This window comes from Streptomyces sp. PA03-1a (assembly GCF_033792805.1).
In the GTDB taxonomy this organism is placed as follows: Bacteria; Actinomycetota; Actinomycetes; order Streptomycetales; family Streptomycetaceae; genus Actinacidiphila.
The window spans coordinates 1-47990 of the sequence record NZ_JARAVO010000042.1 but is presented as its reverse complement, the minus strand read 5'-3'; the positions used below and the strand labels follow the sequence as shown (position 1 = coordinate 47990).

Genomic DNA, 47990 nt, shown 5'->3' with positions numbered 1-47990 from the left:
GTCCACAAGAACATCCAGGTCCTGGAGAAGGACATCCGCACCTGGATCCAGACCTGGAACGACGACCCCAAGCCCTTCGTCTGGACGAAAACCGCAGACGAAATCTTCGAACGCCTCGCCGGATATCTGAACCGAATCAACGACTCAGGACACTAGCCGCACAACGCCTCCGTAGCGGCTCAGGCATCCCCTGGTCGCTACGGATGTTTCCCATATCATCCCTGCCCGGATCGCCTCAGTCGGCTCCGAGGTCATGGTGAAACCGGACGGGCTCTGCAAGCGCCGCGTGCGCTCCCTCGAAATCTGCCAGCCTCGCCGCGACTGTTTGGATGGCAAGCCGTTCAGGCAGTGCGGCTGAGAACTTCAAACCGCGCACGGCACGTCGGTCCACGTCAGGCAGCACGAGGCGCTCGTCGGCTCCGTTGAGAGCGGCGCGCCACATCGCAGGGGAGAGATCCTCTCGTAGACGCAACCAGCAGTCGGTCGCTCTTTGGACAGGGTCGGCGATCGAGGAGAGTGTGCCTGCAAGAGTGGCGTTCGCCCGGTAGCCGGCCCACGTCCACCAGCGAACGTCGTCACCGACCCTCGTAATGAGTGTCCCGTTCGCCTGCACGCTGCCCGGACCTTCGTTCTCACGTATCTCGGCAAGACATGCCTCGGCGCGCCTGGTCAGAGTGACCGGTGGTGTGGCGCCGAGCAGGATCTCCCGCATGGCCCGTGTCAGGGCGTATGACAGTCCAGCGACACCGCCGTTCATCCACTTGGCGACACCGCCTCCGTCGACGGGCTCGACGAAGACCCGCTTGCGCCCCCAGTCGACAAACGTGACCTGCCAGCTGCGTCCCCCCAACAGCAGCCGCCTCGGCCCAGGCCGCTCCTCCGTCAGTACGGAGGGGTCGGTCTGGCCGATCTCCACCCTCCCGGACAGAACCGTGAACTGCGGTGGCGCGGTGAACGAAGCGGTCAGTTCGATGAAGTTCCTCTTCCCGAACCGGCGTTCCGCCTCGGGGCCGACGAACAGCAGCCCGCTGTCCTCATCCAGGAAACCCTCGTCGACGAGGTACCTGAGGATCGGGACGGCAGAGCGGTCAAAGGGGGCAAGGCCGTTCCACTGCGAGGGCCAGAGTTGATCGCCGAGCTTGTGCTGCTGCAGCGTGGCGGCGAGAAGCTGTTGCGCGACGAGATGCCGCGGTTCGGGCGGCGCGGTCACAGGCTCTACCCAGCCGCGTCCCCACAGCAGGAGCAGCCCGGCGGCCTGCAGGAGGGAATCCTTGCGGGTGGCGAGGAACAGGCAGTTCCGTGTGGTGCCGTCCCGGCGGCCGGTGCGTCCGATGCGCTGCAGGAACGAAGCGACGGTGGCCGGGGAGTCGATCTGGATGACCCGATCCAAGTCGCCGACGTCGATTCCGAGTTCGAGTGTCGAGGTGGAGACGATGACGCAGTCTCGCGCCTCTGCGAACGCCTGCTCCGAGCGGGCCCGCTCGTCGGCGGACAGCGATGCGTGGGAGAGGAAGACGGTTACTTCTCGCGCCCGGAGTTCGGCGCCGAGCAGTTCGACCTGTCGTCGCGAGTCGCAGAAGACGAGGCGCTTCTCACCTCGGTGCAGCGCAGCAATCAGCTTGGCCGCATTCTCCAGAGACCCGACGAAGTCCAGTTCGACTTCACCCGCAGGACGCGTCACGACATCGGCGGGAGCGCGTCTCGCGGTGCTCGGTGCTTGCTTACCCGGAAGTACGACCCCAGGGGCGATGACCCTGCTGGGCCGCTTCCCGTTCCCCGACCCCTGCAGCCAGCTCAGAAGGTGCTGCGGATTGCCCACGGTGGCCGAGAGCCCGATCCTCTGGATGGGCCGTCCCGTGACCCTCTCCAGCCTTTCGAGCACGGCGAGCAGGTGCCAGCCGCGGTCGTCGCCGGCGAACGCGTGCACCTCGTCGACGACAACGGCCCGGACGTTGCCGAGCAGGTGTGCGTGATCGGTCTTGACGCCGATGAGCATCGCCTCAAGCGACTCCGGCGTGGTGAGCAGGAAGTCCGGCGGATCGGTGCGGATGCGCTGCCGCTGGGATTCCTTGGTGTCGCCGTGCCAGAGCGCGGCTCGCCTGCCGAGCCACTGCGCGTAGGAGTCAACCCGGGTGACCAGATTGTTGAGCAGCGCCTTGAGCGGGCAGAGGTACAGCACGGAAGTGCCGGACCACTTTTGGCCGACCATGGCCGAGAGTATCGGGAAGCAGGCCGCCTCGGTCTTGCCGCCCGCCGTCGGAGCCAGGAGGACGGCGTCCTCTCCGTCCATGAGGGGCGCGATCGCCTCCCGCTGGAGGGGGCGCAGATCCGGCCAGCCGAGCGAGTTCACGATGTGATGCAGGACGACTGGGTCGAGCCGGTCGAGCACGTCTCCGTCACTGCTCTCCGGCGTGGTCACAGCTCCAGCTCGATGTCGTCTGCGGAGGCGGTGACCGCAGTGGCCAGGTTGCGCTCGACCTCGGTGAGTTCGCTGTTGACGACGGTCAGCTTGTAGTGCTGTCGCGGGTCGAAGTCGTCGAACTGGTCGACTCGGTCGAGCACGTCTCCCACCAGCTTCTTCAGGAAGAGCCGGGGAGCTACTCCCACTTTGCCGCCGAGCGCTCCGCCGACGGCACGTGCCAGATCGGCGACGTACTGGTCGTCCACGACGTTCCCGATCCGTCCGGGAGTCTCCGCCCCCGCTGTGAAAAGGTCGCGGATGGTGATACCCAGTCCCACCAGGGAGTCCTGGGTGAAGCCCGGGAGCCTGACCTGGACAGCACGGGGGTTGTCGAAGCGCGGGTCCGTGGTGAAGTCGGTGGCGAGCCTCTGGGCCAAGGGTGCGAGCCGCTGCACGCCCTGCTGGCCGTCGTAGAAGGCGGGCGTACCGGTGATCACCAGGTACAGGCCGGGGAAGCGTCCGGAGTGCACCTCGTCGATGAGCTGGCGCAGCGCGTTGAGTGCCTTGTCCCGCGCGTCGGAACGGACTCGCTGCAGCGTCTCCACTTCGTCTAGGACGACGAAGAGTCCCGCGTGCCCGGAGTCGCGCAGCACGGTGAGCAGTCCCTGGAGGAAGCCGAGCGCGCCGAAATGGTCGAGGTCACCGCGTACGCCGGCGGCCCGACGGGCTGCGGCCGCGACATGCGGCTGGCCGCCGAGCCACGCGAGGACGGCGTTGGCGGTTGCCTCGTCGCCCTCGGCCAGAGCAGCACGGTAGCCGCGCAACGCGGCAGCGAACGACGGAGCGTGGCGTGACACCTCAGCCAGGCGTGCCAGGAGCAGCTTCTCGACCTCGCCCGGCAGCTCCTCTTCAGTGGCGCCGGCGGCGAGGGCGTCCTCCTCGAGGGCGTAGAACCAGGCGTCGACGACCGGCCTCAGTGCGCTGGGCGGGAAGCTGGACGTGGTGAGTCGCTCGGTGAGCCTGCGGTAGACGGTTTCCAGCTTGTGGAGAGGTGTCTCGTTCTCCGAGATCTGGATCTCTGCGACGGCGAAGTTCCGGCGTTTGGCCCGCTCCCCCAGCCATCGGGTGAAGAACGTCTTCCCCGATCCGTATTCGCCCCGCACTGCCTTGAACACGGATCCGCCGGTCGCCACCGTGTCCAGCTCGGCATCGATGGCTGCCTCGAAGCGGTCGAGGCCGGTCGCGAGGAGGCCGAGCCCGCTCTCGGGTACGGCTCCGCGCCGCAGCGCATCGATCACCGCGCGGCGACGAGCGGCGCTGACCTGGGTGGAACGCGTGGATCCGGTGGTACTCACAGACGTCAGTGTCCCATCACCGCCTCGGTGGCATGCACCTTCAGCCCGAAGGCCGCCCCGCTGCAACCGCCCTGGCAATTGCGACGGGCATGGGTGAATCGCTTGACGGTGGCCTGTTCCGATTGGTGGAATCACTCTCCGTACAGCGGTGATCGCAAGACAGTGGGGGGCCTGCTCATGGCTGCGCTGGACAACGTCAAGCTCAAGGAACTGCTGGCGGACGTGGAATCGGGCACCTTGCAGCTACCCGACTTCCAGCGTGAGTGGAAGTGGGACGACGACCGGATCCGGGCCATCATCGCGACGGTGACGCTGGACTATCCGCTCGGCGTGGTGATGACGCTGCAGACCGGTGGCAACTCCCCGTTCCGGGCCCGTAGCCTCACCGGCGTCCGACTGGCCGACAGCAGCGAACCTGATCTGCTGTTGCTGGACGGTCAGCAGCGGCTGACGTCGCTGTTCCAGGCTTTGTGCCTTGACCGGCCCGTCGAGACTGCGGACGCCCGCGGCAAGTCCATCGAGCGCTGGTATTACGTGAACATCGCGAAAGCGATCGGCCCAGCCGCCGAGCGGGACGAGTCCATCGTCTCCGTGCCGCCCGACAAGGTTCTGCGCACGGACTTCAACCGCACAGTGGTTCTCGACCTGCGGACCGTCGAGGACGAATGCGCGGCCGGCCTGTTCCCCCTGCACTTCGTCTTCGACACCCAGCGGGTCAACGCATGGAAGAAGGCCTACATCAAGGCCGACGAGGAGCGGAACTGGGACCTGTGGGGGCAGTTCGACGAGATGGTCCTGCAGCAGATCCGCACGTTCCAGGTGCCCATGATCCGCCTTGCCGCCACCACCTCCATGGACGCCGTGTGCGCGGTCTTCGAACGGGTGAACACCGGTGGTGTGCCTCTCAATGTCTTCGAGCTGCTGACCGCCACATATGCGGGAGACCGCGATCACGTCGCCACGACCGGTGACTACTACCGGCTGCCCGAGGTGTGGCAGGAGATCAAGCATAATCTGGTGGGCAAGTACCCCGTGTTCGGGCGCTTGGAGCTGGGGCTCGAGCACGGGCTGAGCAGCAGCGACTTCCTGCAGGCGGTCGCGCTGGCGAGGACCTGGGAGCGCAAGCAGGCGGGTCTCGGCGCCGCGGTCTCCTGCAAGCGGCGGGATCTGCTGGAGCTGCCGCTGGCCGATTTCGACCGGCTGGCGCCCAAGGTGTCCGACGCCTTCGCCTGGGTCGGGGACTTCCTCCAGCAGCAGTGCATCGTGGGCTCGGCCGACCTGCCGTACCGCACCCAGCTGGTGCCGCTGGCCGCAGTTCGTGCCATCGCCGGTGATGCCACGGACGGCCCCGCCGCCGCGGAGATGATCGCCCAGTGGTATTGGTGCGGTGTCCTCGGCGAGATGTACGGAGGCTCCACGGAGACCCGGTTCACCCGCGACGTGGAGCAGCTCATCGCCTGGATCCGCGGGGGCCGCATCCCACCGGACACCGTCGCGGACGCCTTCTTCATCGCCGACCGCCTGGACAACCTCACGACACGCAACAGCGCGGCCTACAAGGGGATCTACGCCCTCCTGATCAAGCAGGGTGCGGTGGACTGGCATTACACGCAGGCTCCGCTGAGCCCTGGCCGGCTGGACGAGTACGCCGTGGACATCCGGCAGATCTTCCCCAAGGGCTCTGTGCCCAGCGACAGCGGCAGGACCTATCCGACGAACTCCATCGTCAACAAGACCCCGCTGTCCTACCGCGCTGCCCAGAACATGGCGGGCTCCCCCGACTCGTACCTCTCAGCCCTGGCCGCGGCCTCCGACATGCGGCCCGAGTGGTTCGACGACGTGATCGCCACCCACCTCATCGACCCGGAGGCGCTGCGCAGCAACGACTACGAGCGCTTCTACCTCGACCGGTCGAGGCAACTGCAGGACCTCGTGCACTCCGCCATGGGCAAGCGGACCATGCACCGCGACGCGATGGGTGACGACCGCCGATGACCACCAGGCCGACCGAGCAGCAGCTGCTGGCTCTGAAGGGCACCACCGTGCCGGTGCAGCGGATCCTCGACCTTTTCGGGGTGCGGGTGCGCAATCACCGGACGGTGCACGAGATCTCCCAGGCTCTCGCCGACGCGGGGTTGGCCACACTTCCCGACTTCGGGGTCTGCGGCTCCCGCGAGGAGGTGGATGTCGTCGCGCTGGCATCCGTCGCGACGATGTCCGAGGGCGGCGCGGACGGGGAAACGGAGGAGGAGGCTCTGCCTTCCCACGCTCTGCCCCAGCGCATCCTCCTCGGGGACCTGCCGTCCGCCCGCAGGGGCGTGAGGTGCGTGGGCCCGGGACACACTCTGGCGCAGACCACGTATCTGATGCGGACCCGGGGCCTGGCGCAGGTGCCGGTCACGACGGGCATGGCGGCCATCCACGGTGTCGTCACATGGCGCTCGGTGGCCAAGATGTACGAGCTGGGCAAGGACCACACGCTCGACAATGCCATGGAGAAGGACTCCGTTCCGGTCGCCGACGCCCGTCAGGAGCTGTTCGTCTCGCTGCCGACAGTCAAGGAGCACGGCTACGTGCTGGTCCGGGGTGATGACGGATGCCTGTCCGGAATCGTGACGACGGCCGACGTGACGGACCGTTTTGAAGGCGCGGCACGCCCGTTCTTCATCGTCGGGGAGATCGAGTCCCTGCTGCGCCGGTGCTTGGGGGCGGCGCTTGACCGGGAGGCCGTCCGAGCGGTCCAGACGAACAAGAAGCCGGAGCACCGGTCGGGTCTCGTGTCGGATCTGATGTTCGGCGACTACCTGAAGCTGCTGGACGGCGATCAGGCGAAGCAGGCGATGGCCGCCCAGGCCGATCAGAACTGGGCGGCGCTCAACTGGAAGGCTATGGACCGCACCCAGTTCGTGGGACACCTGAAGCGGGTGAAGGACATCCGCAACCGGATCGCCCACTTCGACGAGAAGCCGCTCCCGGAGCAGCAGGTGCGCGAGCTGACGACCTTCGCGAAGCTGCTCCGGGACTTCGTCTCGTGACGTCCGGCCCCGATTGCGCTACTTCAGTTCGAACTGGTCGCGCAGCAGGCTGGTGCTGAGCCGCAGTGTCCGCCCGTCGGGCAGCGTCTCGAGGACCTGTACGCCGTCGAAGTTGAGGAGCTGGCGCAGTACGGCGGCGAAGCCGTCGCCGCGCGCCGGTGGCATTCCGACGCGCTGTGCGAGCGCGGTCACGGGAAGCGTGCCGCCTGCGTCGAGCAGCGCGGCGAGGGCCTTCTCCACCTGTTCCGGCTTCGGCTTGCGTGCCAGCAGACCGATCTGGGCCTGGTAGGCGTCGGAGGCGAGCAGAGAGGCGATGAGGGTTTCGTCGGGTGACACCAGCATGGGGGTGAGGAGGGCGTCGCCGCCGGTCGTCAGGGCCACGTCGAAGAGGGAGTTGTGGGCCTTGGCGAGTTCGGCCTCCCTCTTCTTCGGCTTGGCGGCGGCCTTCTTCGCGGCAGGCACCGTGATCGCCGGGCGGTCGGCGCGCGCGGGCCGCGTCTGCGGGGACCACCACGCCGGCCGTTGGTCGCCCAGCTCACGCCACCCCTGAGGGGCTTCCGCACCGAACGGCAGGAACGCCAAAACGGGGATGGTGAACTCCGCCAGGGAGGCACCCCCGTGGTAGCCGGCCTTGAGTGCGGTGTAGCGGGAGTCGGCGTCCCACAGTGCGACGATCGACGCTCCGGGTTCGGGCCAGACGACCCGGGGACCGGACAGCGCGATCTCCTGGTCCGCGAGCGGGCCGCCGGGTAGGCGGTGACGAGCGGAGGCCGGGTCGGCGGCATCGGCCTTGGCTCCGTGGCGGTCGACGACGTGCCCGTGGTCACTGGTGAGGATGACCATCATGCCCTCAGTTGCGGCGACGCGAAGCAGTTCACGGAGTGCGGCGACGTCGTCGACGCGCCACGCGCCGTCGCCGAGCTTCTGCTCCTTGGCGAGCCGGTCGTCAATGGTGTTGAGGACGACGGCGACATGGGTCTTTCCGTCGGCAAGCGCGCCGGCGAGTGCCGGGCCGAACGCGTCGCCTGCGGTCTCGGTGCGCAGGTCGTCCTTGTGGAACACCGCGGCCGGGGCACCGCCCCACAGCTTGTGTCCGGAGAACAGCCGCGTCTCGTCGGTCTGCGTGCCCTTCATCAGGGTGCCCGCGAACAGCGACGTGCGGGACACGGCCGTCACGGTGGGCAGGGCGGCCGCCATCGCGCGACGCTGCGGCGCGTCGTGCGGCAGCGGATCGAACTCCGCCCAGGACTGCCTCAGTTCCTCGGCGAGTTCACCGGCGATCGAGGCGCTCATCCCGTCGACGACGAGCAACAGCACACGCCGCCCGGCGGCGTTCTTCACCACCGGCTTCACGACCTGGTCGAGGAATGTCTCCACGGTCAGCATCGTGCCGGGCTGTGTGCCGGCTTCAGTCCAGACCACGAGGGTCCGGGCGAAGGCGCGGTCGATCTCCCGGCGCTGTTCACGGACCCGCGTGCCGAGGGTGTCGTAGGCAGCCTTCAGTACGGGATCGGAGTCGCCGCCTGCCTCGATATGCTCCAGCGCGAGGTCGACCCAGCCGGTCTCCTCGATGTGGCGTTTTATGGCCGCGCCGACGCTCGGCGACTCCACGGCCGGGTCGGAGGCCAGCCACTGGCTGAGCCGCTGCCCCATACGGGCACGCTCGATGCGGGCGCGGGCGTCCGGGGTGGAAGCGAGCTGGTGATCCGCCAGCACGCTGATCGCGTCGGCCGCGGCCTGGGGCTCGCCTGCCGCGAGAGCACGGCCCACGGCGGTGAACCGACCCTCAAGGCCGGCCGCCATCACGGGGCTTGCGGCGACGGCCGCCTCGGCTCCCAACTGCCGGGCCAGCGCGGCTGCCCTGTCGAGGATCGTGCCCGTGATCCGCCGGGCCTCGCGGACGCCGTCCGGTTCGCCGCCACCGCTGCTGCCGCCGGTCGCGAGCAGCGACGACACGTACTCCTCGGTGGTCCGGCCGAAGACGGACACCAGGGCGTCGAGCTGTTCCCCGGTGGCCGGCGGCTGCTCACCGAACCAGCGCTCGGCCCGGCCGCGGGCCCGGTAGGTCTCCGCGTCCGGTACGGCGTGCTGCCACAGTGCCGCGCACACGAGGCCGAACGCCACCGCGTCCGACCCGTGCTCGGCGCCAACAAGCGTGAGCAGGGCGCGTCCGGCCAGGCCGGCCTGGTCGTCCTCGGCGAGGAACGCGGTGAGTCCGGTGCGCTCGGGGCCGCGCAGCTCCAGAAGGCGTTCGGGGCCGCCGCCGCTGAGCGACCAGTGCAGCAGGGTGTGGGCGTCGAGCCGGTCGTCGGCGGGACGGCGTACCCGGCTCTCGGTGTCGTAGCGGCCGAGGCGCAGGCGGCGGAGCGCAAGGGCGGTGAGTGCCCGCTGCCGGGTGAGCCAGCCGCCCGCCACGGGCGGCCAGCCGCCGGGCGGAGTGGCGTCGAGCAGCGCTTCCGCCGCCCAGTTGGCGTCCTTGAGCCGGGGGTCGATGTGCTCGGCGCCGAAGGCCTCGCGCACCACGTCCCAGCTGTCGACGGCCTCTATCCGCTGCTTGTGGACGCGGGCGAGGATCGCCGGGTCGAGTTCGTTCTGTTCCCGGTCGGTGAGGACGACCAGGACGGCGGGGCCCTGGGTCCTGTCCGCGAGGTGGTCGAGTACGAGCTCGTGGACGGCCAGCGGGGAGTGCGCGGCGGCGATGCGGGCGCTGCCCCCCTCGCCCCAGACGGGCTCGGCGGGCCCGTCCCACTGGGGCGCGGACCGCAGCAGGACGGCCCTGCGCTTGCCCCCACCTCCTTCCGTGAGGGAGGCGGCGAGCGACGACTGGGCGGACAGGTACTGGGTGACGGTCGCGGTGTTCAGCCGGACCAGCCCCGCTGCGTCGGCGGTCGTGGTGGTCATCGGTCGACGACCCGCCAGGTGATCTCGACGGTGGCACCCGGCTCACGGGAGAGCAGATCGGCCAGTTCCGCCTGGAGCGCGGCCGCGGCCTGCGTCACCGGCGCCTTGCGTGCGCCCGATCGCTTGACGGGGCCGGAAGGCGTGGCTCTGTCGGTCGGCTGCGGGTTCTCGGACACGGGCGGGTGGCTGGTGTCCGTATTCAGGGAGATGTCGCCCGCGACCGGCGGCGGAGTGGGCACCGGTGGCGGGGTGGCCACCGCCCGGTTGCGCTTCACCAGTGCCAGGATCTCTCGCTGGGTACGGGCGAGGGCGTCGCGCAGGTCGCCGGTTCGCTGGTCGCCACGTGCCACGTTGCGCAGGGAGTCGAGCAGGGCGACTCCCTCGGGGCCCTCGCCGGAGGCGAGCTCGAGGGTGTGCCAGGACGCCGCGGAGAGGGCTTCCGCCACGGCGCGGGCCTGCTTGATGGACGTCCCGTAGCGGTCGGCGCTGACCGCGCCCAGATCGAAGGAGGCGAGCGTCTCCACCGTCTTCTTCGCGCCTGCCGCGCCCTGACCGGAGGTGGAGCCGAGGGCCTTGAGGAGTTCCAGCGAGCGCCGCGCGAGCGCGAGCCGGCCGGCGTCGTCGGTCTCGTCGAGGGCGAGGAAGCCGGAGTGCTCCTCCAACTGCCGTACGAGGTCGGCCGCCGGCTCCTGGAAAGTACGGGCCGACTCGGTGATCTGGCGTGCGAACTGGTTGACCATGCGTCCGCGGCGCAGCGTCGGCGGCTTCTGTCCGAAGATCGTCTCGAACCGCTGCCGCGCCGTGTCCCAGTCGCCTTCGGTGGGCAGGGGCTGGCTGCGCAGCGCGTCGTGGTCCTTGATCTGCGTCGGCTCGGGGGCGGGGTCGAGGACGGTGCCGCCGCGCACCCATACCCGGTCGTCCATCTCGGCGAAGGAGGCGACGACGAGCTTGGCGAGGAAGTCGGGCAGTCCGCGCGGGGACGGCCTGTCGGTCCAGTCGGTGAGGGTGATCAGGCTGAGGTCGCCGGTCATACCCTGGCTGCTGGCGAGCTGGCGGAAGTGGTCGGCCCAGAAGCGGGACAGCTCGAAGTACGCCTCCTTCTGCTGCCCGAGCCGGAGCGGTCCTGCGATCCGCTGCATCAGCTTGCGGTCGGCGGCCGGCACCTCGATCCGCCCGTCGCGGGCCTCGGCCGCGGCCCGTACATGGGTGAACACCTTGCGGGCGTCGGCGGGCTTGACGGCGGTGTCGGTGCCGTCCGGGTCGAGGTTGGGGTGCTCCGGGTACTGGTGGGCGAGCAGCTTGCCGGCCACGTGGCGACTGCTGTCGTGGAGCGACTGGCCGAAGGACAGGGTGAGTTCGTCGACGTCGGGCAGCGCCACCAGGTGGTCGTCGAAGCCCGCCACGACGTCCGCGGCCTGCTTCTGCGCGAGCCCGTACGCCTGCTTGAAGGCGCCCTTGACCTGCTTGAGCAGCGCCTCCCGCTGGGTCTCCAGAAGTCCCTTGGCGCGGCTGCGGTTGTCGGCGTTGAGGTGGCCCGCGTACTGGGTGTCGAAGCGGTGCTCGTCGGCGAGGGCCTTGTCGATGACGACGAGGCGCCGGAAGTCGGCGAAGCGCTGCGCGGACAGGTGTGCGGGCAGCCAGGCGACGGTACGGGACCGCTCGCCCTGCTGGCGCTCGCGCAGTCGCCGCATCCGCTCAACGTCCTCGACGGGTCCCTTCTCGCCCTCATCGAAGGGCAGGTCGACGGCGATCCGCCAGCGGCCCTCCTCCTGCGGCATCAGGTCGTGGTCGGGCAGCTCGTCCTCGTCGGAGAGGTTTCCGAAGACGATCTCGGCGGCGCGGGTGGTGCCGCGCCACACGAAGGCCAGCTCGTCGCTGAACTGGCCGTGGTCGACGCCGATTTCCTCCGACAGCAGCCGCTTGGCGAGGGCCAGGCGGTTGGCGGGGTTGTCGTTGACCTGTGCGTTGGCGATGACGGAGTCCACGTCGACGCCGGAGAGCTCCAGCCGTACGCCAGGGTTGGCGTCGGTGCCGGTCTCCTTGATCTCTGGGAACCGTGCAGCCCACTCCGCGACCTTGTTCTTGATGATGCCGACCTCGCTGCCCGGGATCGGCGCCATGACGGAGCCGTGATTCAGCGCGCCAAGCCGGCGGATGGTCAACTCCGCCAGGGCGGGGACGCTGGGGGCGAGCGCGGAGAGCAGGAGCGTGCAGACGAGCCGGTTGTCACCGACGAACATGCGGCAGCGGTTGGCCAACTGGGGATCGGGGAGGCTGTCGGGCCGGTGGAGGAACTGCTCGACGTCGTCCTCGGTCACGTCGTAGGTGGTGAGCAGGTACGGCCGCAGCTTGGTCTTGTAGAGCTTGTCGGCGGCCTCGAAGACGACCTTCAGGCTGTCGGTGAAGGGCTTGTCGCCGCCCTCCGCGATGACCGGGTAGAGGTCGCCGACCGGTACGAGCTGCCCGAGCCGCAGGTCGTCGCGGTGGTCGGCGAGGAGCTGGCCCATCAGCTTCAGGCCGGTACGGGAGCGCTGCAGCGCGGACGAGATGTGGACGAGGGTGTCCATGAACGCCGGCGAGAAGGGGTACGTCAGCCGGAACGACTCGGCGTCCGCCCCGGTCGTCGCCTTGTCGGAACCGAGCAGGGTGTCCCACACCTGGGTGCCGACCTTCTTCGTCCGCTCGAATGCCTCGTCGACAAGGTGCGCAGCTTCCGGCTTCGGCTTGAGAAGGCGGGCGTGGGCGATCTGCGGGAGGTTGCGGTCCTCGAGCGTGATCTTGTCGAAGCGGCCGGAGGCCAGGTTGAGGGTGTCCTGGATGGACGACTCAGCCGCGCCGGACACCTCCTCGCCGACGAGTTCCCGCAGGTCGCGCTGGCGGGCGATGAACGACACCACGGGAATGGCCCGGCGTGCGTCGCCGCCCTCCACGAAGTTCGTGATCTTGCTGGCTTCGCGGGCGACGAACTTCTGGTCGTGGATGAGCGTGGCGAGCCACAGGATCAGCTCGTCCATGAAGAGGATCAAGCCGTCATAGCCGAGCGATTTCGCGTGCGCGGCGATGACGGACAGGCCGGCGTCGAGGGAGATGAAGCCGTGCTCGTCCTCGGCGGCGTTCTGCGCGAAGCCGGGCAGCAGATTGGTGCTGGCGTCGCTGACGAGCTTGGCGCGCAGCTCGGCGGGGGTGGTCGGGTGGACGAGGTTGAGCTTGTCTTGGGCCTCGTGGTCCTCCTCGGCGGCGAGCGCGGTGTCGAGGAGGGCCGGGGTCCATGCGAAGCCCTCACCCCACTCGTCCTCCTCGTCGCCGCCCGTGGTGCCGAGGCCCCGGATGACGCCCTCGTCGCCGATGTTGGCGCGCATGGCGCGGATGTCGGCGAAGAGCGAGTCCGTCCGGTACACCTGCGGCGTCGATGCGTCCGGGCGCACCTTCTTGATGTGGTTGACGTACCCGCCCAGCACGCGCTGCTCCAGGGCCTTCGCCCCGAGCATGTGGTAAGGCACGAGCAGGAACTTCTTCCCGTCCGTGGTCAGCCACTCGTGCTTGGTCAGAACGGGGTCGAACTCCTTGCGGGCGCGGGCGGCCGGGTTGCCGCTGAGGAGCGCATACAGCACGGCCATGAAGTGCGACTTACCGGAACCGAACGACCCGTGGAGGTAGGCCGCCTTGGACGCGTGCCCGTCGAGCGCGGACTTGATCAGACCGAGGGCCTCATCGAAGTTCTCCAGCAGCCGCTCCGTGACCACATAGTCCTTGAGCGCGTGCTCGGCCCCCTCCGGGGTCGTCGCCTCTGCGAGGGACAACACGAAGTCAGAGGTGGAGATGGACTCCTTGATGTTGATGACATCGCGGAGAAGGGGCGGCTGCTGGGCCATCGTCGGTCTCGCTCTCCTTGCGGCTGGAAGTAGGTGGGTCAGGGCTACTGCTTGGTGGCGGCCCGGCGACCGCGGGTGGCGGCGGCCGGACGCCAGGCCCGCAGGTCGTCGTCAGTGACGCCGTGCTCGCCCTGCTTCGTCTGGCGGTAGCCGGCGAAGAAGTCCGCGGGGGAACCGCTGTAGCTCATGTCGAACTCACCGTGCCACTGGTTCAGCCACGGCTGGAGTTCGAGCAGCCCCGCCAGGAACGGCGTGATCTCCTCGGTCGTCAGCGACTGGTTCGTGAAGTACGTGGCCAGCGCCTGCGCCTGCTCCCGGTGATCCCACCCGGCCCAGCCGTACAGCTCGGGGGTGGCGGTGTTGGCCTGTGCGTAGGAGATGAAGCGCTCCTTGGGCACGTCGAGTTTGCCGCGCGCCTTCCAGTACGAGGCGCGCAGGAAATCCGCCGAGGTGTACTTCGGCGGCACGGGGATGGAGTCGCGGATCTTGCGCTTCGCGGGCTCGTCGGGAGCCGCATCCTCCTGACGCTGAAGGTCCCAGACGTGCTCCCAGTCGGCGCGCTTCTTGAGCCCGGAGGGCTTGTAGCGCAGGGCCGAGACGAACGGGACGTGCTCATCGGTGAGCAGTTCCGCGACGACCTTGGGGAGGTCCTTGCGGGGCGCGTAGAGCTTGGCGACGGAGACGAAGTCCTCGTCGCGCGAGAGCGCGTCTGTGAGCCGGGAGAGAGTGACGAGGGTAGGCAGGCCGTTCTCGTCATACCAGTGGTCCCGGTGCTCGATCCGGTCAAGCAGCCAGGATCGGAGGGCCTTCTCCTGGAGGGCGTCCCAGCCTTCGCCCTCCCAACGCCGCTTGAATTCTGGACGCTCGATCATCCCAATTGCGCGGCTCTTCTCGATGGCTTCAATGCGCCGCTCCACCGCTGCCCTGTATGTGGAAGGCCATTGTTCTGGCAAGTCGGTCACGGCTTTGAAGCCGTGACGCCTAAACCAGTCGGTTGAGGCCACCCCGGCCTCAGCCCTACGCGCCAACACAATCTCGAACGCGCGCTGTCCAGGCTCGATCTCAGGGACACAGGATACGGGTGCACGCAGATCGTCTGCGTGAACGTTGTATAGATTGTATACGTGCCAGTCCAGCTCTTCCTGCATCGCAATCATGCGAGCACGTGTAGTTTCCCAGTTATTTTTGGCGTCTCGAAGGATTCCGGCAGTGGGTGTGGCTTGACTGATAAGGGCAGCGGGACTGGTGGCTACGAGCTGCTGAGCGAGGTCGTCGAGAGCGGTAGCGAGACTGGTGGGGTATTCAACAGGAAGAGGAAACTCCTGCAACTTGGTTCCGGTAAATTCGTAGAACTCCTCCCATTTCTCACCTCGGAGCCCTTCATTTACGCCCCCATTGCCTTTACCATGGCTCACCATTTTGAGCCAGAAGCAGGCGGTTGAGCTGTTGAGTAGTCCGAGCAGCCGTCGGTGATCCTCCTCATTCGCCCCCTCCCGCAACGTGATCACCGGTGCGGTTCGAATGAACACCTGCTTGTCACGGTTCAGTGCGAAGTGATTGTGGGTGGAAACAAAAGGAAAGGCGATGGACAGCGGCGCCGCATACCGCCTCTTGAAGAACATCGAGTACTCAAACCAGGCCAGCCCCCGTTCAATTTGCGTCTTACCAAAAGCAACGCGATCCCGAAGCAACATGCGGAATGGCCAGAGCAGAATCTCAGCGCTAAGTGGAACATCGGCTCCCAGGTCACCCTCACGATAAGGCCAAAGGGAAATAACTGGGTCCACGACAAGGTAGTCCCTAACTTCGGTCCCTTCCACAAGCGGTCGCTGGTAGCTGGGAGGGATGCGGTGTCTCCGCAAGGCACCAGCGCCGATCATGTAGGCGTTGTCTTCCCGAGTGACGGCCCCGGCACCAATCTCATCGGAGATCGATGACAACTTGGCCTGTGCGCCATCGTTCAGCTGCTCGACCATCTCCAAGCCGCCATCGGCCAGGATCCACGGCTGCTTGCCAAAGTACCTACTGCGCTCCAAGTCGTCTACGGACACCCATTGACCCACCGAGCCTGGCTTATCGATCTGGTCCACGATAGCGTTCCAAACCAAACCGTCCTCGCCATTTTCCGGCGCGACAAGCTCCCCCTGCACGCTTCGCACAGTCCGAATTGTCCTTGAACGGCTACTCCCATCATGGCGCTTACCCACCAAGATGACGGTCGGCGTCCCGTGCCCAGGGATATAGGCGCCCGATGTATCGATAACCTCGGTCAGTTCAACTCTATGCGCAAAGAATTCTTCGATTAGCTTCGTGCCAAACTCGCGCTTCATGAACGAGTTTGCGGTGATCTGACCGACCATGCCGAACCCACGTCCCTCGGAATCGCCGCGTTTTGCGAACTCGAAGAACCTCTGCGCGAAAGGAACCGACAGTGCATAGGAACCGCCGCACGCGTCGTACAGGTCCCGGTACAGAGCATTGAGCTTCTTGTCCTTGACTGTGATGTACGGGGGGTTGCCGACCACCACATGATACCGACCTTGCTGCAAAACCCCCGGGTGCTCGTGCACGTCCTCCGTCGCGTACGAGAACTCCGCCAGCGGGTCAGCCCCCTCCTCATTCCCACCCAGCGTCAGCTCCAACTGCCGCGCCTTGATGAGTGAATCCCCCACGGCCAAATGCACCGGCCACTCGTACTTTGACGCCTCCCCCAGCGTCCGCACGCCACTCGCCGCCATCGCGGCGACCAGCAGTCGGAACCGCGCAATAGCCACCGCGAACGGGTTCAGGTCCACGCCGTGCACCGAGTCCAGCGCAGCCCGCACCCGCTCATGCACATCCCGCCCCGGCTGCCTCTCCCCCCACAAACGCACCAGTCGCCGGAATGCGCCCAGCACGAAGTGCCCAGAACCACACGTCGGGTCGATCATCTTCAAGCCCTCGTAGCCGAACTCCCGGACCGCCGGGTCCATGGTGCGGTCAAGGATGAACTCCTCCACGAACTCCGGGGTCTGGAGCAGCGCGTACGTCTTCCGGGCAGCCTCGCTAAGGTCCTGGTAGAGGTCGCCCAGGAAACGCGTGTCCCAGCCCTCCGTACCGTCCGTGTTCAACGGGTCTGTGAAGTCGTGGACGAGCGACCCCGCCTCATCCCGCCCCCGCCAGAACTCGACCAGCTCACGAGCGCCGTCGTGCGAGAGCGGGATCTGGTACAGCGGGTTGTGCCGCTTGTCGAACAGCAGCCGTCCGGCCTGGCCCGCGCCCAGTTCCTCGAAGGCCCGCTCCAGCCAGCCCCGGTACGTCGGGTCCGCGTCCGTCTCCACGTACCCGTCGTACCGGGCCTCCGCCAGCTCCCGCCGGTCTCCGTCCGCACCCGTCAGGTACGGCTCAGGGATCAGCAGGTTGTCCTCGCAGAATCGCACGAAGACGGTCCCCAGCACCCACGCCACCGCGACCTGCGTGACTCGCTCGTCCAGCCAGGAGTTCCAGGTCGCCGCAGTACGCCCCAGCTTGCGCGCCTGCTCGTATTCGCCCTTCAGCTTCGCCCCGACCTCACCGACGGCCTTCACCTGCCGCGCGAGGTCGGTCTCGACCGCCTTGACCTGCTGCTTCAGATCGTCCAACAGAGCTTTGCGGTCGATCACTTGGCGTCTCCTTCGACACTCACAACAACCTCGCCGGACGCCGCCCGGTGGGCGTTGCCCACCCACGTCTCCGGAAGCTGGATCCACTCCCCCAGGCCGGCCTGGTAGGGCACGGCCACCTGCCCGAGCCGCGGCTCCCGCGAGGGGTCCGCCTGGGGCACCAGCAGCCACAGGCCGCGGCCGCCCTGCCGTGCCGCCTCGGCCAGGCGGTCCAGGACGCCCAGCGCGTCGTAGCGCGCGAACACCCCGGCCTCGGTCAGCAGCACAGGACCGCTGCCGGACCCCGAGCCCAGCAGCTCACGCACTCGCGGCTCCACCGAACCCCACGCCGTACGCGCGTACTCCGCGAACTTCAGCGCCCCGCGCGACCCGGGCTCGGCCACGTCTGCCTTGAGCAGCGTCTCCCAGGTCGGCTTCGCGCCCGGTGCGACCAGCCCGTGCATGGCTTCCAGAAACAGTTCGGTCACCGAGACGACGCCGGCCCCGAGCCGTTCACCGGACAGCTCGCGTACCGCGCGCCGCGCCAGGCGCAGCGACACCGTCAGCACCCGGTAGCCGTCCCGCCGCGCCGACGCGAGCAGGCGCTCCTCCGCCCGTACCGCACCCGCCAGTTGCGGGTCGTCCGCGTACCGCGTCACCGAGCCGCCACCCGTGGACTGCCGCCAAGCGCCGCTCGTGAGGTAGCTGGAGGCGTGGTCCATCCGCGTGGGCAAGTAGCGCAGCGTCCTGGTGTCCTCGCGGGTGGACAGCGACAAGTCGAAGCCCGCGTCGCGCAGCGCCTTCGTCAGCGGGCTGCCCGTGGGCAGCCCGTGCAGCAGGCCGCCCCGCCCGTCCGGGACGACCAGCTCGGGGAAGCGCGCCCGGACCCGCTCGTGCACGTCCTCGCCGGTCAGACCGGGCTGGCGGCCCTCGGGCACGCCCGGGATGAGCCGCACGAGGCCAGCCTGCGTGAGGCGCAGCGCCCGCACCAGGGTCAGGTCGCGCGGGTACACCTCAAGGCGGGGCGTGGCCGCGGCGTTCAGGGAAGCGGCTGCGGCGAGCTCCACCATGCGCCGCTCGTCCCACTCGATCGTGCCCGGCGGCACGGTCAGCGCACCCAGTTCGGCGAGGACGGTGGATGCGGTCGGCAGGGTGTCCAGCTTGGCCAGCCGGTCCGCGGTCTTGCCGAGGCGTGTCGCGTAGTCGAGCAGGCCGGGAGCGGTCGGGGTGTCGGGGGCGTCGTCCTGGCGTACGTCCAGGGCCAGCAGGCCCGCACCGAGCATCTCCTCGGTGGCCTTGCGGTTGGGCTGGTGCTGGAACTCGGCCTCTTCAGGGTCCAGTTGTTCGACTTCGACCACGGCCCGCACGGCGGCCAGCGCCAACGCGCGCCGCTGCTCGCGCTCGGTGAGCTGGGTGCCGCGTCGGACGGCCAGCGCGTCGGCGATCTCCAGGGCGGAGGCGACCCGGCCCATGCCGGCCAGAAGATCGAGGATCTCCTCGCGCAGCGCCTGGACGGCCGGGTGGTCCTTCCAGCGCTTGCGCTCCTCCTTGAGCATCTGCGGAATGCGGCCCGCCGACAGGCCCAGGCTCTCCGCGACGTCCTTCTGCTTGGGCCAGACGCCGATGTCCGGCAGGACGCCGTGCTCGTCGGGCAGGCGCAGCAACAACCGCACCATCTCAGCCTTGTTGCGGTTGGCGCCGTTGTTGTTGACGGCCGGGACGAAGATCGTGGCGAGGGTGTCGAGGCTGAGGGAGCGCAGGGTGCGGGGCGACAGGCCGCCCGCGGCGTCGTTGGTCGCGAGTTCGCCGGCGAGGGCGGACTCGGCGGCGGTGAGCTGCTCCAGTTCCTCCTTGGCCTCGGCTCGCCCCTTCGGCGTGAGCGGGGAGACCGGGGTCTCGCGCAGCTTCTCGCCCCACTCGCGCTGGCGCCTCTGGACCTCGTTGCGGGTCTTGGCGCCGAGGCCCGGGGCGTTGACGAGCTTGCGGCGGCTGTAGTCGAGCAGCTCACCGACCGTCGTCACGCCGAGGCCGTAGAGGAAGGACTCGGCGGCGCCCGTGAGACCGGCCACCGACAGCGGGGTGTCGCGGCCCACCTCTGCGGCGAGGCGGTCGCGCTGCTGCTCGGCGGTCTCCGGCTCGGCCTCGGCGATGGCGCTCGCGGTCGGCTCGGCAGCGGCGGCCTCCGTGTGCCGGCTGCGGTGGCTGGAGGGCACCGTCTGGGACGCGTCGAGGAAGATCTTCTTCCAGGCGTCCCGCATGGGCTTGAGCTCGGGGTAGCGCTTGTTCGCGTCCCGGTGGAGGGCCTTACGGAAGAAGGCGACGAGCCCGTCCCGCACGGCCGGGTCACACGCCTCGGCGGCGATCGTCGGGTGCGGCCACTCCTTCTGGTCCGTCATCCGCGGCAGCACAGAGCCGTCGCCCCACTTGGGCAGCTCGCCCGACGCCATCTGGTGCAGGGTGACGGCCACCGAGTACCGCTCGGCGTGGGAGTCGTAGGACCCGCGCGTGATGATGTCGACGAAGGGGTCGAGGTAACCGTCAGTGCCCGCGTCGACGTTCTTCGCGGGGTATCCGGCGAGCGAGAAGTCGATGAGGACCAGCTCGCGCGTGCGGTTGGGCCGGATGCGGATGGCGATGTTGTCCGGCTTGATGTCGCGGTGCCAGACGCCTTCGCCCTCCAGGAAGTCGACGGCACCGAAGAGGTAGTCGCCGTACGCCTCGAGCTGGTCGACCGGGAGCCGTCCGCTCTCGCGGAGCTGCCGGGCCACTGTCTCCTCGCGGCGTCGCGTGCGCGGACCGCCCTCCCCCGGCTCCCCGGCGTCGTCGCGCTCGTCACCGACGTACTCCAGCGCGAGGACCGTGCGGCCCGCGATGTCCAGCGGCTCGGGCTCGACGAGCCGGATGATGCGTGAGTCGGGACGCAGGCGCCCCATGACCTCGGCCTCGCGGGCGAGGATCTCTCCCCGGCTGTCGGACAGGGCGACCTTGAGCACGGCGAGCGGGCGGGTCTTCCTGGCCTCGGCCTGGAGGTCGCGTACGAGGAAGGCGCGGCTGGTGGAGCCGGTGCCGAGGCGGCGGCGGACCTCCCAGCGCGCGGCGAGGACGTCGCCCGCGACGGCTTCGAGGGGGTCCTTCTCGGGGGCGTCGGGTGCGGGGGCGGACGCCGGAGCCGTCAGGGACTCCTCGACGATCTCCAGCATCTCCAGGAACTCATCGACCGTGGACAGACGCTGCTGCGGCCGGTACGCGGTGGCGGCCTGGACCAGTTCGTCGATGTCCTCGGACAGTCCGTCCACGAGGGAGCTGGGGCGCAGGCCCTCGCCTGCTTCGAGGCGGGCCAGCAGCTCGGCCTGGCTGGCGGCCGGGGCCTTGCCGGTGACCAGGAGGTAGGTCAGGACGCCGAGCCCGTACACGTCCAGGTAGACCGGGTCGGCGTTGAGCGCGGTGAGTTCCGGGGCGAGATACGGGTCGGAGCCCTCGGCGAGGTGCATGGCGGACAGCGCGGTGGGCGCGAACCGCGTCATGCCCTGCCCCTGGGACGAGTCGCCGCTGCGCTGGGTGGCGATCTGCCAGTCGGAGATCTGGAGGACCGGGGTGAGCCAGGCCGCCTCCTCGCCCAGGGCCTGCCCCTGCCGGCCGCGGGGGCGGGGCATCACGTTCACGGAGCGGGCGGCGAGGGCCCGGTGGTGGATGCGGCTGGAGTGCGCGGAGCGCATCGTCTCGGCGAGCTGCCGGACGAGCGCCATCCGGCCCAGGATGTCCAGCTTCTCCCCGTACTGGACCAGGTACTCGTCCAGCTTCAGGGTGTCCGGGTGGTAGTCGAAGATCAGCGCGGGGCCGGCGGAGTGCCCGGACGGGTCGTACTGCTTGAGCTGGACGGCGCCGGGGTGCCGGAAGCGGCGCAGGACGGCCGCCTCGCGGCGGGCGGCGTTCTCCACGGACTGCCGGATCGAGGCGTCCGAGCCGCGCTCGCGCAGGTAGATGCGGACCCGGGCGACCTCGGGCAGCTCGCTGTGAATGGCCAGATAGTCGGCCCAGGTCGGACCGGAGTCGAAGGACTTCCGCTTCAGCTCGTACGGCCCGACCTTGTACTCGGCGTCGCTGCGGCGTATGCCGATCCGCTCCAGCACTGCCTTGATCTCGCGGGAGCCGACCGCGGTAATCCGGCGCCGCTCGTCGCGCGGCGGCTCCTTGAGCATGTCGACCAGCTGGCGGACGGTGTACACGCCGTTCTGGTCGTGGGCGGGCAAGCGCACCCGCAGGGAGTCGTCGGTGAAGCAGACGGCCTCGCCGACCCATACCCGCTTGCCGTTCTGGCCGAGCAGGCCCGCCAGCTCCTTGGCCTTCTTGTTCACCAGGTGGAGCGGATTGCCGTGCGGACGGCGCAGGCCACCGGGTGTGGTCTGCATCCAGGTGCCGTTCTCGGAGGTGACCGAGCCGTGCCATTCCTTGAGCTCGACCATGAACATGCCGCCGGGGGCGACGACGAGCAGGTCCACCTCGCGCACGTGACCGGTGTTCGCGGTGAAGGTGAAGTTCGACCAGGCCCGCCATGGATCGGCGTCCGGCAATTCCTTGCGGATCGCATCCAGGCCGCGGCGCTCATGGTCGAACTCGGACTCGGTGACCGTAGTCCACCGGCCTTCCCGCATGGCTTTCCCCGCTCCACGTACCTTCAGGGCCGTCGTTCCATGGTCCAACCCCGCCGGTCAGATCTTAGTGGCTGGATCTGACATGGGGAGGCCCCGTGAAGGGCGGAACTAGGGGACATTCAGTGCACAGGATGCGAGACCCGTGTTCCCGCCGCACGGACGACGAAGGTTCAAACTGGCAGATGCGCCACATATGCGATGAAGTCGGCCCATTCAGTCGGGGAGACAACGAGCCGCGGTCCGTTCCTGTCCTTGGAGTCGCGGACATGGACGGCGTCGAGCCCGAAGGCGACCTCCACGCAGTCGTCACCCTGGGAACCGCTACAGCTGCTCTTGAACCAGTCCAGGTCGTCAGTGGTGCTCATGGGGCTCCTCGTCGCAGTCGTCATGGCGTGAGGTGCGGCGACGCCGCCACGGTGGACGCATGACAACCCCAGCGGACGTCAAGGACTCGCAACGTTCAGCCCCCGTGGCCGTGTTCACGCGGCGCCTCAGCTCCACGCGCCGCGGAGCGCGGCTCGCCCGCCTCCTCGCCGCCGAAGCCCTCACGGCGTGGGGGTACTCCCGGGACAGCGAGCTCGCCATCGCCACGGCGCAGATCGTGGCCGAACTCGCCGCAAACGCCGTGACCCACGGACACGTGCCGGGGCGTGACGTCGAGGTGCAGCTGGCGCTGGACGGCCGCGTGCTGCGCATCGCCGTGTCCGACGCGCGGGGCGAGCAGCGGCCACAGGCCAGCCGAGCCCCGGCCGACTCGGATTCCGGTCGCGGGCTGCCGCTGGTCGCCGCCCTCGCGTCCAGATGGGGCACCGATCCCCGTGCCCACGTAGGCAAGACGGTGTGGGCCGAACTCCAGCTGCCTGAGGATGGCGTCGAGACTGCGATCCAACAGTCCAAATCCGTTGTGCGGTAAGGTTCTTGGCGCTGCGCACCTTCCCGGAGGGTACGAGAGCAGAGTTCTCGGCCTAGTCCGACGGCCGTGGGTACCGGATGACAGAGCCTCCATAGGACCTCACCTCGTGTGAGGGCGGATGCCCGGTAGGGCGACCCCTGCCATTCCTGTCCCACATCCGAGGAGTGGTCCGTGAACAACGCTGACGAGTACAAACCTGCACGTCGCACCGCGATCCGCAAGATTCTGGTCGACGTCGCCGTCAACGTCGTCTCCAACATGCTGGTGGCGGGTCTCGCGGCGGCAGCGCACATGCTCTTCTGAGCAGTCGTGTGGCGGGCCCGGAGAGCCCGTCACACGAACAATGAATTGCTCCGAGTTACACCAGGTTGCCGATTCCAGGCGTGTCACGAAGACCGTCTGATTGCCAAGGACCCGCCCTCAGTCGAACAACACACCCTGCCCCGCCGTCCGAAGTGCCTTGTGGCGGCGGTTACGGCCACGCTTCGGCCGGCTTTGATGGCGTACGCGTGCCTCGGGAGGGAGGTTCCCCCAGGTGGGGCGGAGTCCGTGGATCTGGACCTCGCCCACCAGCTCCTTGAGATAGGTCCGTGTCTCCTCGTCCGTCGAGTAGAGCACCGTTGCGCGACTCGCACGCGTCATCAGAACGTGGTAAGCATTCCGAACGCAACGCGCAAAATCATCATCGTTGAGCCTGCGAACTCGAACTTTCGGGTCGAGAGATCCCGGCTTGGCGACCCGCTGCACTCCTGCCTCCCTTTCCTTTCGCAGCTTGCCGCGCTGGAACACCCACCGCCCGTCGCGGCGCACCATATCGTCTCCCATGATCACACCACACCAGTCCCACTCGAGACCCTGCGCTGTGTAGACACATCCGATCTGCCTGAGGCCGCCAGGGTGGACAGACCAAATATCCGAAGGTGGCGCCCCGTTCTCACAGAATTTATCGCTCGAGGCGTTCCAGGGGCGGTGCCAGTCCCCGATGCGCACATCGAGCTCCAGCCGTCGTTCCTTGCCGAAGGGCTTGGTCCAGGGCCAGCAGAATCCTGCGACGATGCGCGCCGAGGCGCCGGCACCGGCCTCGGCGTGAATGATTCTCTCCATCTCTTCCGGGCTGTCGGCCACCTCGATGTGCATGAGCCCGTCCGGAATCCATTCGCCCGGTTCACCGCTGGCCAGCCCAAGAAGTTCCCGGGTCCAGCGCACATAGGCGTCGCTGCCCCCGCACCTGAACTGCTCCTGAAGCCCGAAACGGGCCATGGGCACGCCTCGTCGCTCAGCAGCCGCCTCGATCAATTGGGGAGTGCCCACCTCGTTCGGCCTCACCGACTGGCTCTCATCAAGGAAGAACACCGTAAGGCGGGAGGCATCCAGCAGTTCGTCCACCTGAGGTTGGGTGCCCTGCTCCTCCCGTGGCCGGTGACGATTGGTCGATCGATCGCGCAGCCGGTGCGCTTCATCACAGATCAGCACGTCCAGCGGAGGATCCGGCGGGGTCACGAAACTGCTGAAGTACGTGAAACTTTTCTTGAATTCCTGATCGCCGTAGCCAACATGCTCCTTCATCGCGCCGTTGAACGCCCGAGATCCGCTTGCGTATTTTACCGACCGCCCGGCAGATTCTAGCTCCGACTTCAATTGCAAACCGATGGCACTCTTCCCGGTACCGGCACCACCGGTGACGAGGACCACGGCACGCCTCGAGTCCGGAAGGAGTTCCCGCTGATCCGGATCGCCAAGAATTCGTCCAGCACTGTCGAGAACGTGCTTCACCACCTGCCGCTGCCTGCCCCGCAGCGTGAAAACGGTGTCTTCGCCACGTGACTTGATCATCGCGTCGAGCAGGGGCGTGTTCCGTAGGTTCATACAACGCATGAATTTTTCGGCCTCGACATCGCTGCCATCCTCGGCAAAGTTCTCCCTAAGGTCACTCAGCAGGGCGGGGCGGCTGTCCTTGGTGTACACACGAGCAAATGGTCCTGTTGGCGCAGTGAAGTCAAGCAAGGGCCGCACCGATTCATCCGTCGCGTTGTGGAGGTACGCGAATCCGCCGCACTCAAACGCAACGTCGACAAGCGGCCCGGCCTCGCTCGTGAAAAGAGAATAGTTCTCGGACAGCTGAACAGCCGGGTGCTTCTTTTCCCCCATCCCAGGCACGTAGACCATCTGAGCCGTCGCAGTTTCAAGCCGCGTCACAGACGACCATCGCTTCAGCTCGACGAGCTGCACCGACATGGTCCTCTCGGTCGGGTGCCGGCCGATCAGAACGACGTCGACCAACCGAGACTGAGCACCGCCCCCAGGCTCGTCAACAGTCGCTGCGCACTCCACGACCATTTCGACGTCTCCGCGTTGTGCGGCCACGAGATCGCAGGCCAGCCCGATGAGGCTCTCTGCCCAAGCCTCCCGTTCGGTGAGCGGTGCCTCGGCCCCCCGAAAGTGCTCCCACCGCGCCGCGAGGTGGGGCACCATCTGCCGCCGCTTTGCGAGGGTGAGCAGGTTGTTCGCAGAGAGCTTCAGCAGAAGCATGGACACGAGATGGATCCCCCAGAGCACGAGTAACTCGTGCGGGTGGGGGCATGTCCGTTTCTCGGAAGCCCGGCGGGCCGCAACCGGTAGGAGCGATCTTAGAGAGTCGATCGTGCATGCGGTTGGCCGCGCCCGACGATCCTTTGGCAGAGGTTTTGCCTCAGACGGAGGCGAGGATTCGCTCGGCCCCCACCAACTCCCTCAGTTTCTCCCTCGTCTCCGGATCCGTCGAGTACACCACCGTGCCAACCATGCCGCGCGTCAGCAGGACCTTGTAGGTGTTGCGGATCAGGCGGTCCACGTCGGCGTCGGGCGTGGACTTCTTGAAAACCGGGTCCTTGGACTTCGTACGGTCGGTGACCCAGCGATCAGCGCGCCAGACCAGGTCGGGACCGATGATGACGCCGGACCAGTCGTACTCGAAGCCCTGCGCGGTGTAGACGCAGCCGATCTGGCCGAAGCCGGCCGGGTCGGTCGCCCACAAGGCAGACGGCGGCGCGCCAGAGATCGCGCGTTCTCCGCGCAGGTTCCAGGGGCGAGTCCAGTCGCCGATCACCACGTCCGGCGGGAGGGGGTCGCCTGGCTTGGGCTCCGGTGACCACGGCCAGCAGTAGCCGGCTGACATCCGGGCGCCGTAGCCCTGAGCGCGGCGCTCCTCGAGGAACGCCTCCATCTCCTGCGGGCTCTCAGCGACCAGGAGCTGCATACGGTCGTCGGGATCCCATGTCACCGAACCGCCGGGCTCCAGACCGAGCAGCCGTACGACCCACCGCAGAAAGGCGTCGCTGCCACCGCAACGGAACTGGCTGTCCAGCGGCACGACGCTGCAGGTCAACCCCTGTCGTTCGGCAGCCGCCTTGATCTCGGCCACGGTGCCCATCTCACCGGGACGGACCACTTGGTGTTCGTCGAGGAGGAAGACGGGCACTCGGGCAACGTCGATGAGCTCGTCGATCTGCGGCTTGCCAGTCCGGTGTGCGGCCGAGGTGTAGCGGTTCGCGGAGGTCTCGCGGATGCGGTGGGCCTCGTCGCAGATCACGACGTCGAGGGTGTTCTGCTCGGCCGTCATGAAGCTGTTGAAGTACTTGAAGAGGTCCTGAACCTCCCGCTTCCGAGCGCCCGCGACCTTGCGCATGGTCTTTGTGAAGGACTGCGAACCGGTGGCGTGCAGGGCCGGCACGCCCTCCCGGTACAACTCACCGAGCAAGGAGAGCGCGATGACGCTCTTGCCGGTCCCCGGGCCGCCGGTGACGACCACGACCTCCTTGTGGTTGGACCGCTTCGCCTTGCGCACCGCGTTGAGCACCATGCGGTAGGCGACCTGTTGCTCGTCGAGGAGGACGAACTGCTCTCGCTCCCGTACCTCCTGTGCAGCCACAGCCATCAGTTGCTTGGACGGAACCGTCTTGCCCGCCTGGAGTTGATCGGCGGCACGGGCCCCCGGGTGCTTGTCGCTCAGCTTCGAACGCAGGTACTCGAGGAACCTGCCTCTGGTCTCGGCAGTGAACAGTTGACCGCGGTCGTCGAGCTCAATCTCGCGCAGGCCGCTGACACCGAACTCGGTCGCGTTGTGGAGGTAGGCCACGCCGCTGACTCGCTTGGGGTGCTCGGCGACCGCGCCGTTGAAGTTGACTAGGTAGTCGCAGTAGCGGCGAACTTGCTCGATGGGGCTGAGCACGGGATGCGCGTAGACGTCCACCTCGCAGAGGGCCGGATCGTCATCGTATGGGGCGGCCTGGCTCCACTGCTTCAGTTCGACGATGACGTAGGACGGCTCTCCGGTGGTCGGGTGCACCCCGGCGAGCACGGCGTCGGCCCGCTTGCTGTTCAGCGGCAGCGCGTACTCCAGCATGACCTCCACGCCGCCAAGCCCTGCATCGTTGAGCGCCCCGACCAGCGCCGGGATGCTGCGCTCCCAGGAGCGGGCCTCGGATGGCCCCGGGCGATAGCCGTGCATGTGGACGAACTGCTCAGTCAGGCGGTGGTAGAGCGACCCGTCGTGGGCCATGACGGCGACTGTCCTGGCCGACTCGCGGAGCAGCAAGGAATTCCCCCAGACAGCACGAAGTGACTCGTGCGGGTGGGGGCATGTCCTTCGAGACTCCACCGAGGTGGAGCGGAAGCCCGTCGGGCCGCGATGACGATGTGATCAAGGGTACCTGTGCGGCAGATGATGGTGAAGGTTCGTCGCACAAGGCTGGCGCGAAGACACTTCCGGCCCGCTTCGCATGCATGGGGAACTAACGAAGCGTGCAGATCATGGGGCGGCCTCCGGCGTGGTTGGCAGCTCCCACGCAGCCGCGTAGGCGTGCGGCACAGACGCCGCCAAGTGCCCAGCCCGCTGTCCCGTCCCCCGACCATGCCGGTCGGGGGACGGGACGCGTAAAAGCCAGTCACGAAGGCAGGGGTTTACCTCCGGCCCTGCGGTGCCACGCAGGTGCGCGGCGTGAAGATCCACATGCCCTTCGTGTGCGTGGCCCCCAGAACGCGGCCCTTCTCGCGCAGCCACGGATAGCGGCCCTGCAGCTCCGCGAAGTTGTCGTTGGTCACGACCACCCCGCCGTACTCTTCGGCGATGGCCGCGACGAGGGCGTCCCCCTTACCCTCGGTGCCTGCCGGCGGCTGAATAATGTCACCCTTGCTCAGTGCCGCGGTGACACCATCGCGTTCGTCCACAGCGACCCTGTGGCGGAAACTGGCATCGACAACCGTGTGGATCTCGGCGTCCGGGTATTTCCTCCTGAGGGCCTCACGGGCTGCTTCGAGCTGGCTGAAGCTGGGCCGGTCATCCTCTTCGTACGTGCCGGGACGGCTGGGCGAGCGGCCGATCCAGGCCAGGTTGGAGCCGTCGATCACAATGGTGCGCGGCACCTCCGGGTCCGGGTTCGACTGTCCCTCGGCACGTGCGGGAACACGCCGCGGCCCGGCCAGGGCCGCCGGGGTGGGGTTGGCGTTGAGCAGGTCGTCGAGTTCTCTGCGGACCTCGGGCGTGGGGCCGCCTGATCCGAAGCTTTTGACCTCCTCGTCGACAACGACGTTGCCCGTGTGCTCCAGAGTGGCCTTGACGTGGAGCAGGCCGTCGGAGTCGTAGGTGTACTCAAGATCGAAGCGGGACTCCTCGCGGACGCGGGGTGTCGGATACTCCAGGGTGAGTTCGGTGAGCTGGACGTTGTCGGAGTGCGAGAGATCCTTGTCGGGATCGCCCTCCCAGATCTCCACGGTGAGCTTGCGCTCGTAGTCGCGCTTCGGTGTGTAGCTCTTGCGCTCGCTCCATGGGAGTGGCGAATTGCGCGGGATGATCTCGCTGAACTTCCTTTGGCCCTGCGCGTCCTTGACGACCGTCCCGAGCGCGTGGCTGTTCGCAACCTGGATCACGCCGACGGTCTGCTTGGCCAGGACCGCGGAAGCGATGGCCGCGCCGCGCGCGACGGCGGTCATCGGGTCGCACAGCTCCGGTGGCACGGGATCGGTCTGTAGAGCCTCCGCGACGGCTGCTCTGACGCTGGGGATCTGGCTGGTCCCGCCAATCATGAGGATGTCGTCTACGTCGAGCGGGGCCATGTGTAGATCCCGCAGGCACTGCTCGACGGGGGCAAGGGCCCGGTCGACGAGGTCGGTTATCGCATCCTCCAGCTCCTCCTGGAAGATTTCGACCGTCTTGCCGTCGGGTGTCGCGATCGTCACGGACGACTGAGACGAGAGCAGGATCTTGCCGCGCTCGATGTCGAGACGGAACTGCCGCTGCTGGGCCGGAGTCCAATCGCGGCGTGCCGGGGCACGGTCGAGGACGAGCTCGCGGAGCCGCCGGTCGATCTCGAGCCCGCCGAGTTCGGTGACGCCACGCGATGCGCGCTCCTCAAAGAATCCGTCGACGTAGTCGAGGACTGTGACGTCGATGGTGCCACCGCCCCAGTCGAACACAAGGATCTGGGAATCCTCCTTGATGTCGTGGACGTAGGAGATGGCCGCAGCAGTCGGCTCGTTGAGGAGTGCCTGGACTTCGATGCCGGCGAACCGAGCTGCGGCGCGCGTTCGGTACCGCGCCGCGCCCGTGGCGTTGGCGGGCACGGTAATCACGGCTCGGTCGATGTCCGTGAGATTGCGCTGGGCGCCTTCCTTCATCGCGTTGAAGACGCCGGCAGCGGCCGTGGTCGCCGCGAAGCGGCGGCCCTGAATCGTGACGTACTCATCGCTCTTCAGGAGACGCTTACAGGCTTCGGCCGCCTCCTCGGAGCGCAGTTTCGCCTCCCAGCCAAAGAGGGGGCCCCGGCGCAGAGAGCTCATGCCCACAACCGAGGGAAAAAGCAGGTCGAAGCCGGGCCTGCGCCAGTCAGCGTCGAGGTTGTGAGTGTCGAGTGGCAGCACCTCGACATCGTCACCCTGCCACTGGGCCACGACGGAGTTCGTAGTCCCGAAGTCGATGCCCGTGGCGGTCATGACTGGTGCTCTCCCTGCGATGCGTTCTGCTGGAGGACGTCGGTGTGCCCTCCCGGCGCCGGTACACGGCGCAGCTGGCCGGACAGGATCAGCTTGCCGGTGGCCTGGTCCACGTAGGCGGGCCGGAGGACCTCGAAGGCGTCACCGTCTCCTTCGACAACAACGAAGAGCTCAGTCTCGTCGGCCTGGTCGACGACGCGGACTCCCATGTCGAGAAGTGAGCCGCGGATCGACCGTCGCAAAGTGGTCGCCGACTGGTCGGGATCCAGCGCTACGAGGTCCGCTTCCACCAAGCGGGCGACGTGTTCCTCCCGCGTGCGGAACGCCTCCAGGACCGCCTGCCGCAACGCTGTGGTGAGCGCTGAACCCCCAGGCCTCTCGTCCTCAGGCAGTTCGGCGATCAACCGCTCAGCCGTCTCCTTGAATCGCAACAGAACCTCGGCGGGAGCAAGGAGTTCGTCGGGTCGATATGTGCGCAACTGCATGCGCTCCTCCCAGCCCTTCTTGTCTTTCCGGCGGAGATTCCCGGTGGGCTTCTTCTTGGCCAAAGGCGCGACCTGCTGCGGTGCGCTTTTCCTAGGAGGCTTGCTCATGTTGTCGTCCTGTGCTGATGATCCGGGCGCCTAGGCGCGTTGAGGAAGGTGGGGAGCAGATCGGCCAGCGCTCGCCGGCGTACGGTTTCCACGTCCGCGGCGGCTCTGGCTGCTGTGCACCGCGGCATGGGCGCGATCGGCGGCACCAAAGTGGCCGGCGGCTCACTAGGCAGCTCGAACACAGTGTGGTCGAGCGGGAGCGTGAAGAAGTCGGACCAGTCTTCGGCGAGTTCCGCGTTCTGGATGCGGCGCATGGCCCGGTTGAGACGGGCGGCCTCCTCACGGTCGTCGGAGTATTCCCACCGAAGGTCGCGATACCGCTGTTTCCAAATCTGGGATCGCTGCGGCAGCCCGAGTTCAAGGTACGGGTTGGACGGGTGCGGCCGGTCGTTGCGTGCGATGGCCCGACGGCGCCGGACCAGGTCCAGGTTCGCCTCGGCTTGGGGGTGTTGTCCCGCGATCTTGGACAGCGCCACGAGGGCGTTGTCCAGCTCCTCGGAGAGGAGCAGCAGGTAGGCGCGCATGTTCCACGCCTCGATCTGGTGGTGAGGCTCGCCTTCTTCGAAGGCCACGAGCTTGTCGACCTGGGCAGCCGCTTTCTTGTAGTCGCGCGCGCACATGAGGTCGTAAGCGTGTCGGAGCGCCGTGAGGGCGTGGAACGGGCTGCGCGCCGGGTTGACGGCTGCCTTCGGCTCCCACAGCGCTGTCAACAAACGCCAAAGCCCTCGGTCCGACAGGATGTCCACGTCCCAGTTTCCCGTCAGCGCACCGCCTTGGACCGTGCGGAGTCGCAGGGCGAGATCGCGCGGCAGGAGGTCGTCGAGTTCCCGCAGTCCGTCGGTCTCTCCGTCTGCGGCACGCTGCAGGAGGTCGTAAAGCGTTCCTTCCTCTGCCTCGATGTCCTGTCCGGCAAGGAACAGCTCTCGATCGACGGGCTCGGACCAGCCGAGGTCGCGAGCGGCGCCCCGCTCTACGTACTCTGGGGCAAGTCGAGCCAGCAAGTACTGCTGTTCCTTTTGTTCTTCACGGGCGCGCCATGGGCCAATTCGGCGTGTCACCGCCCCCGCAGCGATCAGATCGTCGATCACGCCCATGGGAATCCAGGGCAGGATCCGGGCGCAGACCACGGGGGGCAGAGAGGCGAGTTCGCCGCTGCGGAGGGCTTGGTACAGCGCGAAGGCACCGGATGCGTCCTCGCCCTGGGTGGGAGAGGCGTCGTGGTCCAATTCACCGTCGCTTGTCGCCATGAGGAACGCGAGCCGTCGCTGTCCAACCGGCGAGAGCCATGGCAGTCCCCCCTCGTGAACCGCGAAGAAGGTCGCCGCGGCCTCTTCGGTACCGTAGCTCTCGAGTGCGGCTCGGACCGCGGACGGCAGGTCCGGACCGGGATCACCCTCCAGACACCGAACCATCGTCTGGCGTGCGAACTCCGGGATGCCACGTTGTTCCGGTTCCGGGTCCAGGAGCTCTTTCAGGAGCTCCTTCACACGCTGCACCGCGTCCGCGCCGAACACTCCGGCCTTGCGCCACTTCCGCAGCTCGAATCCGTCGATTCCGGGTCCCTGTTCCAGGTCCGATGTCTGGAGGCGACGCGCACGACGCCGTTCACGCCAGGCATCGGCCATCTCGGCACGGGACATGGACGGGTCGAGAGCTCCGCTCCCCGGTGTTGTCTTGCTTGTCATCTGACCTCATGTACCTGCTCGCAGCTCCCGCTGCTCTGCTTCCCCACCCAGCGTCTTGCCCCGTGACCGGCGGCCCGCTAGCTGTCGGCCTCGTCATCCCCCGGCAGCACGCCGGTGATGTGCCGTGCGCCGGGTCCCCTCCACGCACCGCCCTCCCACCACGCCAGTATTACGCTGAAGGCCCGGCTCACAGCCTCGGTGATCCACGGCTCCGCCGGCGGTTCCCTGAGGACGGCGACCAGGTACTCGGCCTGGCCCGTGGGATGGACGGACGCGGCCTCCAACAAGGTCAGAGCGGCCTGCCGGATCTGGTCGTAGGTGTGCCCATCACCGCCAAGAACCTCGAACAGTGTCATACCGTCGGCGCTGAGACACCAGGCATCTACATGGTCACTGTCGCCCGCGTCAACGAAGGTCTCGTACAGGTCGGCGAGCAAACGATGACGCAAGGCCTCGTGTGCCCTGTCCCGTCGGGATGCCCGGACGCGATCGGCGACCAGTGCGTCGAGGCGCCTGACCGCAGAGGACTCTGCCTCGATTGGGGAAACCTCTTCCGAACCGGTAGCGGTCATGGGTTCCCTCTCCTGGCGGGTCGGGGGTTGGTCGGTGTGCCCGGCCACGGAACGAACGGACACATCAGTTGGTATGTCGCGCCGTGCGACGTATTCCAGCGGCTCTTCCAAGGCAGGCAGATGGGTCGACAGCTGATCGATCCAATGGGGCAGGAGACGCTCGTGCACGACCGTAAGCGACTGGGTGCATCGTGTGAGGGCGATGTACAAGTGACGCAGCCCTACGGCATCGTCACCCGCCATGGCAGCCGGTTCGACCACGATGACGTGATCGAACTCAAGCCCTTTGGCCTCACCAGCTGTGAGAACCGCCGCCGGAACGTCGTTTAGCTGCTCGAGAACCCCATCCTTCCAGTCACCGCCTTCCGGGACGATCACGGCGATCGTGCGGCCGAGGTTCTCCGCTTCCGCAGTGGCGGCGACGTCCCGGGCGACGTCGGCCGCCCTCCGTGCAGGCTCGGCTCCTGGCCTGACCACCACTTCGGTCCCAAGACGTCGCACTGAGTCGGGGATAGTGACCACGGGAGCGCAATGCCTTCCCAAGCGCCTGACGTACTCCATCACCTCCCCTGGTACACGGAATCCAGTCCGCAGCTCCGCGATCCGCCAGCCGTGCTGGCCCGCCAGCACGGACCCCAGTTCCTCCCAATCCGCATACAGATGGGGACCTGTGGCTTGGGCGAGATCGCCGAGGATGGTCATGGAGCCGCCGGGACAGTGACGTGCCAGGGAGCGGGCCTCCATCGGCGTAACGTCCTGGGCTTCGTCGATGACGAGGTGACCGTAGACGTGGGCCGGACGTCCGGAGAGCACGTAGTCCAGTTCGTCGAGGCAGATCAGGTCCTCGCGGCTCGGTTCGCGGGCGGCCCGTGGCCGGGGGACGGTTTCGTGGTGCGCGAGAAGAAGCTGCTGTTCCTCCTGCGTGAGGAGCCCCTCAGCCGCGACCGCCATGACCGAGCGGCTCCCGAATAGTCCTCCCAGTACGTCACGTGCAGACAACTCCGGGCATATTCGGCGGAGCAGCCGGGTGACGGGGCGCAGCCGTCGTATCTCAGCGAAATAGTCGGTGTCGGCAGGACCTGGCAGGAGCCCGATGTACGCATGGGTGAGGTGCTGGACGACTCGCTGGATGCACCGTTCCCTGCGGACGTGGTAAGGGCCGTCGCCATCCAGCGCCTCGAGGGCCAGGTCGGCGATCTCATCTACGGGGACGACGACCTCGCGCCTGCGGAGTTCGAACGTGAACACAGGGCCCCCGACAAGGGCGCCTAGGCGCTCCGTGGAGGTGCCGGCGTGACTGTCGACCGCTCGGCGCAGGACGCTGCTCATGCGTGCGTCCGACTTAAGAGCGGCAATCTCCCTCGGATCACGCGGGGCGGCTGTCGCCGACCACAGGGCGGGCAGCTCGAGCATGGTCACGCCACGGGTTCCGAGTTCGGAGAGTGCCACACCGACGTAGTCGAGGAATCCCCGGTTCGGGCCGATGACGAGGACTTCGTCGACAGCCCGGTGCTCGTTGTCGAGCAACCAGGTCACGCGGTGCATACCGACCGCGGTCTTGCCGGTGCCCGGTCCCCCTTGGATGACAAGCACGCCCGACGGCTCTTCAGTGACCAACCGAAGCTGTTCGCGCTGGATGGTTTCCACGATGTCGTGCATGACACCGTCACGGGCGCGGTCCAACTCGTCCAGCAGCGGGTCGCGCCACTCCGTCTCGTGGGGAGTCGCAGGTGGTTCCACGCCGTCGATCCCGACTCCGGAGGATTCGCCGGCGGGGCCCGGTACCGGTGCGCCGGTCCCCGTGTCCCTAGGCACCCCGTGATCAGCCGACAGTGCGTCGTCGCCGTACAGGTCGAAGTAGCGCTTGACTACGTTCCGGTCGCAGATGATCTGCCGGAGGAGCCTGACGTCGCCGGGGGCACTCTCGGTGGTCAGTCGCCACTTGACCGCGGCAGGCGCGGTCCAGGAGATGACGGCCGGGTTCCGGCTGGAATCGAAGACTGCTCTACGCCCGATGTAGAACGTCTCCCGGCCATAGCCCTCCTCCACGTCGGCGCGCATGAAGACCAACGCCTTGTTGCCCGGGTCGAGCGATACGAGCTCTCGCTCCCACGCCCGGTTCACGTCGATCGCGTCCTTCCCGCTGGCAGCCGCCGAGACGTCCTTGAGCACGGCAGCCTCCTGCTGCGCACGATCCAGGCAGCGGTACGCATGGTCGACTGCGGCTTGCTCGACCGCGAGCACAGCCGTACGACGTGCGCGCTTTGCCATGTTCTTCGTCGGGCTCCTTCTGGCACAGATGCGATGGGCAGGCGATGACGGCGTGATGCGGACTTGCCCTCCGCATTAACGTTGCCGTCGTTGTTGTTGTACATCAGGCGTTCCCGACGTCGACCGGTACCCCTCACCAGTCGAAACGTTCCGCGAATGAAGCAGCGGAAGCGGCCGCCCGCGAAGCGCGCCGGACTCTGCACTTCGCCCGATATGGCGCGTACTTACTTGCGGGTCACGGTGTAGGTAGCCCTTTTCGGCTCGACCCGGACGATCAGCCCATCGGCAGCCAGTTCTCGAAGAATCTGCCGAGCGCGCTTCTCCGCGGCTCGCTGATCGACCCAGTCATGACCGGCATCGCGAAGCGCTGCGACCGCACGCCGGGTGTGCCACGTTCCTCCCAGGGCCCGGATCGAGTGAGCCAGGGATTGCTGTTGCGTCGGCACTGCAATCCTCACCGCTCGTCGGTTTCGTGGGGCTTCTTCTCGTGGTTGCGCACGCTGGCCGGCGCGCCGACGTACTTGCATCCCGCGTGACAACAGCGGTGCCAGTCGCCGCTGCGCACGGCCGCGTCTGTGACGGAATGCTGCGGCCCGAAGCCGTGAGCCTGGAGGAGTTGAGGCACTGAGCTGCCGAATTTGACGGCGATCAGTGCGGCTTCGGCGGTCTTGTCGTGTCCGCGAGCGAAGAAGGAGCCGATGCCGGTCTCAGTGCCGCAGCCGCACCAGCATGTGCCGGTAGGTATGAGACGGGGGAGGTGGGGTTTCGTCACCCGTTCAAGGTAATGGTCCATATGCGGCCATCAAGGTGGTTTACCAAGATTGTCGCGGAGCCGAGGCGCCTGGCCGCTGAACTGTTACGAACGGGAGTGACAGTCTGACTACATCCGCGGACACCGTTCCCAGGTGCCTTCATTCGGACGCTGGGCCTTGACCCAAGGTGCAGAAACGTCCTTACCCATCAGCTGGTACTGCTACCGGCCAGTGCGTCCGGTATAGCGACGGCCTCACGTCGGCTCAACAGCGGCCCTGGCTTGGCCGTAGTCGCGTTCGGCACGTCTGAGTTCGGCGGTGGTGGTGTTCAGTCCGGCAATGGCGACAGCCAGCCGACCAGAGTTTAGGACTTCACGCCCAATGGTCCGGGAGCGCAGGCGGTTGATCCACGATCCGCCGCCGCTGAGGCTGACGCGGCCCGGAGTCATCGAACGCCTCCCTGGGGCCTCTATGCTCAGGTGCCACGTTGGTGATGGCGGACGTACGTCATACCGGACGGCAGTGCGTTGCTGCCGACGAGGCGGGCGAGGTCGTAGTCGTGCCGAAAGGCAGCGACTGCTTCCGAGGATGCCTCCCCGTCGATTTTCCTCAGGTGTCCGCGGACGCCGTGCTTGCGGAGCAGGTGCTCCGGGAGTTCTCTACCATTTGGTTCGTCGGGGTGAGGCCGGGGCGCCAACGGGGTCCAGCACAGCAGGTCCGCCTTCGGTTCCCCGGCGCGCGCTGGATGTCCGAGGTAGCCGATGCGGCTGCCTCTAACAGCGCCTAATCGCGGTCACCCTGCACCGTTCAGGGACCGCGCGCCGACACGGTCCGCGGCCCGTGGGCGTTCACAAAGCGCATGGGTGCCCCGCCCGCCCGCCACAAGGAGTCCTCAACCCGCCAGGACGGTCACGCCCAGCTCCGCGATGGCCACACGAACCACGAACGGTCTGATCACAGACATGCGAGCCCTCGGCGAACACGCTGCCGCCGAACTCAAACAGCGCTGGCGCCCTGCAGCACGTCACTGTCCCGAGCTGAATCGACGACAGCGCCCGCGCCGCCCTCGTCCTCAACAGAACCTAGAAATGATCACTGCTGAGAAAACATCACTGGCTAGACAGCTCCGCTAGGTGCGCGCGAGCGGCCAGGATGTGGGGATGGCCAGGTCGCAGGACCCGTTGCTGGTCTGCGAGCAGTTGCCGGAAGTCGGCGATCGCTCCGGTGACGTCACCGGATTTTGCCCGCTGCTCGGCGAGGTCCTGGCGGGTTTCCAGGGTGTCGGGGTGGTTTGGGCCGAGGATGCGAAGCTGGTGATCCAGTAGCTCACGGAATGCCGCCGTGGCGCCTGTGGTGTCTCCTGCCTGGGCCTGCCAGTAGGCGAGGTTATGTCGGACGGCCAGGGTGCTGGGGTGGTCCGGGCCGAGTATGGGTACCTGGTCGTCGAGGAGTTGCCGCAGCCCAGCCACGGCTGCGGGCGCGTCTCCCGCTCTCCCCCGCCAGTAGGCGAGATTGTGTCGGGTGGCCAGGGTGTCCGGGTGCGCGGGCCCGAGGATGTGCAGCCGGTCGACGGCGAGCGCTTCCAGTACTTCCAGGGCCGCAGTTGCGCCGTGCGCCTCCCCCTGCCAGCCCGCCAGGTCGTGTCGGGTGCTCAGAGTATGGGGGTGTTCGGCGCCGAGGATCCGCGTCTGATCGGCGAGAAGCTCTTGGAAGTCCGCCGCAGCCGCGGCCGCGTCACCGGCGAGCCCCCGCCATTCCGCCAGGTTGTGGCGGTTGGTCAGCGTGTGGGGGTGGTCGGGGCCGAGTACGCGCAGCCGGTCGCCCAGCAGTTCGGCGTAGGCGGCCACGGCACCAACCGGGTCGCCGGCCCGCCCGCGCCAGTCCGCGAGGTCGTCCCGGGCGTGCATGGTATCGGGGTGATGCGGTCCGAGCACGCGAGAATAGTCCGCGGCAACCAGTTCGAGGGCGGCAGCGGCCTCGGCGGCGGCGCCGGCCCGCCCGCGCCAATACGCGAGGTTGCGGCGGGTGTCCAAGGTGTCGAAGTGGTCTGGGCCGAGCACTCGCAGCGAGTCAGTGAGCAGCTCGGCATAGGCTTCGGCCGCACCGGCCGGGTCACCGGACTTCCCCTGCCAGTCGGCGAGGTTGTGCCGTGCGCTCAAGGTGCTGGTGTGGCCCGGGCCGAGCACCCTGACCATGTCGGCGATCACTGCGTGCGTGTCGGCCGCCGCGCCGGCGGGATCTCCGCCATGTCCCCGCCAGAACGCGAGGCTAGCGCGGGTGCCCAAGGTGTCGGGATGGTCGGGGCCGAGCACGCGTAGCCGGTCGGCAAGCAGCTCGCGCTGGCTGTCGGCGGCGCCGGCGAAATCCCCGGACTCCCCCCGCGATCTTCCGAGCGCGTACCGGGCCCGGAGCGTGCTGGGATGGTCAGGGCCGAGCATTCGTGCGGCCTGGTCCACCGCGTGCCGGAAATAGGCGACGGCGTCTGCGGCCAGGCCGGCCTCGCCGAGGCTGTCCCCGGCCCGGAAGATGATCTCGTGTACCGTGGGCTGCCACAGCTCGTCTGAGGTGCGGCGGGCCAGCGTGGCCGCGCTGGAGCGCAGTGCCTGGGCCAGGTCGATGTCGCGTTCGATCTCGGGCCAGGCGGCCAACAGAGCGTCGGCGGCGGCACGTGCCAGCGGGCCGCGGCGGGCTTTGGACAGGCTTTCGCGGGCGGCACGCTGGATGAGGCTGTGCACGCGCACCGCCCGGTGCGCAGCGACGGGGTCGAGTTCGGCCAGGCTGAGCCGGCTCAGGCAGCGCAGCGCGTCGGCTGCGTCCCCCGTATCAACCTGCCGCCCCGTTTCGGGGCTTGTGCCGCCGATGCCGCTGGTGACCCCGCTGGCGGTGCGGTACCGGGTCAGGTAGGCGCAAGTGGGCGGGCTGGTGAGTACCGTCTGGGGGATTCCGTTGGGGTCCAGCATGCTGGCCAGCTCCAGCATCGGGCGTGCCAGCCCGGCCGGGCGCAGCCGGTCGGCCTGCTCGGTGGACAGCGACCAGGTGGCGGCCAGCACGGTGCGGTGGTCGTCGGGCAGGCCGCTTTCATCCGGGGCCAGGTCGGGCAGGGTCCGGCGGCGATCGGCCAGTCGGTCCCGGTAGGTCGCGCAGTCCAGGTCCCGGTCGGTCAGGTAGGCCGCGGCCTGGGCCAGGGCCAGTGGCAGGAACCCCAGGTCCGCGGCCAGGTTCGCGATCTGGCCAGGATGGTCTGTCCGCTGATGGGCGGCGAGCTTGGCGGTCAGGTAGGCGCCGGCCTCACCAGGGGTGAACAGGCCGACGTGGATCAGTCGCCGACCCTCTCCTGTCAGCGCCGCATCGCGGCGTCGGGTGGTGACCAGCACCCGGCCGTGGCCGCGACTGCCGACCGGTGGCCACAACCCACGCAGGTCGGCGGGGTCGGCCACATCGTCCAAGACGACCAGCCACCGCCGGTCGGTGGTCTCCAGCCACGTGATGAACCGTCCCGCAGCCTGTTGCGGGTCGTCCGGATCAGCTCCCGCCACCTCGGCGCCGGCCTGAGCATACGCCGCCACCACGGCGTCGCGGCTGCCAGCGGTGACCCACGCCAGCAGATCGACCGTGCCCGCCTGCCACGCAGCACGCGCATGCGCGGCGGCCAACTGTGTCTTGCCCACCCCGCCGGTCCCGGCCAGCACGAGGCACAGCGGCGTCGTCATGTCGTCTGCCACCGCATCATCCAGCACATCGGCGACACCACGGTGCTGGAATGATTCGGCCTGGCCGGGCACTGCGCCGACCCGCCACGGCCACGATACCGACGCCCGTCCACCGACGATCACCGATGCAGCGTGACCGACAGCCACGCCGCCGTACTGGGCCAGCACCGAGGCGCCCGTGGCAACGTCCGGGCTGCCAGCAGAGGCCCCGGGCGCGGTCAGGCCTGGACCGCGCCCGGCCCGGGAGGGCCCGGCGGCGCCACGTTCCCGTGGATCACCCCCGCTGCGACCGCGCCATCAGATGCTGAGATCTTCACATCCCGCCCCGCTGCGACGGCGTGATCCCCTGCGGACACCGCCCCGGTCGGCAACGCCGCCCGGATCTCCTCGACCAGGGCCCGCAGGTCAGCCTCCACGCCCGGGTCTTCTTCCAGCAGGTCCGCCAGCCGCCCGGCCCATCGCTCCGCCTGGAAGGCACGGGTCTGCTCCAGATCCGCGTCCTGCGCTCTTGTCAGCTGCCGGCGTGTCTCCTCCAGCCGACGCTCCGTCAACTGTTCCTGCCTCGGGTCGCCACGGCCCAGCAGCCGGGCGACGTTGCGCCTGGCCGCCACCCACGCGTCGGTGGTGGCAGCAGCCACCACCGTGCTGCCGGCCAGCGACGCCAGCGCCATCAGGGCTTCCGCCAACATCTGCCGCCCCCCTCCTCCCTGCCGCCTGTCACCCAACAGTCGCACGACATACCGTCACCACGCCATGAGCTGATCGCCGGGTACGGCAAAGCCGAGCAGTTCCCGGCACCGCACCGGGCTGGCCCTGCATATCTGTCGCGCAGACAGGTTGGCCCACTCCCCTTGCCGTACCTCCGCATGGGTCGCTTCCGACAGACCGTGCGCTGCCGTGACGGCGGGGATCACAGGCGCGACTACTGCTCCACGCCCCGGGCCGTAACCATCCTTCCTCAACAAATGCCCTTGCGGCCTGCCGGTTAGGGGTTTCCGTCAGGGTGGTCGTTGATCCAGGTCAAGCCACCAAGGTCGAGGCGTCGGCGGGCGCGGGTGACGGCGACGTAGGCGAGGCGGGCGTCGGCTTCGTCGATCGGCCCGGGCAGGGGGTTGCCGTGCTCGTCGGTCTCGTCGCTGTCTTTGGGCGGGTGGAAGTCGTCGGCGATCTCTACCTGGGGCCATTCGCGGCCTTTGGCTTTGTGCGCGGTGGACACCGTCACTTGCGCGTCCTGCTCGCAGACCAGGCGGTTGACCGCGGTCAGGATGGCGTCGGTGCCGTGGTGGTCGACGAGGTCGACCAGGGGCTGCAGGTCACTGCCCGCGGGATCGTGTTCGGCGTAGTCCTGCAGCTGGCCCCAGGAGGTGAACAGCACCAGCTCGGGGTGGGAGGTGCGGCGTCCGTCTTTCAGGTCGCGTGACGCCAGCGCCAGCGCCTGCAGGGCCGCTCCTCCCCCGGCCAGCGCGACCCTGCGGCCGAGGGCAAGGAAGCGCAGGACTTGGGCCATGGCGCCGATGTTGCTGCGGCACAGCACCGCGTCCGGCTGGGTCACCTTTCCGACCTCGGTGGGGATCCCCTGGCTGCCTTCCAGGCGGATCGGGGCGTCGGCGATCGCCAGCCACCGGTTGGCCTCCAACGCCAGCAGGGGCCCGAACCGGAAGGACCGGGTCAGCGACAGGGCGGTGCCGTCGAAGCCGGTCATGACGTCCTTGGCACCGCGCCAGCCGTAGATGGCCTGCGCAGAGTCCCCGACCATGACCAGCTGGGCGTGCCCGCGCTGGCTGAGCAGGACCTGTTCCAGGACGGGGTTGGTGTCCTGGGCCTCGTCCAGGAGCACGAAGTCGGTGCGCAGTTTCGGGTCGGACAGGGCCCAGATTTTGAGGTAGTGGTCGTGTTCGAAGCGGACGGCGCCGGTGTCGGGGTGTTGCAGGTCGGCCCAGGTGGCGCGGGCGTAGGGCAGGATGCGGCGGGCGAGTTCGGCGTGCAGGTCCTCGGTGTCCAGGCCGCGTAGCGGGGGCACGTGGTGGCGGTCGATGACGGGGTCGGCGGAGTGGCAGAAGCGGGTCACGGTGCGCTGGGCCGTGGAGGTCAGCGTGGCCGGATACACGGTTCGGTCGCCGATGCGCATGGGCTTGGTGATGCCAAGCGCGTCGGCGGTGTGGCGGCCGGGAAGGCGGGGTCCGTTCAGGCGGGCTTGGTAGCGGTGGCCGATGGCGGCGTAGGCCAGGGAGTGGGCGGTCTTGCACAGCACCGTGCCGGGGAAGCGGCCGGCGGCGTCCTGGGCGATGGCCCGGTTGAACGCGACATACAGGCCGCGGCGGGAGGTGCCGACGGCGAGCTGGGTGAGGGTCGTTGTCTTTCCGGTGCCGGCTCCGGCCTGGATCACCAGGTGATCCCCGGTGGCGAAAGCATCGGCGGCCAGGACTTGTTCGTCGGTGGGCTGCAGCATCGTTGAGCATCGTCGATCTGTGAGAGCGCGGTTGGGGCGCGCAGGGGTGGTCAGGTGGTGTCGTCGTCAATGAGGAAGCCGCGCATCGGCACCGGCGGCAAACCCTCGGGATGAGCAGTCGTATGGCGGCGCAGCGCGGCCAGGTCCCGGACGATCCCCGCGTAGTGCGCTACTACCGGCTCCGCCGGCACCGCAGAACAGACAAGATCGGTAACCAGGTCCTTGGCCTGCTCGAGGAGGGCGGCCGTGCTCGTTCGCTGCCGCCGGGCGAGTTCGGCCGTGACGGCCGCCGCAGTGCAGGGCTCCTTGTGGTGATGGATGGCGGCCGCAGCGAGGAAGACCTCCCGGCAGGCCAGGCTGCTGAAGTGCGCCGGGTGCAGGACCGCCATCAAGTACGGGGCGAGCTGCGGGTGACGGAGCAACGTGGCCAGGATCACGCGTTCGGCATGTTCGTCACGCAGGGCTGGCCCGGGCGGGGGCTGGTCAGGGTCCGGAGTACCGATCAAGGTCTTGGACACCAGGGGCCTCCGAAACGGCCAGGACAGGGGCAGCGAAACTGCCGCAGCGAGAGCTGCGGGCGGGGCGTGGTCCCAGCGGCCGCCGGGCCCACGCGGGCGGGCAGCCGAGCGGAACGGTCACTCGAGGGCAGCAGGCTCACCCCAGACCACGGCCCGAGGCAGGCGACGGGCCGGGAAGCCGGTCGCGGATGTACAGGCGGTGCCGGACCGGGTCAAAGGGCTCCCAGGCAATCAGAGCGCTGTCCGCAGCACCGCGAACAGTGACGTGAGCGGTACAGCGCTGGGCGCGCCAGCGCAGCTGTTCGGCGTACGGCAAGCCCGTGAGGTCGTACAGGGCCATCACTTCCGGGTCGGCCGGCAGGTGCCCGTCGCCAGGGCGAAGCAGCGGATCGACGAGCTCAAGCCGCCACGTACCGGGCACGGCCTCGGGGTCCAGGACCGGCAGGGAGCAACGACGCCTGGCGCGGGTCCGGGCTACACACTGGACGTCCTCGACAGGACCAGGGGCGAGATAGCGCGCGCCGATGATGCGCACGACCGGCCGGACAGGCAGATCCGGCGCGGCCTGGGCCGGCTGCTCGGGCCGAGGCGTGAAGAGGCCGGCATCTTGCAGGCGGCGGGAGTTCAGCGCGAGGGCTCGGCACATCTCCTCCAGAAGCGGGCTGCGGTTGCCCGCCGGACCGGCCGGACACAGCGCGTGGTGCCGGATGCGGCACCACGCGCTCCCGTCATGGGAGGCATGAGCGACACCGGAAGAGACATGCCAGCGCTCCCCCGGCGGCACCGACCCGGCGGGCAGCTCTACCGGATGCAGCGGAACAGCAGTACTGCCCGGGCGCTGGTACCACTCAATAGGGTTCCCGCAGAAATCACACCGGCCGCCCTGCGCAGTACACAGCAGCCGGCTCGGACTGTCGTCGGCGATGCGCAGCGCCCGGCGCGGCCGGTAATTCTTGCGGCTGCCGTCCCAGGCGAAACCATCGTCAGCGAAGGAGTTGTTCGTAGAGCGCATGACGGCAGACGGTGATGGCAGACCCGCCACAACATGGACGACCAAGCCGAGGAAGTCACCCTCCCGACCCCTTCAAGTCGAACAAGGGTTCGCTGAATAGCTCATGCATTCCATCGGGCCCCTCGAAACGGTCGATGCACACAAGGGTGCCGTGCACCCCGCCCCCTTCGACCGCAAGACGCGACTGACCGCCCGTCCAGCCGGCGCACTCAACACCCGTCGCTCATGCGGTCGTCTGCGACAGGGTCCGCCGAAACGCCGCATCGCCCTATGCCTGCTCCAGGACGATCTCCGCCGCACGGGGCTCATCGCCGAACCTGACGCCCTGGAGGCATCGATTGAGGCGGCACTTGCCAACAGAACGACCGTAACCAGCGCCGCAACGGCGCGTCCGCCAGGACGAGCGTGCGGAGAAGGCGGCCGTACCTGCAACTCACCTGGCCCGCAGGAGGCTTAGTGGTCGGCTCCGGAAGTCCTTCGGGGGTTGACTCCGAGATTGGTCGGGTGCCTGGTGTCCAGCCAGATGTCCGGGGTGGCGAGCTGGAGGCCGCAGGCACAGTCCAGGGCGTCCTCGGGGGTGCCGGCGAAGGTGCCGGTGGGCAGGAGGGTGTCCTCGTACTTGTCGGTGCTGGCGAGGTAAAGGGCGAGGTCCCAGGTGGTGGCGGATCGGCCGTAGCGCAGGCGCGTCAGTTTGATGCCGCCGCCGACGGCGAGTTCGCCGTCCATATGTTCCTCAGATCCTTGTTCCGATGCTGCGCGCGTTTTCGCCGTCGTATCCGTTGACACCGGTCAGCCGGAGACCTAGGTTGCGCCATACCGACCGGTTGGTACCCCGAGTGTCCCGCCCATGTCTCTGTATCCCTGGAAGGACTGGCACATGAAGGCAGCACGATTCGCGTGGCGGCGACTTGAGCCTCTCCATGGCATGGTCTACTTCGTTCCCGAGGCCAGGAACCGGTACACAGAACTGGGACTCCAGGGCAGGGCAGGATATTTCGCCTCCCGTGGTGCGGCTCTCGGCCGCGCCTCGGCGGAGCTGGTCATCGCGACCTTCTACAACTTCTGCCCGGATGTCGTACGGGGGGCGCTACCGGCCGCCTGGGACGCGGTCACCCCCGAGCAGATGTTGGCCGCCCGGCTCGCCGGCGCGGGCGAGGCCTTGCGCCGGGCCAAGATCCATGAGCTTCCGGGACTGGACGAAATCATCGGCCTTGCGCGGCGGGCAGCCGAGGCGGCGTGCGAACACCCGCAGGGACGCCCGCTGTTCGCCGCTCATGCCGCCCTGCCCTGGCCGGACGAGCCGATCCTGCAGTTGTGGCACGCCCAGACGCTGTTGCGGGAGTTCCGTGGCGACGGCCATATAGCGGCGCTACTCACCGAGGGTGTCGGGCCCCTGGAGGCCCTGGTGCTGCACGGTGCCAGCGGCCTGGTTCCCGCCGCCGCGCTCAAGCTCAGCCGCGCCTGGCCGGAGGAGCAGTGGGCCGCCACCGAGGAACGCCTACACGAGCGTGGTCTCCTCGACGGGGATGTCCTCAGCATCGAAGGCAGTGCCCTGCGTCAGCACATCGAGAACCGCACCGATGCCCTGGCCCTGCCCGCCTACGGCGTCCTGGGCGAAGAGGGCTGTGAGCGTCTGGCCGAACTCGCCGACACTTTCGGCCGTGCCGTCACCGACGCTGGCCTTCTCGACCGCTCCGGCTTTCTGGCTGCGCTGCGCGCTTCCGCCTGAGCAACACCGCCGTTCGCCCAAGTCCTCCCTCGCCCAGAAGCTCACGGCACGTGCCCGCACGGCCTGGACTCAGCCGGTCGCCGTGCACGTCCGCCACCGAGGCCAGTCCGCCTATGTGGACGGCAAACTGGCCTACGGCGACAGCATCGAACTGATGCGCCTGCGCCACAGCCGATCCGCCACCACCTGGGGCTTCGCCCTCTACCTCGCCAACACCGACAAGTACGAGGACACCCTCCTGACCACCAGCAGCTTCGCCGACACCGCCGAAGGTGCCCTGGACTACGCTTGCGGCCTCTACCTCGCCACCCCGGACATCTGACCAAACCCCGGACACGACACCGGCTTTGGAGTCAACCCCCGAAGGACTTCCGGCGCCGACCACTTAGCGTCCCTGCCCAGGCACGACGGGCAACCCGTTGTGCAGACCTCAGCCGAGATTCACTCGCCGCGGTCTATGCCGATCTCGTACGCGATCTCCCAGCGGACGTCAGGCACCACAAGGTCGGCCGTCTCCACAGGCCGACCGTCGCCGTCGTAGTACGTGCGCCCGATCCGCATCAGCAGGTCTCCGACGCTAATCCCCAGCAGGTTGGCCGCTTCCTGCGTAGCCCGCCCCGGCCCCGGCACCTCGACGGCGGTGTCGACGGCGACGCCGATGGTCCGCATCCGCTCCACAACTCCCGCGCCGGCAAGGGGACCCATCTCCGGCTGCACAATGGGCGTGCCGTCCGTGATGGCCGTCGGCTCCCACGACGTCGACAGTTGCACCGGCCGGCCGTCAGCCATGAACTCGTCCGTCGTGCGCACGCAGTGATCCCCGGGCTGAATGGCGAGGCGCTGCGCGACGTCCTCTGGAGCGGCCGCACCAGCCACAGCAGGTTTCTCCTCAGCACCCCCGCCGTATGGCCACCCTCCGCTGGCATGGCGCCGAAAGGCATACGTAGGTCGTGCCGAAACGGCCGCAACTGGAAACGGTGTCGTGCGCCAGCCGACCAGTTCCAGCACCGCCCCCGGCCTGGTGGTACGCATGCTGGAAGACCTCGAGATCGAAGACTGCATGCGGGTGCTGGAAATCGGCACCGGCACCGGCTACTCCACCGCGCTGCTCTGCCACCGCCTCGGCGACCACCTGGTCACCTCCATCGAAATCGACCCGCAGGTGGCGGCCGCGGCCGCCACCACGCTCGCCACCCTCGGTCATGTCCCCGACCTGATCACCGGCGACGGTCTGGCCGGACACAAGAACGGCGCCCCCTACGACCGGATCATCGCCACCTGCAGCGTGCTGGCCATCCCCGAGCAGTGGATCGCCCAGACCCGCCCCGGCGGCCAGATCCTGGCCACCCTGTCCGGCTGGATGCACTCCAGCGAACTGGCGCGCCTGACCGTCCACGACGACGGCACCGCAACCGGACAACCCCTGGGCGGGCAGGTCTCCTTCATGCTCGCCCGCCCCCGCCAGCCCCCACCCCTGGGGATGCTCCCCGATCTCGACGCCGGCACCGAACGCGACACCATCACCGGCCCCGACGCCTTGGACGACTGGGCGGCCCGGTTCGTCGCCCAGACCGCGGCACCCGCCGCGCAACGCCTCGATCTCGGCAACCTAGGCCAGCTGTTCCTCGACACCGCCACCGGAACCTGGGCCCTGCTCCGCCGCGACCAGCACGGATGGCGGGTCCGCCAAGGCGGCCCCGACCGCATCTGGGACGCCGTCGAAGACCGCCTCGCACGCTGGCGCCACGACGGCTCGCCCACCCTGGACCAGTTCCGCATCACCATCACACCCGACGGACACCACGACATCTCCTGGCCCGGCAACCGGTGACCTGACAGAGGGCGGCCCGGTTCCGCCGCGCACGTGAGGGCGCACCTGGTAGGGCGGGGGGCTGGGCGCACCGTACTCATGGCGCATCGGCTGCCGGACCCGGGAGCACGTCCGGCGCACCGCCACGCGCCAGGACCTGGCAAGGGACGCGTCCGAAGCCGGACAAGGACGGGTTGGGGGTGTCCTTGGCATCCGCCTCCCGGCGCAGGCCCCCTCCACGGTGACAGCGCCATCGGCGCGCATCGCGGTCGGGCTCTACGGCTCGGACGGGGCACCCCTGGTGGCCGGTCAGGTGGTGGCAGGGATGACGGGGCGGCAGATGACATCGGGGCGTACACCACGCGGGAGGTCGGCATAGTGCCAGGCAGTGCGGTAGGCGTCGGCCAGGAGTTCGGTGCTGCGCCGGATCGCGTCGGTGACGGTGTGTCCGCCAGCGAGCAGTACGGCCAGGTGGTCGTGGAGGTCGTCATCGACGGGGATGGTGAGCCATCCGCCCGGTGGCGCAGCGCCTAGCAATGGGCATGGCTGGCGTGGCTCGTCCTGGCGCGCGCCGGACTGCGCGGTGGCGGCGAGGTCGCGGCGCACGGTGTCCTTGCTGATGCCGAGGTGTGCGCCAATGGCGCGGGCGCTCATCCCTTGGTCGGCGAGATGGCGCACAGTGGCGCGGCGCTGAGACAGCGATGGTTTCGCGGTCTGGGTCACGGTTGCCTCCCGGTAGTCGGTTTCTGTTGCTGTCGAATCCTTGCGGCTGGTGCGGTGAGGGAAGGCCAGCGCGGGCGGCGGTGCCGCGCTGCCGCAGGGCGTCCAGGCGGGCTTGGATGCGGGATTGGGTGTAGCGGTCGAGGGCGTCGGTGAGGTGGTCCCATTCCCGGCCGTCATCGCCGGTGGGGCGGGGGCCGAGGACGTCCGGGCCGGCGTGGTCGCGGCGCCGCCGGTAGTCCGCGATGGCCGTGATGAGACGGGTGTAGGCGTGCTGTTCGCCGGCGTGGTCACGGTCGGGGGCGGTGATGTTCTCGATCCAGGGTTCCGGAGCGGGCCCGCCGGTGAGAGCGGCGGTCAGAGCACGACGCGCCAACACGGCCGCCTGGACAGCCTGGAAGGCCTGGGCGGCATGGGCGGCGCGAGGGGGGTAGGGGGCGGTCAGGCCGTCACC

General features: G+C 68.3%; 28 protein-coding genes and 3 pseudogenes. 9 read left to right on the top strand and 22 right to left on the bottom strand.

Annotation, left to right across the window (positions count from 1 at the left end):
• Positions 1-156, top strand: a pseudogene (locus PV341_RS12265) (IS630 family transposase); the annotation flags it as partial.
• Positions 157-235: 79 nt separating this feature from the next.
• Here PV341_RS12265 and PV341_RS12260 read toward each other — a convergent pair.
• Together PV341_RS12260 and brxD are read right to left on the bottom strand one after the other, a co-directional pair.
• Positions 236-2419, bottom strand: a complete 2184-nt coding sequence (locus tag PV341_RS12260; protein ID WP_500357712.1) for a DEAD/DEAH box helicase — start codon at positions 2417-2419, stop codon at positions 236-238.
• Positions 2416-3756, bottom strand: coding sequence for a BREX system ATP-binding protein BrxD (brxD, locus tag PV341_RS12255; protein WP_500357710.1), 1341 nt, complete (start codon positions 3754-3756; stop codon positions 2416-2418). Before brxD ends, PV341_RS12260 begins: the two co-directional genes overlap by 4 nt.
• A gap of 177 nt (positions 3757-3933) precedes the next feature.
• On the opposite strand from brxD, the gene PV341_RS12250 reads away from it, so the two are divergent.
• Positions 3934-5751: a GmrSD restriction endonuclease domain-containing protein gene (locus PV341_RS12250; protein ID WP_500357708.1), complete on the top strand. Its 1818-nt coding sequence runs from the start codon at positions 3934-3936 to the stop codon at positions 5749-5751.
• On the top strand, positions 5748-6791 hold the full coding sequence (locus PV341_RS12245) for a CBS domain-containing protein (protein ID WP_500357707.1): 1044 nt from the start codon (positions 5748-5750) through the stop codon (positions 6789-6791). The genes PV341_RS12250 and PV341_RS12245 overlap by 4 nt, the downstream gene beginning before the upstream one ends.
• Before the next feature lie 18 nt (positions 6792-6809).
• Here PV341_RS12245 and pglZ read toward each other — a convergent pair whose 3' ends face one another.
• The 5 genes from pglZ to PV341_RS12220 all read right to left on the bottom strand — a co-directional run bounded on the left by pglZ (position 6810) and on the right by PV341_RS12220 (position 22201).
• Entirely contained in the window at positions 6810-9692 is a 2883-nt protein-coding gene (pglZ, locus tag PV341_RS12240; protein WP_500357705.1) for a BREX-2 system phosphatase PglZ, read from the bottom strand.
• Complete coding sequence (pglY, locus tag PV341_RS12235; protein WP_500357703.1) at positions 9689-13564, bottom strand: BREX-2 system ATPase PglY; 3876 nt, start codon at positions 13562-13564, stop codon at positions 9689-9691. Before pglY ends, pglZ begins: the two co-directional genes overlap by 4 nt.
• Positions 13565-13608: 44 nt before the next feature.
• Positions 13609-17205 (bottom strand): BREX-2 system adenine-specific DNA-methyltransferase PglX, encoded by a 3597-nt coding sequence (gene pglX / locus PV341_RS12230; RefSeq protein ID WP_500357701.1) that lies wholly within the window; start codon positions 17203-17205, stop codon positions 13609-13611.
• A complete protein-coding gene (gene pglW, locus PV341_RS12225; RefSeq protein ID WP_500357699.1) occupies positions 17202-21836 on the bottom strand; it encodes a BREX system serine/threonine kinase PglW in 4635 nt (1544 codons plus the stop codon). Before pglW ends, pglX begins: the two co-directional genes overlap by 4 nt.
• 170 nt (positions 21837-22006) lie before the next feature.
• Positions 22007-22201 carry a DUF397 domain-containing protein gene (locus PV341_RS12220; RefSeq protein WP_500357697.1) on the bottom strand — a complete coding sequence of 65 codons (195 nt, stop codon included), beginning with the start codon at positions 22199-22201 and terminating at the stop codon, positions 22007-22009.
• A gap of 59 nt (positions 22202-22260) precedes the next feature.
• Between PV341_RS12220 and PV341_RS12215 the strand changes: the two genes are divergently transcribed.
• The gene (locus PV341_RS12215; protein ID WP_500357695.1) at positions 22261-22749 is read left to right on the top strand and encodes an ATP-binding protein; all 489 of its coding nucleotides are present in this window, start codon (positions 22261-22263) and stop codon (positions 22747-22749) included.
• A gap of 171 nt (positions 22750-22920) precedes the next feature.
• Positions 22921-23052 (top strand): DUF6408 family protein, encoded by a 132-nt coding sequence (locus PV341_RS12210; RefSeq protein WP_500357693.1) that lies wholly within the window; start codon positions 22921-22923, stop codon positions 23050-23052.
• 117 nt (positions 23053-23169) lie between these two features.
• Here the strand turns inward: PV341_RS12210 and PV341_RS12205 are convergent, their stop codons facing one another.
• The 13 genes from PV341_RS12205 to PV341_RS12145 form a co-directional block, all read right to left on the bottom strand.
• Positions 23170-25278 (bottom strand): DUF2075 domain-containing protein, encoded by a 2109-nt coding sequence (locus PV341_RS12205; protein WP_500357715.1) that lies wholly within the window; start codon positions 25276-25278, stop codon positions 23170-23172.
• Between the two features lie 160 nt (positions 25279-25438).
• A complete protein-coding gene (locus PV341_RS12200) occupies positions 25439-27322 on the bottom strand; it encodes a DNA/RNA helicase domain-containing protein (protein ID WP_500357691.1) in 1884 nt (627 codons plus the stop codon).
• 365 nt (positions 27323-27687) lie between these two features.
• On the bottom strand, positions 27688-29673 hold the full coding sequence (locus tag PV341_RS12195) for an Hsp70 family protein (RefSeq protein ID WP_500357690.1): 1986 nt from the start codon (positions 29671-29673) through the stop codon (positions 27688-27690).
• Positions 29674-29711: 38 nt separating this feature from the next.
• Entirely contained in the window at positions 29712-30308 is a 597-nt protein-coding gene (locus PV341_RS12190; RefSeq protein ID WP_500357688.1) for a hypothetical protein, read from the bottom strand.
• Positions 30305-31948: a hypothetical protein gene (locus tag PV341_RS12185; protein WP_500357686.1), complete on the bottom strand. Its 1644-nt coding sequence runs from the start codon at positions 31946-31948 to the stop codon at positions 30305-30307. Before PV341_RS12185 ends, PV341_RS12190 begins: the two co-directional genes overlap by 4 nt.
• A 122-nt stretch (positions 31949-32070) precedes the next feature.
• Entirely contained in the window at positions 32071-34836 is a 2766-nt protein-coding gene (locus PV341_RS12180) for a HelD family protein (RefSeq protein ID WP_500357684.1), read from the bottom strand.
• A 454-nt stretch (positions 34837-35290) separates the two neighbouring features.
• Entirely contained in the window at positions 35291-35608 is a 318-nt protein-coding gene (locus tag PV341_RS12175) for a hypothetical protein (protein WP_500357682.1), read from the bottom strand.
• 1089 nt (positions 35609-36697) lie between these two features.
• Entirely contained in the window at positions 36698-39466 is a 2769-nt protein-coding gene (locus PV341_RS12170; RefSeq protein WP_500357680.1) for a tetratricopeptide repeat protein, read from the bottom strand.
• A 50-nt stretch (positions 39467-39516) separates the two neighbouring features.
• Entirely contained in the window at positions 39517-39987 is a 471-nt protein-coding gene (locus PV341_RS12165) for a hypothetical protein (RefSeq protein WP_500357678.1), read from the bottom strand.
• A 296-nt stretch (positions 39988-40283) separates the two neighbouring features.
• Entirely contained in the window at positions 40284-41744 is a 1461-nt protein-coding gene (locus tag PV341_RS12160) for a UvrD-helicase domain-containing protein (protein ID WP_500357714.1), read from the bottom strand.
• 53 nt (positions 41745-41797) lie between these two features.
• Positions 41798-42265: a DnaB-like helicase N-terminal domain-containing protein gene (locus tag PV341_RS12155; RefSeq protein ID WP_500357676.1), complete on the bottom strand. Its 468-nt coding sequence runs from the start codon at positions 42263-42265 to the stop codon at positions 41798-41800.
• A gap of 136 nt (positions 42266-42401) precedes the next feature.
• Complete coding sequence (locus PV341_RS12150) at positions 42402-43277, bottom strand: DUF6083 domain-containing protein (protein ID WP_500357674.1); 876 nt, start codon at positions 43275-43277, stop codon at positions 42402-42404.
• Between the two features lie 453 nt (positions 43278-43730).
• Positions 43731-44003, bottom strand: coding sequence for a hypothetical protein (locus PV341_RS12145; protein WP_500357672.1), 273 nt, complete (start codon positions 44001-44003; stop codon positions 43731-43733).
• Between the two features lie 151 nt (positions 44004-44154).
• Between PV341_RS12145 and PV341_RS12140 the strand changes: the two genes are divergently transcribed.
• Positions 44155-45006: an SCO6745 family protein gene (locus tag PV341_RS12140; protein ID WP_500329737.1), complete on the top strand. Its 852-nt coding sequence runs from the start codon at positions 44155-44157 to the stop codon at positions 45004-45006.
• Positions 44939-45328, top strand: coding sequence for a hypothetical protein (locus PV341_RS12135; protein ID WP_500357716.1), 390 nt, complete (start codon positions 44939-44941; stop codon positions 45326-45328). Before PV341_RS12140 ends, PV341_RS12135 begins: the two co-directional genes overlap by 68 nt.
• 119 nt (positions 45329-45447) lie before the next feature.
• On the opposite strand, the pseudogene PV341_RS12130 reads toward PV341_RS12135, so the two are convergent.
• Positions 45448-45873: pseudogene (locus PV341_RS12130) on the bottom strand (UTRA domain-containing protein); the annotation flags it as partial.
• On the opposite strand from PV341_RS12130, the gene PV341_RS12125 reads away from it, so the two are divergent.
• Entirely contained in the window at positions 45836-46837 is a 1002-nt protein-coding gene (locus PV341_RS12125) for a methyltransferase domain-containing protein (protein ID WP_500357670.1), read from the top strand. The pseudogene PV341_RS12130 and the gene PV341_RS12125 overlap by 38 nt on opposite strands.
• Positions 46838-47125: 288 nt before the next feature.
• Here PV341_RS12125 and PV341_RS12120 read toward each other — a convergent pair whose 3' ends face one another.
• Positions 47126-47539 carry a helix-turn-helix domain-containing protein gene (locus PV341_RS12120; protein ID WP_500357668.1) on the bottom strand — a complete coding sequence of 138 codons (414 nt, stop codon included), beginning with the start codon at positions 47537-47539 and terminating at the stop codon, positions 47126-47128.
• A gap of 124 nt (positions 47540-47663) precedes the next feature.
• On the opposite strand from PV341_RS12120, the pseudogene PV341_RS12115 reads away from it, so the two are divergent.
• A pseudogene (locus PV341_RS12115) lies at positions 47664-47990 on the top strand (hypothetical protein); the annotation flags it as partial.

Excerpts from the sequence above, each read along its gene's own strand:
- PV341_RS12190 (WP_500357688.1), bottom strand. The coding sequence starts at position 30,308 with ATGAGCAAGCCTCCTAGGAAAAGCGCACCGCAGCAGGTCGCGCCTTTG.
- PV341_RS12145 (WP_500357672.1), bottom strand. The coding sequence starts at position 44,003 with ATGGACGGCGAACTCGCCGTCGGCGGCGGCATCAAACTGACGCGCCTG.
- PV341_RS12220 (WP_500357697.1), bottom strand. The coding sequence starts at position 22,201 with ATGAGCACCACTGACGACCTGGACTGGTTCAAGAGCAGCTGTAGCGGT.
- PV341_RS12125 (WP_500357670.1), top strand. The coding sequence starts at position 45,836 with ATGGCGAGGCGCTGCGCGACGTCCTCTGGAGCGGCCGCACCAGCCACA.
- pglW (WP_500357699.1), bottom strand. The coding sequence starts at position 21,836 with ATGCGGGAAGGCCGGTGGACTACGGTCACCGAGTCCGAGTTCGACCAT.
- pglY (WP_500357703.1), bottom strand. The coding sequence starts at position 13,564 with ATGGCCCAGCAGCCGCCCCTTCTCCGCGATGTCATCAACATCAAGGAG.
- PV341_RS12250 (WP_500357708.1), top strand. The coding sequence starts at position 3,934 with ATGGCTGCGCTGGACAACGTCAAGCTCAAGGAACTGCTGGCGGACGTG.
- pglZ (WP_500357705.1), bottom strand. The coding sequence starts at position 9,692 with ATGACCACCACGACCGCCGACGCAGCGGGGCTGGTCCGGCTGAACACC.
- PV341_RS12205 (WP_500357715.1), bottom strand. The coding sequence starts at position 25,278 with ATGCTTCTGCTGAAGCTCTCTGCGAACAACCTGCTCACCCTCGCAAAG.
- PV341_RS12185 (WP_500357686.1), bottom strand. The coding sequence starts at position 31,948 with ATGTCCCGTGCCGAGATGGCCGATGCCTGGCGTGAACGGCGTCGTGCG.
- PV341_RS12245 (WP_500357707.1), top strand. The coding sequence starts at position 5,748 with ATGACCACCAGGCCGACCGAGCAGCAGCTGCTGGCTCTGAAGGGCACC.
- PV341_RS12215 (WP_500357695.1), top strand. The coding sequence starts at position 22,261 with ATGACAACCCCAGCGGACGTCAAGGACTCGCAACGTTCAGCCCCCGTG.
- PV341_RS12165 (WP_500357678.1), bottom strand. The coding sequence starts at position 39,987 with ATGTTGGCGGAAGCCCTGATGGCGCTGGCGTCGCTGGCCGGCAGCACG.
- PV341_RS12150 (WP_500357674.1), bottom strand. The coding sequence starts at position 43,277 with ATGCGCTCTACGAACAACTCCTTCGCTGACGATGGTTTCGCCTGGGAC.
- PV341_RS12180 (WP_500357684.1), bottom strand. The coding sequence starts at position 34,836 with ATGGCAAAGCGCGCACGTCGTACGGCTGTGCTCGCGGTCGAGCAAGCC.
- PV341_RS12140 (WP_500329737.1), top strand. The coding sequence starts at position 44,155 with ATGAAGGCAGCACGATTCGCGTGGCGGCGACTTGAGCCTCTCCATGGC.